The organism is Pedobacter sp. ASV1-7 (assembly GCF_040203335.1).
In the GTDB taxonomy this organism is placed as follows: domain Bacteria; phylum Bacteroidota; class Bacteroidia; order Sphingobacteriales; family Sphingobacteriaceae; genus Pedobacter.
On the sequence record NZ_JBEHBV010000012.1, the window covers coordinates 57,672 to 115,342 of the forward strand.

A 57,671-nucleotide genomic window follows, 5' to 3' on the forward strand; every position below is an offset into this window, starting at 1 on the left:
GATGTTGCAGCAATAACGCAGACTAATACCATTACAGCAGCAACAAGAGCATTTGATATAGCATTATAAGATCATGAAAAAAAATAAACTCATATATATATTGATTGGCCTTGTTTTTCTAGGCTGTTCAAAGGACGATATTTCCACTATAGGACAGCAGGGAGCATATGTGGCTAACTTTGATTTTCCTTTAGGAGAATTGTCAGCTCCTGCAAAGGTTGTTTTAACCAATCGTTCAAAAAATGCAGATAAATTCCATTGGGAGTTTGTTGGCGGGAAAACGCTGACAAAGGCAGGAATTTCCGATTTGACTGAATCAGAGAAAATGACTCCTGATACCATTTTATATCAGCTTCCAGGTGATTATACAGTAAAGCTTACTACCTGGCAGGGAGATAAAAAAGAGGAGATAAGTAAAACAATCTCGTTGAAAAAGATGCAACCAAGAATTGTTGTCCCTCAAAATATTGCTGTTTTTCAAGATGCGGTATTTGACGCTGTGGCATTTAATTATCCTGGAAAGGAGGTTACTTATTCATGGGATTTTGGAGCAGGAGGAACTTCTGTTATAAAGCGTCCAACAGTGAAATTTGAAACTGAAGGGTTGCATACCGTTAAACTTACAGTGAATGACGGAGTAGAATCATTAAGTGTTGAGGTTGTGGTTGAGGTAAAAGGTGAATTGGCTAAAACAATTTTCTTTACTGATGTGATTACAAAGAAAATCTATAAGTATAAACTGACAACATTAAGCCCGGCTCAGGTCGTTGATATGGGTATTACAACAGGTGTAAGTCCTTTAGGTTTATCAGTAGCAGGAACAAAATTATATTATTCTGAGGCAGGAAATGGCTTGAGATTTACTGCTACTACCGGACATTATCAAGGTGACGGTTATTTGAAATCTTTCAATTTTGATGGTTCAGGTGAAAAACTCATTACGAAAAATCCAGATCAGTCAACTGTTGGATATAATGCAGATCCATGGATGAATATGGTTGATAAAGATGGTAATATCTGGTGGACTACCAGAACTAATGGTATTTTTGTTATCAATTCATCCGTAAGTGAAGCTGTCTATCCTGCATTTAAAATAAGGGGAGGATATACCGGTTATGCTACAACGAGTCATTTTTATAGTGGTATTAAGGAGGTAAATGATGAAGTATGGGCTTCACTTACTGGTACGGCAGGCTTGGGTATAGCACGTTATACTAAAGCTGGAGTGTTTATAGAACTCCTGCCGGGAGCCATTAAAGATCATGGTATACGTCAGTTTGTTGTGGATAAAGTAAATAATCACATTTATTTTGCAATCAATAAATCTGCAACCCTGGAGCCTGGTATTTATCGTTCTGATATGACTGGAAATGGTATCGTGCCAATCTACAATGATCCGGCAGCGATGGGGTTCTCTACAGGTACTCCAGTCAGAGGTTTTAGTGATCAAGGGTTTACGAGTAACCTGACTAATGAGACGATCTATGTAACGGGTATGGACATTGATGTAGATGAAGCAGGAAAAGGATATCTATATTTCGGATATAGAAACCGAGCGGATGCTACTGGCACTAATGCCCCTCAAACCGTAGGTTCGGGTTCGCAATCCGGTATTATGCGTTACAAGTTAGATGGAAGTGCCCCTGCGAGCTTCCTGTTTAAGGGCTATGCTCCATACGGTTTGGCAATTGATCAGGTAAAACGATAGTATTTATTAAAACACTTCTCCGGCTAAGCCCGGGGAAGTTAACCATATCAGATATGAAAAGATTTTTAATTTTAAGCCTGGCTGCCATCTCAGTTTTGGTCTCCTGTAAAAAGGAAATTGCACAAGTTCCTGAAGGGTATGGTGCAAAAGAATTTGTAAAACCGACTACGCCTTTTGAGCCGGACAAGTCTTTTAAAAAGGTAGCTTATTTTCCTGCTTATCGCTCTATAAAGGATATTGATACAACTTCCCTTGATGGTTTAACTCACGTAATTTTCTCATTCTTAAAACCTAAGATTGATGGGACATTAGTGCTTGATGCATCTAAAGAGAATGTAAAGAATGTTGTGAGCCTGGTAAAAAGGCATGGTTGTAAAATTGTTATCGCATTAAATGGGGATAATAAGATTTATACTACGTTGATTTCGAATGTTCAAACCAGAAAGCTGTTAATCGATAATATCGTATCATACGCCTTAGAGAATCAATTCGATGGGGTGGATATGGATTGGGAGTATCCAAATGCAAGTAAAGGGAACGATGTAACATTTGGAATTTTTATGAAGGAATTATCAGTAGAACTACATAGCTGGCACAGGACTTTAAGTATGGCTGTGACTGCAGGGGTATATGCCGGGGCCATAAGAGATGGAATTAACCAGGAAGCTATTGATGCCTGCGATTTTGTTAATCTTATGGCTTATGATGGGGCTGGGTATAAATCTAATCCAGACCATTCACCGTATTCGCTTGCTGAAGAGGTTCTGGATGTTTGGCTTACTCAAAAAAATCTGCCAAAGGAAAAAGCAGTATTAGGATTGCCTACCTATGGTAAGGGTAAAGAAACACCTACAAGTGCAGAAAAATCTATGCCTTTTAAAGACTTGCTTAATGGTGGTGCAGATATGGACGGATCTTCATTTGCTATGGGGGGAACTACTTATTATTACAATGGTAAAACTCTAATAGAAAATAAGACTATATTGGCTAAGACCAGAGCAAATGGAATTATGTTTTGGGAATTAGGACAGGATGGTCATGGAGATAAATCATTAATTAAAGTTGCGTTAGCTAAGTTTAAAACTTTGTAGGTGGAACTATAGGGATGAAGCGAATATTAATAAAGAGATATAAAATAATGAAATATGCTATAAAGCAACTTTTGCTAATTATATTATGTAGTACTGCTGCCCTTAATTTAAGGGCGCAGTCTACTTTTAGAATATTCGATAAGCCGATTGTTTTTGATGAAGAGCGGAAACAACTTTCTTTAGAATATTTGGAAAAGCGTCATGGATTAAAACAAACCGAACCGACAATTAAACCGATTATGGTGGTTTTACATTGGACAGTTATTCCTTCAATCGAACAAACATTTAATGCATTTAATAAATCAAAATTGCCTGGTGCGCGTAAAGAAATCGCAACTGCAAGTGCATTAAACGTTTCTTCGCAGTTTCTTATAGACAGGGATGGGACAATTTTTAGGTTATTGCCTGATACTGTTTTTGCCAGGCATGTAATAGGGTTAAATTACTGTGCAATTGGGGTTGAGAATATTGGAAGTGACAAGAATCCTTTAACACCAGCACAGCTTGCTGCTAACGAGCAACTCATCAGGTATCTTAAAAGTAAATACCCTATTGAGTATGTGATTGGTCATTACGAATATACTTTATTTAAGAATACGTCTTTGTGGAAAGAGGCGGATCCCGCTTACAGCACACATAAAACAGACCCAGGGGTTGATTTTATGAAGAAACTTAGGGAGCAAATAAAGGATTTAAATATAAAAGGTGCGCCGGCTTACAATTAAGCGGTGCAGTATTATAATTATTTCTATTTTTGCAGCATGGCAAACTTTACATTAACTCCTGAAACCTGGAAAAAGGTTAAAATTAAATTTCTGAGAAAATATCGTGATCTGGCACAGGTTGATCTTACTTTTGTTCCCGGTCAGGAAGACCAGTTGGTTAAACAATTAATGGACTTGGTAAAAAGAGATCGTAGCTATGTGGAATTTACTATTCAAAAGGCTTTAGCCGATCCTGACGGCAACAGACTTTAATTACATTTGTTGCGCGCTTTTTTGTAAATTTACCATCAACAGATTGATGACAACATCCTCTTTATGATGAAAACATATAAAATTGCCGCAGCCGCCCTCCTCATTTCTTTTGCCGGATTAACCTGGTCTTTTAAAGAAGATCTGTTCCAGGTATCTAAAAATCTTGATATTTTTGCCTCCCTTTACAAAGAAATAAATATCAACTATGTAGAGGAAACCAATCCCTCAAATTTGATGCGTACCAGTATTGATGCAATGCTGGATAATCTTGATCCTTACACAGAATACGTTCCTGAGTCGGAAGTTGAAGACTACAAATTAAAATATGTAAGTACACAATACGGAGGAATTGGTGCAAGTACTATTTTTATTGAGGGTAAGCTATTTGTAAATGAAGTTAACGAGGGATATCCGGCAGATAAACAAGGGGTGAAACCAGGGGATCAATTAGTTAAAATTAATGGTAATGAGGTTAAGGGGAAAGAGAGAAGTCAGGTTAGTCAACTTTTACGTGGCCCAAAGGGAACCCCTGTTGAATTATTAATAATCAGAGATGGTGCATTGCTGACTAAGACGCTGGTGAGGGATGCTATAAAACAACCCAATGTTTCTTATTCAGGCATGACTGATGATAATATCGCTTATATCCGCTTAGATAAATTTCTTGAAAGTGCAGCTCAGGAAGTTAAGGATGCTGCGGTAACACTTAACAAACTTCATCCAAAAGGAATGATTCTTGATTTAAGGTATAATGGTGGAGGTATATTACAAGAAGCTGTAAAAATTGTAAATCTTTTTGTTGAAAAGGATGTTCTGATTGTTACTCAAAAGGGCAGAAATCCCCAAAAGACCATTTCTTATAGAACGCTTAACTCACCATTATTCCAGGATATTCCGTTGGTGGTTTTGATTAGTGGTTCATCAGCTTCTGCATCTGAAATTGTTGCCGGCGCTTTACAAGATCTGGATCGAGCAGTGGTGGTGGGACAGCGGAGTTATGGAAAAGGCCTGGTACAACAAACGTTTAATCTACCTTATAATAGCTTGGTAAAGGTTACTGTAGCTAAGTACTTCACGCCATCAGGAAGATGTATTCAGGCTCTGGATTATGCACATAAAGATGCAAATGGTAAAACGCCAAAGTTTGCAGATTCTTTAATGAATAAGTTCAATACCAAGATTGGCCGGAATGTATATGATGGAAATGGGATTTATCCAGACATCATAGTTAAGAGTGCTAAGCTAAGCCCGATTACAATTTCATTAGCCAATAAGTACTTATTTTTCGATTATGCTAACAATTATAAAAAGAGCAACAAGACGATTGCACCTGCTGCAGCTTTTCAGCTTACGGATAATGAGTATGCCCAGTTTGTAAGTTCTTTGGCTGGAAAGGATTATTCTTATTTATCACGTACCGAACGATTGTTGTCTGACTTGCGGACAGAGGCCGAAAAAGAGAATAAACTAGCCCTTGTAAAGGCTGATTTGGATGACTTGAAGAGTAAGATGATTGGGGCAAAGAAAAGTGAACTTAACGTATATAAAGCTGAAATTAAGAGAGTATTAGAAACGCAAATTGTTAGTCGTTACTATTATGAGAAGGGAAAAGTAACCCAGGCGTTTCAGTACGATGCGGAATTAAATGCTGCAAAGGCCCTGCTCAATGATAATCATAAAATGCTGGCGATATTAAAGGGAGATGGCGAATATAAAACAATCGGCAGCCCTGTAAAAACAATGGCTGCCGCTGTTGAAAATGATTAGAAAAATATTATTCTGCGTGATGTAGTTTAACTACAAGTCCGTCCATTGCAGGATTTAATTGTAGCTGACATGCCAGTCTGGAGTTTGGAAGTACGTCAGGAAGTGTATCGAGCATTGCATACTCATCATCACTCATCTCGTTTAATTTGTCTTCGCCTTCCAGTACATCTACACAGCAGGTGGCACATAAAGCCATGCCTCCGCAAGTTGCAAGAATATCGTATTCACAAGCTTTTAAGTATTCCATCAAGCTTAAGCCCATATCTACAGGTGCCTCAAGAGTTGTTCTACTTCCGTCTGAGTTTTCTACGTGTAGGGTAATGTTATTGTCTTCCATGTTTAAAATTCTGATACGCCGTTGACTGTGGTGTATTTCATGGTGTATTTAACACCTGGATTCATGTATTGGTATGCACTATGGCTCATTAAAGCAGCTTCGTGGAATCCGCAAAGAATAAGTTTAAGCTTATTGGTGTAAGTATTAATGTCACCAATTGCATATATACCCGGTATATTTGTTGAATAATCGTCTGTATTTACTTCTATTGCACTTTTGCTAATGTTTAGGTTCCATTGTTCGATAGGGCCTAATTTAGGACTTAAACCAAACAAAGGAATGAGATGATCAGCAGCAACAGTATTTGTTTCAAGTGTTTTATTATGAATAAGCTCTACACTCTCCAATTTTCCGTTACCATTAACAGCATTCAGATTACTGTTCAACACCAAGTTAATTTTACCACTTTCAGCAAGTTCCATAACCTTGTTTACAGAGTCCGGTGCCCCACGGAAGCTTTCGCTACGGTGAACAAGTGTTAGTTCATCAACAACATCCGCTAAAAAGATGGTCCAGTCCAAAGCAGAGTCACCACCACCAGCGATTACCATTTTTTGACCACGGTATTTTTCAGGGTCCAGGATCATATAATTTACACCTCGTCCATTCTCAAATTGCTCTAGTCCAGCTACAGCTGGTTTACGAGGCTCGAAACAACCTAATCCACCGGCAATAACTACTACTTTAGATTCTATGATGGTTCCCATATTAGTAGTTAAAACAAAGTCGCCTTCGCCTCTTTTTTCTAACCCTTCAATACGTTCACCTAGGGTAAATCCCGGATGAAAAGGTTTGGCCTGTTCCATCAGGTTGTCGATCAGCTCCTGAGCCAATACAGTAGGATAGCCAGGGATGTCGTATATCGGTTTTTTAGGATATATCTCAGAAAGTTGCCCGCCAACTTGAGGAAGGTAATCTATTAAATGACAACGCATTTTTAATAAACCTGCTTCAAAAATCGCGAATAAACCTACAGGTCCGGCGCCAATGATGGCTATATCAGTAGAAATCATAGTTTAAAATTTGTGCGAATTTACGAACTTTTGTAATTAATAACGATTCTATTTTATTAATATTCTATATAATCTGTAGAACTTCTGAAATTAAGGTAGTCAATATTTTCTATATCTTTGTTTACATCAATGAAAAAGAACATATATTTTGCGTCTGATTTCCATTTGGGCTCTCCTAATCATGTTGAGAGTCGTTTACGAGAAGATCGCGTTGTAAGATGGTTAAACTCCATAGAATCAGATTGTAGTGAATTGTTCTTGATGGGGGATATTTTCGATTTTTGGTTTGAATATCATACAGTTATCCCTAAAGGGTTCATCAGACTTCAAGGTAAACTTGCTACTATGACTGATGCCGGAATACGGATTTATTTTTTTAAAGGCAATCATGATATGTGGGTGAAAAACTATTTCAGTGATGAGATGGGAATAGAGATAGTGAATGATGAAAAGGTAATTGAGCGGTCAGGTAAGCGTTTCTTTTTACATCATGGTGACGGTTTGGGGCCTGGTGATAGAAAGTATAAAATGTTGAGGAAAATATTTAGAAATCCCGTTTGTCAGTGGCTGTTCTCAATTATTCCTCCAAGAATTGGTTTGGGGATTGCAAATTGGTGGTCAGGAAGCAGCAGAGCTGCAAATCATAAAGATGAAGTTTTTGAAGGGGTGGAAAATGAGTGGCTTGCTGTTTATGCTAATCAAATTTTGTTAAAAGAACATTATGATTATTTTGTTTTTGGACATAGGCATCTTCCTTTAGATCTTATATTGAATGAAAAAAGTAGATATGTAAATCTTGGGGAATGGATGAATTATAATTCATACGCTGTATTTGACGGCAATGATTTAAACCTAAAGTACTTTGAAAAAGGATAAAGGGTTAAATGATAACAGACTGACTTATATAATTTTTTCCTGCTGTTAAGAAAAAAAAGCTGTATTTTTGCTCCCCGAATAAAAAATCGTGTAGGCGATACATTATAAGTTTCGAGAAAAGATATGTTAGATAAATTAGAAGCAATTAAACTGCGTTGGGAAGATGTTGAGGAGCAGTTAAGTAATCCTGACACTGTTCAGGATATGAAGCGTTTTGCGGCTTTAAATAAAGAATATAAAGACTTAGGCAAGATTGTAGATACCTATAAAATCTACAAAAATGTGATGAGTAATATTGAGGCAAATAAAGAGATGTTAAGTACGGAAAAGGATGCTGAAATGCGTGAGATGGCTAAGGAAGAACTCGACATTTTATTGAAGGAACAAGAAGAGCTTGAAGAAAAAGTGCGTCTAATGCTGATTCCTGTTGACCCTGAAGATGCTAAAAATGCTGTTTTTGAGATCAGAGGAGGTACTGGTGGTGATGAAGCCGCTTTATTTGCCGGTGATTTATATAGAATGTATAGTCGTTTCTTTGAACAGAAAGGTTGGAAAGTTGAAACCGTTGATGTTACAGAGGGGACTGCAGGTGGTTATAAAGAGGTTATCTTAAAAGTTAGTGGTGAAGATGTTTACGGACAGTTGAAATATGAATCAGGTGTTCATCGTGTACAAAGGGTTCCAGATACTGAAACTCAAGGGCGTGTACATACTTCAGCTGCATCAGTGGCAGTTTTACCTGAAGCAGAAGAAATTGATCTTTATATAAATCCAGCTGATATTGATTTGCAGACTTCCCGTTCAGGAGGTGCCGGTGGTCAGAACGTGAATAAAGTTGAGACTAAAGTTCAGTTGACACACAGACCTTCCGGCATTGTTGTGGTTTGTCAGCAGGAACGCTCACAATTAGGAAACAGGATCATTGCAATGGAAATGTTGCGTAGTAAATTGTACGATATAGAGTTGCAAAAGAAAAATGGTGATATTGCAGCAAAGCGTAAAACTATGGTTTCGACTGGAGATCGTTCTGCGAAGATTCGTACATATAATTATCCGCAAGGAAGGGTTACAGACCATCGTATTGGATTGACACTTTATAACCTAAATAATATTATGGACGGAGGTGTTCAGGAGCTAATTGATGCGTTGCAGTTTGCTGAGAATGCAGAAAAACTAAAAGAAGGTTCTGGCATATAGGCAGTTAAATACATTTTTAAAAATAGTTTGTAAATACAAATAAAGACTCTATATTTGCAATCCCGAAACGGACGTAAATGAATGTTAAAGGAAAACGGACCGGTAGTTCAGCTGGTTAGAATGCCGCCCTGTCACGGCGGAGGTCGCGGGTTCGAGTCCCGTCCGGTCCGCAAAAAGCCACTCACACAAGTGGCTTTTTAATTTAAAAAGTAGAGGCCCTACTATAAAAGGCTATCCGAAAGGAAAACGGACCGGTAGTTCAGCTGGTTAGAATGCCGCCCTGTCACGGCGGAGGTCGCGGGTTCGAGTCCCGTCCGGTCCGCAAAAAAGCCACTTAATCAAGTGGCTTTTTTTATTTCTTAGATTTTAATGTCGCCATTTGCTCACTCGTTCAGTTTTGTTTTCTAATTGTGAGGCAAATGATCTGATTCTAGATTTTAATAAAAGCTTTCTTCCTGCTATGTTTCTGGCGAAGATCAGGTCGCAAGGCCCAACAAGTCTTAACCATTCATTCTTAAAGTATTCAGCTGAAGCTTTATTTCTGCTTAATATTTCGGGTACCGCATGATAATCTTTTTGTTTGAAGAAACGCATTAATATCCCTTTTCTGATAATAAAGTACCGTGGGTTATCAATCGGTGCGAGGATTTCTTGTAAACCATTGATAAATGCACTGCGTTCGAAAGAGGTACCACCATCAAGATGACAAAGTACAGCTCCATCATTATCTATAGATGAGACAACTAAAAGACTTGTGCTTTCCGTTTTAATAACTCCGATTCTTATCAGACTATTCAATAATACTTCCCCAATTTTTTGTATATCTTTTGAAAGATCCCTGTATTTAACATATAGGAGAAGTGTTTTCAGTGTTAATCTACCAAATAGTAGAAAGCCAATTATTCCTGTAACTTTAAGAAAGCCGAGTATGTCACCCATTGATCTCAACTGTCTGACGGTACTTATTATCATTTCAAAAAAAATAGATAGACCAAAGGATAGACTTGCAGTGAAATTGGCAATTGTTTTATTGAGGTAAGACTTTTTTAAAGTTTTATAAGGTTGATTTTTTAAAAATGGAATCTTAATCTCTTCTACAAGAGAAATCCCTTTTTTTAGTCCCTCATCCCATTGGTATTTTAATAATTTACGATCTGCAGCACAGCGCATCGTATCCATATTTTTTTTATTAATGTCTTCACTAAGTTGAAAGTGACTGGGGATATTTAGTCGGCCAGCTCCATTTTCTATACCTCCATCTTTTCTAAATGAAACGCCTACAAAGCTTTTAAATCTTCTTTTTAAAAGGTGGATATCTTCCCCACCCATTGCTGAAGTGGGGTCTACACAGGCCAGGTGCCAAATATTTCCTGTTTTATCCATAGTGCCCCGATGTGTTCTGATAGCTCTGCCGCGCATCTGGTTAGAAGAAACAAAGGACCCCACAAAACTTGCCAGAATCAAGGTATTAATAGCTGGAGCATCCCAACCTTCTCCTAGTAGTGATTTTGTGCCTATTAAGACCTCTATCTCTCCTTGTTGGAAAATATGTGTTATTACATGAACGATATCATGTTTTAACTGTTCAGATGGCTCAATTAATATGTAATTTTCATCGAAAGGAACTGGATTACAGATGATATTTTTGATGTTGATTTTTTTGACTTGCAGTTCAAAAGCAGAATAAGCTGCCTTAGGGATGATGACAATGGAGCCTGTAAGTATTCCAATCTTAATATTCGAACTGTTTTGGCGCCTAAGCTTTTCAAAGATTGTCATCACTCCAATCTTAGTAAGCTCCAGATTGTTTTCTGTAGTATTTACATAAAATTCTTTTCTGATAAAGTCAGATAGAATTACCAATCTAAGTGTAGAACCTAATTGATTATACTCAAAATTAACAATCTCTTGTATGCCAGTTAATTTGCTGACGCTGGATGTTAATATGCTAGTGAGTCGTTTGTTTCTAAATAGATTTACTTTTTTGTTCTCTATAGCTCCTTTTCTGCTAAGTTTATGTTCCAGTGTTTTTTGGTGTTCTTCAGAGGCTTTAAAATTTAAGTCATCCCCGAATAGGTAGAATTCTAAAAATGTTTGCGCCCAATGATAATTGAACTCTGGAATTTTTAAGCCCTTTTCACCTATAATTTCAATATGACTTTCAGGAATTTCCTGTCCATTAGCATTTAGGAAGACAAGCGAAGAAGAATAAAAGGCGAGATTGGTATATATCCATTCAAGGTGGTCAGTCGGTTTAATCCAAACAGGGTGATTAGTTATAGCAGAAATGATTATTTCGTCATTTTTTATTTCTTCAAAAATCGCTTTTATACCAGTTCTAAAGTTAATAATATGTTGATTTTCAGATGTGGAAGGCTGTGCGTAATAAATATAATCCTGATGTGGACAGAGGTCTTCTTCTATAATTAATTCAGGGACTGAAATCTCTATATCAACTGGCCCATTTAATTCAGTATATCTATGCCATTCCAAAGGTGTTACATCATAAGGGGGAGTAGCAGTAAGACCTACAATGGTAGGGTCAAGGCTTTCTTTTACTTTGGTTAATGTTTGCCACCATTCGTTTTTAAGATGATGGGCTTCATCTACTATTATTAATCCAATTTCCTGCTTTTTCAAGCTATTAACGATATTAATTAAATTCCTATTGGATGATTTACCTTGATTATTTTCAATAACATCCTCTTCGGATTCAAAATCCTCATCCACATCCTTGATGTTATTGCAGGCAGCGTGTAGTCCTTGATAAGTAACTACTGTCATAAATTTCGGATTATAAATATCCTGAGAAATCCAATCCGGAGTAATATCTGTTTGAAGAAATAATTCGCAGAATCTATGGATCCACTGATTGCGGATTGCCGTAGTTGGAGCTAGAATTAAAGTCGGCTTATTAATTCTTAACGCAACCTCTAAACCTAATATGGTTTTCCCTGAACCTGGCGGAGCGATGATGTGTAAATGCCTGTCATTTAAATATTCATTCAGACTGTTAAGTACGCGCTGTTGATATTTTCTCCAGGTATATTTGAACTTTATTGGATATGGAAATTTTGTCAAGTCGAAAGCTTAAAATTTAAAGCAACAAGTTAATAATTTCAATCATATCAGAATATTTGTTTGACGATAAATCTGGATTCTTATGAATCTAAAATAATACACATAAATATTATCCCAGAATAAGTATATCTTCAAACTTTGGTGTCATTATCAATAACACCTCAATACTTGGTTCATAAAAGCTAAAGTTAATGCCGGAAGAGAAAAGTAAGATTGTGCTATTGTTTAAGGAAATCCAGTACGGGAATAAGGCTGCATTTGATGAGCTTTTTGTCCTATATTACAATAAGGTACTGGCTTTCGCAAGACAATATATCAAACAGCGTGAAAGCGCGGAGGAGGTGACCTCTGAACTTTTTGTGAGAATATGGCTTAAGCGAGAAGGCTTATCAAAAGTACTCAATCCAGAGGTTTATTTATATATATCAGTTAAGAATGCTTGTCTTAATCTGAATAGGTCTGATAGAAAACGGTACCTATTATTTACAGAACAGCCTGCTGAACAATCATTAGAGCAGATATCAGATAAGTTCAATTTTGTAGCAGAGGATAAGGAACTCATGAAGTTACTTGATCTGGCGGTTGAGGCACTTCCAAAACAACGTAAGTTAATATTTATCCTCATTAAAGAGCATGGGTTAAAGAGCAGTGCTGTTGCTAAGATTTTAGGGATTTCAATAAGAACAGTTGAAAATCAACTTTATAAAGCAGTAAAGACATTAGCTGACTCTATTAGTGGTTATTTAGGGTACCATCCGCAGGTGAAAATATCCAGAAAGCAGCCACTTTCAGATCTTTCATTATTTTTTTTGTAATGAAGTAAGTAATCTGCAGCTTATACGTGTCTTTAAGTTATAAGCTTCTAAATGATGAAAAGAGAAAAGTTTTTAGAAATGTTATCCAGAAAACTATCTGGAGAAATCTCTGCTGAAGACAGAAGGGTGTTTGATAGGGTAATCGAGAATAATGAAGAATATAAATCTCTATCCATAAAATTTTACCGATACTTCAGCCACAAAGAAAGCCCTCAGACAAATACAGATCAACTTGGTCATATATGGAAAATGATTAAAGCGGCTGATAATGAAAGTATAGGGGAGAGGTTTGATTATTCGACACCAAAAAACAATCCGTTTTTTAATACGTCCTTTATGAAAATTGCTTCGATGCTGATTCTTTTTATTAGTGTTGGTCTGTTGGTGAATCATCTGATAAATAAAGATCATGGTCTAAGCCTCAATAAGGTAGTAGCAAATGATGAGAAAATTTTTAAAATGCTTGATGATGGAACTGGGATATGGCTAAACAAAAAATCTACAATAAGCTATAACAAAGCCTTTGGCAAGAACAAACGTGAAATCACCTTAGATGGGGAAGCATATTTTGATGTAGCTAAAAATAGCCAAGTCCCATTATTTATACATGTTGGGAATATTGAAATAGAAGTTAAAGGGACAGCTTTTAATGTGAATGCATACAAAAGTATCCCTGAGGTACAGATTGCATTGATCAGAGGTTCAATTCAGGTAACAGATAGGCTGAACAATAATAACAAGGTGCAACTTAGGCCTAATGAAAAACTTATCTATTCTAAGCCGCAAAGCGGTATTCGAAATGACTTCCGGGTACTTTCAATGAACTCAAATTTATTGTCAATGGATACGAAGTGGGTAGCTGATACATTAGTCTTCCATAAAGAAAAGCTTAAGGATCTTGTGGTAAAAATGGAGAGGAAATATGATCTTAAGATAGAAATACGAGGTAAGCAATTAAAGGAAAAGCGATTTAGTGGAACATTTACCAATGAAACCATTCAGCAGGCGCTAGAAGCACTCAAACTTTCCTACCCATTAACTTATACGATCAATAATAGATTGGTAGTAATAAATGACTAGGGATGAGTAGATACATCATACTTCTGTTAGTGATATTTGCCCATGCTAAACTTTATGGACAAGATCGAAAATTGACATTAAACCTAAAGGATCAGCCTATTTCTTCCTTATTTAAACAAATTGAAGATCAATGTAGGTACAACTTCGTTTATAGTGATGAAGTGGTTTCAGATACAATGAAGATATCCATAAATGTAGTAAATGGGACTGTTAGACAGGTATTGGCAAAAGTTCTGTTAGAAAATGGGTTTACCTATCAAATGGTATCAGATAAACTGATTGCAATCGGACGCAAGAAACAAATATCAATAGAAGATGATCAGACTTTAAAAGTGACTCTTAAAGGAACGATAGTTGATCAAAAGGGAAAGGGAATCCCATTCGCATCCATCGGTTTTTTTGAAGCTGATGTACTGTTGGGAGGTATTGTAAGTGGAGAAACCGGCAAGTATCAGTTCTCCCATAAATTTATTCCAAAGAATCGTTACGTTTTAAAAATCTCGTCAATTGGCTATCAGCCATTGAAACTAGAATTTGTATATCCTGACACCGTAATGGTTCGACGCATTGTAATTAATGAAGATCAGCAGACACTAAAAACTGTAAATATTACCAGTGCAAGACCATTGATAGAAAGAAAAACTGATCGCTATATTGTTAATGTAGATGGAAGTGCTTTAGGGACAGGTAATAATGGGCTCGAAGTGCTCCAGAAATCTCCAGGAATCTGGGTTGGAAGTGATGGTTCAATCAAGATCAGAGGAAATCAGTCAGTAATGGTAATGATAAATGATGTCGTTCAAAGGATGTCAGAGAATGATCTTGCTGAATATTTGCGCACATTGAGATCGGAAGATATCAGTAAAATTGAAATTATCTCTAGTCCCCCATCAGAATTTGAAGCTGCAGGTTCTGGCGGTATTATTCATATCGTACTAAAAAAAACTCGTAAAGATGGGTTGATCGGATCATTATATAGTCAGTATCGGCAACAGGAAAAAAGACCTGCCTATGGGGCTGGAGTTTCATTAAATTATAAACTTAAAAGCCTTTATCTTTCAGGAAGTGTATCTGCCGGAAAAGATGAAAGCGACTATGTTGCTAGTACTAAAATCAGTTATCCAAACCAGGACTTTTATTCGAGTAATACAAATAGGTACAACAACAATGGGAGATTAATGTACAGGATTGGAGCAGCTTATGATATTAATAAAAACCAGTCAATTGGGGTTCAATCAGTAGGCACTGAAAACAAAATGAATCAGTATTTTGATACTAATATTTCTTTTATTGGTGTCCAATCCTTAACAGGAATTGCAAAATCTGAATGGTTCAGAAGGCCCTCGTTTAATGGAACAACATTTAATTACTCATTAAAAATGGATAGTTTAGGCTCGGGTTTAAAGGTTATTGCCGATTATCTCAATAGTACCAGGACTGAGTTGAATAATTTTATTTCTGTATATACTTTAACCCAGAAAAATTCGCATTATCGTAATAATACACCGAATAAGACTAATCTTTATAGTTTGCAGACCGATTATACCAAGGTTTTTAAAAATACATTTTCTTTTAAAGCAGGCCTTAAGTTTGCAAGCACTAAAAGGGATAATGAAGTCTTGAATGAGAATTTTATCAATGGAAACTGGGAATTGAACTCTAATTTGAGTAACCGTTTTATTTATAAGGAAAATCTTTCGATGGCTTATGTGTCTTTAGAAAAAGCCTGGGGTAAATTAAGTGCCAAGTTTGGTTTAAGAGCTGAACATACAGGTATGGATGGAAATTCAATAACTGGAAATGAAAAATTTAAAAGGGATTATTTAGGTTTTTTTCCTTCAGTTTTTATTTCCCAAAAATTGAATGAGCAAAAGGGGAGTGCGGTTTACCTAAATTATTCCAGAAGACTACAGCGACCATCTTTTTCGGATCTTAATCCATATAGGCTACAGTTTGATGATTACCTTACGCAACTTGGAAATCCAAACCTTACACCTGAATATACTCACAAGCTTGAAATTGGAACGGTCTTTTGGAAAGGCTTCTCAGCTGACATCTATTTTGCGTTAACAAATGATAAAATTGGCCAATTGGCTAATCCGGTTGAAGGGAATGTTATCGAATATCAGAGAAGAAACTTTGATAGTAGTAATGAATATGGCTTTTCTTTTAATGCCCCAATTAAAATCATGAAGGGCTGGACGACAAACAATTCAGTAGCAGGTTATAACCTTAGTTACAATCTTGATGGCTACCGGATTAGACAGTCGACATTCTATGCCAGATCCCAACATCAGGTTGAGTTGAAAGGATTGTTCGATTTGGAGGCATCGGTTGATTACCGCTCTCCATATGTTAGTGCAAATTCAAAAATAGCCTATCAACTCTATACTGACCTGGGTATGTCCAAAAGGTTCCTTGACAAAAGTTTAATGTTGCATTTTTCTATATCAGATCCATTTAACACTTCAAGAGAAATGGATTTAACAGAGTTTTCCGGAACTAGAATAGATTTCTACCAGAAAAGACCTACACGCACTTTTAGCTTATCGGTAAATTATAATTTTAGTTCAGGTAAAAAATTCAGTAATAAAAAGATTGAGCAAAGTAATGACGAAGAAAAGCGAAGAATTGGAAACTAATCTTTGTTCTAGATGCTGTGTTTAACTTAATAGTTCTTGCATGTCTCTGTCTGCTGTAGGGATTTTCTTTAAGAAATCATCAAATCCCGTATTTTCTTGAGAACTGTACATACCATAAGCATCAAGGATGTAGCCAATTTGTTTATCCTTATCTTCTAATATATAAAGTACAGCATTGTCTCCAGGGTCAGAATCCCCCTCAAAACGATATGTTTTTATTATTGATAAATCTTCAGGGCTATATATTTTTTGGCCGACACCTTGCATCTTACCGTGGTCAGTCATTTTTATCTCATTGTCTATTCCTTTAAGTCTCAGTTTCTCTAAAATCTGGCTTAAGGTGTTCATTTCTGCTGGATGTTCCATAATAGTAGGTTATGGTTATAAAACATCTGGATTATAAAATAGTTTGATCTGATTGAAAAAACCAACTGTTTCATCTCGTATAGTTATATGAAAATAGGACAATGATTACAGGATAATTACAGGATGATCACTATCTGACGACTTGGTTGCGCTACCCTTGAGCTACCCTTGCGATAGGGTTGAGATACCTTAGGGGTAGCTTAACGGTAGCGTAACGGTAGCTCAAGGGTAGCGCAACCCTGTAATCATCCAGTAATTATCTGGTAGTTATATTGTAATTATCTCAAAGCTTTCAGGATGTACAAAGGCTGCGCCCTATAGGTATAAAACAAGAAAAGGGTTACATCAAATTGATATAACCCCTTTCCGTATAATAATATTCAAGTGTTTTTTACAAGGCAAAAGCTACTTTTACTTTATCTACAAAATCAAGTTTTTCCCAGGTAAACAAATCAACCGTAACCACCTTCTCTTCACCATTTGGAGTTTTGAAAGTTTTGGTAACTGTTTCTGGTTTACGTCCCATGTGTCCATAAGCAGCAGTTTCACTATAAATAGGATTTCTTAGCTTTAAACGTTGTTCAATAAAATAAGGGCGCATGTCAAAAATGCCTTCTACTATTCTAGCAATTTCACCATCCGTTTTATTCACTTTGCTTGTTCCGTAAGTATTGATGTAAATACCCATTGGTTTAGCCACACCAATTGCATAACTCACCTGTACAAGGATCTCGTCAGCAATACCAGCAGCAACCAGGTTTTTAGCAATATGACGCGTCGCATAAGCAGCACTTCTATCTACTTTACTTGGATCTTTTCCAGAGAAAGCACCACCACCATGTGCACCTTTACCGCCATAAGTATCAACGATGATCTTACGACCCGTTAAACCAGTATCACCATGTGGACCACCGATTACAAACTTACCGGTTGGGTTGATGTGATATTCAATCTTATCGTTAAATAAATGTGCGTATTGTGGGTATTTCGTTATGATACGAGGAATTAGAATATCAACAAGATCTTTTTTGATCTTAGCCAGCATTACTGCTTCTTCATCAAAATCATCATGTTGAGTAGAAATTACAATCGCATCAATACGAACAGGCTTATTGTCGTCGGAATATTCTAAAGTTACCTGAGATTTAGCATCTGGACGTAAATAAGTGATTTCTTTACTTTCTCGTCTGATGATAGCTAGTTCCTGCAATAAAGTATGCGAAAGGTCTAAAGCCAATGGCATATAGTTTTCAGTCTCATTGGTGGCATAGCCAAACATCATTCCCTGATCACCTGCACCTTGTTCTTCTTTACTCGAACGATCAACCCCCTGATTAATGTCCTGCGATTGCTCGTGGATAGCCGAAAGGATACCACAAGAATTTGCTTCAAACATATATTCACTTTTTGTATAGCCGATCTTTTTGATTACATCACGTGCGATTTGCTGTACATCAAGGTAAGTTTTAGACTTTACCTCTCCTGCAAGAATCACCTGTCCGGTTGTAACCAGTGTTTCACAGGCTACTTTTGAGTCTGCATCAAAAGCCAGGAAATTATCAATAAGTGCATCTGAAATTTGATCCGCAATTTTATCTGGATGACCTTCAGAAACAGACTCTGATGTAAATAAGTAAGACATTGTAAATAATTAATTTAATGAGTAAACAATTATATAAAATGGAGGGTGACCCTGTGAAACAGGTAGTAAATCGAAGTGTATAATAGGTTAGCACTTTTTTTTACGTGGTTGCAATCCCGCTATTCTTAACATAGCATCGCAAATCAGTCCACTTTAATAGTGCAAAATTACACTATATATTTAAATAGTCAAAAAATATCGATTATTTTGTAGCCTATTAATTTGGAAGATCTTGTCGAAGCAAAATATACTATTCATAATAAATCCGATATCAGGGGGAAAAGATAAACTAAAGATCCCTTCTTTGATTGATGCAAACCTGGACCGTTCAAAGTTTAATGCAAATTTTGCTTTCACTGAGTATGTTGGTCATGCTTCAGAAATTGCAGAAGAGGCTGCGGGTAAAAACTTTGATATTATTGTTGCTGTTGGTGGAGATGGGACAATTAATGAGGTGGCCGGAAAAGTAATGGAGCAAAACAAAATTCTAGGTGTCCTGCCTTTTGGATCTGGAAATGGTTTAGCAAGATTCCTTAAAATCCCAATGAATACCGTAAAAGCCATAAAGGTAATTAATAATTGCAACGTAGCTGTGATTGATTCGGCGACCTTTAATGATAGATATTTTTTTAATATGGCGGGTATGGGGTTTGATGCACATATCAGCTCGGTATTTGCAGGCAATAAAGGGCGGGGATTAAGGGGCTATGTGAAACTTGGACTTAAAGAAGTGTTAAATTATAAACCTCAAACCTACCGAATTGTTATTGATGGGATGGAGTATATAAGAACAGCATTTGTAATCAGCGTAGCAAATTCATCACAGTACGGAAACAATGCACATATCGCACCTGCGGCATCAGTTACCGATGGGTGGCTTGATGTATGTATTGTGAAGGAATTTCCTATGTATAAATTGCCTGTGCTAGCATATGAAATGCTAAGTGCAAAAACTGATAACTCTAAATTGGTAGAAATTATCAAAGGAAAAAACATACACATAACTAGGATACAGGAAGATGCGATACATATAGATGGAGAGCCTTTTTTTATGGGTAAGGAAATCGATGTATCTGTGAAGCCTTTATCTTTAAACATTATTATACCTGATTATGAAGCCTAGAAAGAAATCATTAAGCGACCTTGGTGGAATTATGTTTTCAACGGATCCTGATTTTGTATTTGAAGAGGAAAGTAATCAGCCTGCAGAAGCATTACCAAATAATCAACAAGATTTAAGAGTAACACTTGATAAGAAGAATAGGGGAGGGAAGGCAGTTACACTTGTAACAGGCTTTATTGGTACGGAAGATGAACTTCAGAAATTAGGTAAGATGCTGAAAACCAAATGTGGAGTAGGCGGATCCGCTAAAGATGGGGAGATGATTGTTCAAGGAGATTTTAGAGATAAAGTGATGCAATTATTGCAAAAAGAAGGTTACAAAGTGAAAAAATCTGGCGGATAAAATCGCCTCGTAAAATAGGTGTAATCTTCTGTAAGTCAGCAGATTGCCTGTTAGTGTATCGACAACAATAAGTAAATTTTTTCAAGAAAAACCATGCGTTTTCCCTTTTAATCTGTATAACTTTGTCGGACTAACTTATTATTTATGAGCAAAGCGTTTATGCTTAAGCCTGATTTGAGCTATCTGAATTTGGATTCGGATAAGGCTCTATTTCAGCTTAATGTAGCACAATTGGTTGAAGAGGCCTTGAAAAATGGAGAGGGTACACTTGCCGATAGCGGGGCATTGGCAATTGACACTGGAAAATTTACCGGGCGTTCTCCAAAAGACAGATTTATTGTTTGTGATGATATTACGCAGGACACCGTTTGGTGGGGTGATATTAACATTAAATTTGATCCGGAAAATTTTGATTCAATTCTGAAGAAGATCACAACGCATCTGAATCAGAATGATTTTTATGTGAGGGACGCGTATGCTTGTGCGGATCCTAAATATAAAACTACCATCAGAGTTATTACGGAAACGGCTTATCAGAATCTTTTTGCCAACAACTTATTTTTAAGATTAGGAGATGAAGAAATTATTTCTAAGCCAGAATGGACTATTATCGCCGCACCAAAGTTTCTTGCTGATCCGGCGGTTGATGGTACCAGGCAGCCCAATTTTTCTATTCTAAACTTTACTAAAAAGATGATTTTGATTGGTGGATCAGGATACACAGGTGAAATCAAGAAGGGTATCTTTTCGGTGCTAAATTTTATTTTGCCTGAACAAAGACAAACATTATCAATGCACTGTTCTGCAAATATTGGTAAGGATGGTGATACTGCGATCTTTTTTGGACTTTCAGGTACTGGAAAGACAACATTGTCTGCAGATCCTGAAAGATGCTTGATTGGTGATGATGAGCATGGTTGGAGTGAAGATAGCGTATTTAATTTTGAAGGAGGGTGTTATGCAAAATGTGTAGATCTGACCGTCGAAAAAGAACCGCAAATCTTTAATGCTATAAAATTCGGGTCATTGCTTGAGAACACGAATTACTTTCCGCAAACGCGTACTGTAGATTTTTCTAATATAGATAAGACTGAGAATACAAGAGTCGCTTACCCAATTGAATACATTGATAATGCAGTAATACCATCTATTGGTGGAATGCCTAAAAATATTTTCTTTTTAACAGCAGATGCTTTTGGTGTATTGCCTCCAATCTCTAAATTAACACCCGGTCAGGCTATGTTTCATTTTATATCGGGTTATACAGCTAAAGTGGCAGGAACAGAAGCAGGAGTTACAGAGCCTCAGCTTACCTTCTCCGCTTGCTTTGGTAAAGCTTTTTTACCGTTGCATCCTACACGTTATGCAAGTCTGTTGGGTGAAAAGATGCATGAGCATAAGGTGAATGTATGGCTAATTAACACAGGATGGAGTGGAGGTGCTTATGGTGTAGGGAAACGGATGAAACTGGCCTATACTAGGGCCATGATATCGGCAGCACTGAGAGGTGATTTTGATAACATCGATTTTGAAGCGGATCCAGTATTTGGCTTATGTATTCCGGTTGGTTGTCCCAATGTTCCTGCGGAAATTCTGAACCCTAGAAATACTTGGGCAAATGCGAAAGAATATGACCAAAAAGCAAACGAACTGGCTTTGGCCTTTGTGAACAATTTTAAGCAGTTTGAGGCAAGTGCTACAGAAGAAATGCTAGCATCGGCCCCTAAAGTTGTTGAAAACGCACATTAAACGCATTTTTTTTCCGAAAAATTTGCATATCAATTTTTTTTTAGTTTTAATTGCGAAAGATTGTCTCTCCACCGGGACAATCTTTTTTAATTATACTAACTACGTGAAGGGAAATACTCGGGGTAATACACTAACAATTATTTAATTTGGTATTAAAATCAAAGTTATAAATTTGTTGTAACAACAATTGTTTATAATGGTCGTTGTGTGTATTACAGATTATTTATCTAATTTTAAAAAACAAAGTACTAAAAACTAAAAAACTAAAAAAAAATGGCAAACGCACCAAAACCGACAACAGTAAAAAAAGAAAGCTCTACAGCTTCGAATTTATTCGCTACGTTAACTATTCCAATTTGTATCATCATTGGGATATGTATTTTTAAGTTTATCCTTGGAGATCCAAAAAACTTTATTGATGATAACATTGAAAATTTACCAAAAGTTGGAAACTATGCAGGTATGGCATATAAAGGTGGTCCGATTGTAGCAATTTTGATCGGATTGTTGCTAATGGTTATTGTGTTTTCAGTGGAGAGAATGATTGTCATTGGTAAAGCTACTGGTAAAGGAAGCTTAGATGCATTCATCAAAAAAATTCAAGCTTTGTTAAACGCAAACAACATTGAGTCTGCAATGGCTGAGTGTGATAAACAACAAGGTTCTGTTGCTAACGTTATTAAATCGGGTTTGAAAAAATACCGTGAAATGGAAGTTGAACCAAACATGGATACAGATCAGAAATGTTTAGGTATTCAAAAAGATATTGAAGAAGCAACAACTTTAGAAATGCCAATGTTAGAGCAAAACTTAACTGTAATTGCTACTTTGGTTTCTATCGGTACATTAACAGGTCTATTAGGTACAGTAACAGGTATGATCAAGGCCTTCGCTGGTTTGGCTAACTCTGGTGCTCCGGATCAAGCTGCACTTGCTGTAGGTATTTCTGAAGCCCTAATGTGTACAGCTACAGGTATCGGTACTTCAACTCTTGCAATTATTATGTACAACATCCTTACTTCTAAAATTGATAAGTTGACTTATGCAATTGATGAAGCAGGTTTCAGCATCATCCAGACTTACGCTAGTACGCATAAATAAAAAATAATGAATTTTTTTTACCGGCTTTATGGAAAACCGGGGGAATAAACATCATTAGTTTAAAACATTAGTAATTTTAAAAAATTATGCCAAGAGCAAAGGTCCAAAGAAAGAGTACTGCGATAGATATGACCGCGATGTGCGACGTATCTTTCTTATTGCTGACTTTCTTTATATTAACAGCAACTGCACGTCAGCCTGACCCTTTGGAAGTAACCATTCCTTCATCAACCTATAAACTTAAGGTTCCTGATTTGGATATGGGGATATTGTCAATAGGTAAAGGACAAGTGTACTATGAAATCATAGGGAAAGACATTAAAATGGCTACGCTGGACAAGATGGGCGAGAAATACAACATCAAGTTCAGTCCTGAAGAAAGAGAACGTTTTGGTGTAATCGGAGCGTTCGGTGTTCCAATCCAGAATTTACAACAGTTCATTCAACTGGATGGAGATAAAAGAGCAGCTTTCCAAAAGTCATTACAAGGTATTCCTACAGATTCAACCAACAATCAGTTGGCTGAATGGATTCTGCAATCGCGCCACTCTGTTGCGGAACTTCATTCTACACAAATGCGTGTAAGTATTAAAGGAGATGGGGCTGAAGAATATCCATCGATTAAAAAGGTTGTAGATATCCTTCAGAAACAGAAAATTAACAAATTCAGTTTAATCACATCTGCCGAAGGCGGTGCGGAATAATAATTATATATTATGGCAGAATTAGATACCTCCGGTGGGGGGAAAAAAGGTAAAAAAGTAAGAACCAAGAAACAAAGTACCAAAGTAGATTTAACTGCGATGGTGGATTTGGCTTTCTTGTTGATCACTTTCTTTATGCTTACTACTTCCCTATCGAAACCAATTGCAATGGACATTGCAAAGCCTGATAAAGAAGACAATTCAGTAGAAAGAAATGAATTGCGTGCTTCAGAAACCATGACCATCTTATTGGGTAAAAACAATAAAGTGGCCTGGTATATGGGAGAAGCAAAAAATGCTCAACCTACTATTGAAAACTTTTCTGATATCAGAAAATCAATATTAGATAATAAAAAGAAAGTAGCAGATGCTACTGGTGGAAGGCAGATCATTATGGTGATTAAACCAACTTCAGGAGCTACTTATAAGAATTTTGTTGATATTATGGATGAGCTGGCGATTACTAAAATCAAAACAGCACCAGCAATTGATGATGAAAACATCACTGATGGTGAAAAGGATTTCATGAAACAGGGCGGAATTTTATAATAAAAACAAATTAACGATATTAAAAATTTAAGCTATGTTTGGTTCTAAAATAGACTTACTAAAGACAGAGTGGCTTGATGTTGTATTTGCAAATAAGAATAAGAAATACGGAGCTTATGAGCTACGTAGAGAAAATGGCGCAAATACCACCAAGGCTCTAGTCCTCGCATCATCAGTATTTATACTGTTGTTTGTGGCGCCTAAGCTCGTAGGCTTGATCAAAGGCAAGTTGCCCGAAGACGAGATAGTAAAACAGGTAGAGGTTACGGTTGCACCACCTCCACCTGTAAACCCGGAGACACCTCCGCCACCACCGGTTGAGCCACCGCCGCCGAAACAAGATCAGGTGAAATTCCCTCCTCCGATTGTAAAACCGGATAATGAGGTAGTAGATAAAGAACCTGTTCAAATTGAGGATTTGAAAAAAGCTGACCCTGGTCAGAAAACCATTGAAGGTGATCCAACAGCTGATATAGTTATCGCTGGTCCGGTTGGAGATGGTCCGAAACAGGCAGCGGTAGTGGAAGATACTAAAGTTTATGACTTCGTAAGTATCGAAACTCAGCCAGGCTTCCCAGGTGGTATGGAGAAATTCTATGCTTATCTGAAGAAAGCGGTAAGATATCCTGCAATGGCACAAGAGAATAACATTCAAGGTAAAGTTTTCTTATCTTTCGTAGTAGAGAAAAACGGATCTTTGACAGATATTAAAGTGGAAAGAAAACTTGGTGGTGGTACCGATGAGGAAGCCATCAGAGTACTTAAAGCTAGTCCACGTTGGACTCCGGGTATCCAAAATGGTAAACCGGTACGTGTGAAATATAATATTCCAATTAGCTTTACCTTATCAAATTAGAATGTTTAATTTTAAAACATTTATGCAGAAATCGCCTCAACAGCGATTTCTGTTCATTTTAGGCCTGGTCATGTTTTTCTTTTACATCGTACTAGGAGGGATGTTGATCTTTGGAAATCAAGTACTCAACCAGATAGAGACGAAATATCGAATTATGTTAGGCTGCCTGTTGATTGTCTATGCATTGATTCGTTTCGTGCGCTTAATAAATCAGAAACCTGAAGAGGATTAGCAATTAATGCTTAACAAATGAAGAATCTTAGTTTTGTACTCTTACTAGCTGTTTTTGTTGCTTGTAAACAGAAACCAAAACCTGCAAATGAAGTGCAGGAAACACGTACTTCAGGTACGATTAGTGTGTTGGTCGATGAATCTTTTTCGGAAGTATTGGCCGACCAGATTGAAGTATTTAAAACAGATTATCCGGATACAAAATTCACGCTTGTTGAAGGGAATGAACAAAAAATAATACCCACTTTCTTAAATGATAGCATCCGCGTGATTGTCATGTCAAGGATGCTTACTGACGCTGAAGATAAGGTATACCGGAATCGAAGTATTGTTCCAAAAACATCCAGATTTGCAATAGATGGAATTGCATTAATTACGAATAAAGAGAACCTGGATAGCAATATTACTGTAAATGAAGTCGTTAATATACTAAAGGGGACTTCTACAAATGGTAAACAGTTGGTGTTTGACAATGCCTACTCCAGTACATTGCGTTATTTTAAAGACCTGGCAGGTATTAAGGCCTTGCCGGCAAAAGGCATTTATACTTTAAACACCAACAATGATGTGATTAAATATATCGCAGAGAATAAGGGATTTATTGGTGTTTTAGGGGTGAACTGGCTTATTGATAATAAGAAAGAAATGGCCGGTGATTTGGATAAAGTAAAAATGATGGGAGTGAAAAATCTCAAAGGTAAAAAAGGTGATGATCAGTTCTATAAACCTGTTCAGGCGAATTTAATTAGTGGAATTTATCCTTTTTTAAGGAACATATATATTATCAATGCAGAGGGCAGAGATGGATTGGGAGCTGGGTTCGCGACCTGGTTGGTAAGTCCGAGGGGACAACTGATTGTACTCAAATCCGGATTGGGGCCACATAAAATGGCTTCTCGTGATTTTAATTTTAAGAATACAAACTAAATTTTATATTTGAACTTTGAAGCCCCACGTGGATGGACTTCTTGATAACTAAAAAACAATATACGAACCATGAAAATGACAAAGAAAGCGATAACCTTAAGTTTAGGTTTAGTAGTGATGGGTTCTGCCTCTTTTGCTCAGAGCTTAAGTGACGCAAAGAAGGCAATAGATGCCGAGCAGTATCAGAAAGCCGCTTCAATGCTTAAAACACTTGTAAATTCACAAGCTAGCAAAGGAGAGAATTATTATAATTTGGGTGAGGTTTATTTGCGTATGGAGTATGTGGATTCAGCTCGTGCTGTATTTACAAAAGGTGTAACTGCAGATCCAAAAAATTCATTAAACTATATCGGTTTAGGTGAAGCAGATTTAATTGATAACAATGCTGCTTCTGCAAAAACTAATTTTGCAAAAGCTGTTGATGTGTCATCAAAGAAAGACTGGGTTCCTCAGCTATATATCGGAAAAGCATATATCTCAACTGATAAACCAGATTTTGAAGCAGCCTTACCTTATTTACAGAAGGCAGAAGAATTGGATGACAAAGATAAAGATGCGGAAACTTTCTTGGCACTAGGCGATTATTATGCTTTACAAAAGAAAAATTCCGAGGCTTTACAAAACTATATGCGTGCATTAAATATCAACGAATCGTTGGTTAGAGCTACTGTTCAAATTGGCCGTATGTACAAAGAGTCAAGAGCTTTTACAGAGTCAGAAGAGCAATTAAAAGAAGCAATTTCAAAAGATCCTAATTATGGACCTGCTTACCGTGAAATTGCTGAACTTTATATGCAATGGGCACTTCAAATGGCGAATGAGTTTGAGGCCAGATCAGCTCAGGCTACTGAGAATTACAAAAAATATATCGACTTAACTGATAATTCATTTGAATCGAAATTACGTTATGCTCAGTTCTTGTTTTATGCAAAAGATTATAAAACATTACAAGAAGTAACTTCTAGTCTTGCTGCAAGTAACCCTAACGATCCAAAAGCTTTGGTAGTTTCCAGATTACGCGGCTACTCTGCATTTGAGAATAAAAACTATCCTCAAGCTTTAGAATATATGAACGATTTCTTTGCGAAAGCAAAAGATGCTTCCCGTATAATCGCTTCAGATTATTTATACCTTGGAAGGGCACAAAAAGAAAATAAGCAAGATGATTTAGCAATGGCTAGCTTGATTAAAGCTGTTGAATTGGACTCTGCTTATGCTGAACAATTAGCTGAGGTTGCAAAAGCATTTTATGATGCAAAAAACTATCCTAAAGCAATTGAAACTTATGATGTTGTGAATAAGTACAATCCTAATGGAAAAGGTTCATTATATAATTACTTCTATCGCGGACTTGCTGGCTATTTCCTTTATGGACAAGGTTATAGTGCAAAAACCAATCCATCGAAAGATATTTTAGCTAAAGCTGATGTTGCTTTTGCAGCAGTCCTAAAAGAAGCGCCAACTACTATTGATGTATTCCTTTGGAGAGCAAGAGTAAATAACTTAATGGATAGCGATACTGAACCTACAGGATTGAAATTGCCATTCTATCAGCAATACCTGGATTCAGCGGAAGTTCGTTTGAAAAATAATGTTCAACCAGCTCCACCAGTTAAAAGTATGGTAGAAGCTTATAACCAGATAGCAGGCTTTGCTTTGTACAAAAACGATAAAGAAAAAGCTAAATTGTACTGGGATAAAGCGTTGGCATTAGAACCTCAAAATGCTACTGCATCTGAAGGATTAAAGCAATTAGCGGCACCTGCTCCTAAAGCTCCTGTTAAGAGAAAATAATTAAAATATATAATAATTGAGAAGGCAGGGTTGATATCCTGCCTTTTTGTTTTACTTTTGTCCTAAAATATTTTTTAAATGGAAACGCAAAGTGTACCTGTAGATTTTCTACCTATCATTTTTCAAGTTATTGTTGCATTAGGTTTTGTTGTTGTGACTTTAATTGCGACTCACTTTTTAGGCCCAAAAAGGAAGACCAAAGATAAACTGGAAACTTTTGAAGCAGGTATTAAAACAATTGGAAATGCGCGTCAGCCTTTCTCTATCAAATACTTTTTGGTTGCAATATTGTTTGTACTGTTTGATATTGAGGTTATTTTCATGTATCCATGGGCCGTTAACTTCCGGGAATTGGGTATGACGGGTATGATTGAGATGTTTGTATTTATGGGAACCTTATTATTGGGTTTTATATACGTTTTGAAAAAGAAAGCCCTGGATTGGAATTAATCTATTTAGATCGATTCTAAATGCATATGACGTAGGCCTTTTGCTTCAAAAAATTGTAAATTTGTGGTTCATTCTTTAAAGGAATGAGCCTTTTTCGTTTTGTATCATGAGTGACATCAATATAGTAGAAGCGCCGCCAGGCATTGAAGGATCTGGCTTTTTTGCCACCTCTTTAGATAAAGTTATTGGTTTGGCTCGTTCCCATTCATTATGGCCTCTTCCTTTTGCGACTTCTTGTTGCGGTATTGAGTTTATGGCCACTATGGGTTCTCATTATGATTTCGGCCGTTTTGGGTCGGAACGTTTAAGTTTTTCTCCGCGACAGGCCGATTTGTTAATGGTGATGGGTACCATTGCTAAGAAAATGAGTCCAGTTTTGAAGCAGGTTTATTTGCAGATGGCTGAGCCTCGTTGGGTGATGGCTGTTGGCGCATGTGCGTCTAGTGGCGGAATATTTGATACGTATTCAGTTTTGCAGGGTATTGATGAGATTATTCCTGTTGATGTGTATGTTCCTGGTTGTCCACCAAGACCTGAAGCTATTTTAGATGGTTTTGGTAAAATTCAGGAATTAGTAAAGAATGAATCTTCGAGAAGAAGAAATTCGGATCAATATAAGGAAATGTTGGCTTCTTACGGAATTTTATAATGGCAGAGGTGATGAATCAAGATTTGATAACATTACTAAGCGAAAAGTTTGGTGATAAAATCATAGGTGTAAATGAGCCTTATGGCTTGCTTACTTTTGAAACAACTAAAGATGTAATTGTTGAAGTGCTGAGATTTTTGAAAGAAAGCGAAGTTGCAAACTTTAATTTTCTTACAGATATTACAGCAGTACATTATCCTGAAAAGAAACATGGAATTGCAGTGGTTTATCACTTGCATAGTATGGTGAAAAAGATCAGAGTAAGGGTTAAAGTGTATATCGATTCGCAAAATCCAACTATCCCTACAGCAACCACACTATGGAATGCTGCAAATTGGATGGAGCGTGAAACATATGATTTCTTCGGTGTGAAGTTTGAAGGACACCCTGATTTAAGAAGGATTTTGAATATGGATGATCTTGGTGTTTTTCCTATGTTGAAACAATATCCCCTGGAAGATCCAAATAGAGTAGATAAAAAAGACGAATACTTTGGTAGATAAGTTTATGAATCACAATCAACCAGTATATACAGATAATGATCCGCAGGAAGAATTGGTAACCCTTAACCTGGGGCCAACACACCCGGCAACGCATGGCGTGTTCCAGAATGTTTTACAGATGGATGGAGAGCGTATTGTGAGTGGTGTATCTACCATTGGGTATATTCACCGTGCATTTGAGAAAATTGCTGAACATAGGCCATTTTATCAGATTACACCTTTGACAGACCGTTTGAACTATTGTTCTTCACCTATTAATAATATGGGTTGGCATATGACGGTAGAGAAACTATTGAACATACAAACGCCAAAACGTGTTGATTACCTAAGGGTGATTATTATGGAGCTGTCACGGATAGCTGATCATATCATTTGCAATACGATCATCGGACAAGATACAGGAGCTACAACTACATTTTTGTACCTTTTTCAGTTCAGGGAGCATATTTACGAGATTTACGAAGAAATTTGTGGCGCACGTTTAACAACGAATGTTGGTCGTATCGGTGGTTTTGAAAGGGATTTTAATGATATCGCTTTTGCAAAGATCAATAAGTTCCTGAAAGATTTTCCTCCTGCTTTAAAAGAATTTGAAGCTTTACTAAATAGAAATAGAATCTTTATTGATCGTACTGCTGGTGTGGCAAGTGTTACCCCAGAGAAAGCATTGGATTATGGTTGGACAGGTCCTTTGTTGCGTGCAACTGGAGTTGATTATGATGTGCGTGTAAGCGAACCATATTCTTCATATCAAGATTTTGAATTTGAAATTCCAGTAGGTACAAATGGAGATATTTATGATCGCTACTTAGTGCGTAATGAGGAAATGTGGCAAAGCTTACGTCTGATAGAGCAGGCAATGGAGAAATTAAAACATGAACCTGCTGGTATTTTCCATGCTGATGTTCCTGAATTTTATCTACCTGCTAAAGAGGAAGTATACAACAATATGGAAGCATTGATTTATCACTTTAAAATTGTGATGGGAGAGATTGATGCCCCTAAAGCTGAAGTTTATCATGCTGTAGAGGGTGGTAACGGTGAGCTTGGTTTTTACCTGATTAATGATGGCGGAAGGACTCCTTACCGTCTGCATTTTAGAAGGCCTAGTTTTATAAATTATCAAATGTTTGCGCCCATGAGTGTAGGTATGTTATTGTCAGATGCCATTATCAACATGAGTAGCATGAATATTATTGCAGGAGAATTAGATGCTTAAAGTAGAAGAACAACAACCTGTAGAGTTTTCATCGGCTTTAATTGAAAAGTTTGATGAGATCGTAAAAAGATATCCGGAAGGTAAACAGAAGTCAGCTTTATTACCTATTCTGCATTTAGTGCAGGCTGAGTATGGCTGGGTTAGTGTCCCTGCCATGGATAAAGTTGCTGCTTATTTAGACATTCAGGATATTGAAGTTTATGAAGTAGCATCATTTTACACCATGTATTTCTTAAAGCCACAAGGTAAATATGTGCTGGAAGTATGTAGAACAGGACCTTGCTGTCTTGTTGGCGCGGAGAAAATTATGAACCATATTGAAAGTAAGCTAGGTGTGAAAGAAAATGAAGTAACAGCAGATGGTTTATTCAGCTGGAGAGGTGTCGAATGTATGGCGGCCTGTGGTTACGGTCCGGTTTTACAGATTGGCCCTGAATATACATTTTACGAAAACCTGAACGAGCAAAAGGTGGACAAATTGATTGAGGATTTACGCAAGAAATAATGGCCCGTCAACTATTATTAGAACATATAAACGTACCTGGCATCAATACACTTGATGTTTATCGCCAAAAGGGCGGGTATCGTTCCGTTGAGAAAGCTTTAAAGACCCTTACACCTGAAGAGGTAGTCGAAGAGGTGAAAAAGTCTGGATTGCGCGGTCGCGGTGGTGCAGGATTCCCTACGGGAATGAAATGGAGCTTTTTAGCTAAACCAGAGGGGGTTGCCCGTTATCTGGTTTGTAATGCGGATGAATCGGAACCGGGAACTTTTAAAGACCGTTACCTGATGACGTATATTCCACATGCACTGATTGAAGGTATGATTGTTTCGAGTTTTGCGCTTGGTGCAAATGTATCATACATCTATGTACGTGGAGAAATGATGCCGCAGATTCGTATTCTGGAAAAGGCAATTGCGGAAGCAAAAAATGCAGGATTTTTGGGTAAAAATATTTTAGGCTCAGGTTATGACCTGGAACTATATGTTCAGCCTGGTGGTGGAGCCTATATCTGTGGTGAGGAAACAGCATTGTTGGAATCACTTGAGGGTAAAAGAGGAAACCCAAGAATTAAACCTCCTTTTCCAGCTATTGCCGGATTATACGGTTGTCCGACTGTGGTAAACAATGTTGAATCTATTGCAGCTGTTGTTCCAATTATCAATGATGGGGGAGATGAGTATGCAAAGATTGGTATTGGCCGGAGTACGGGAACAAAATTGATCTCTGCTTCAGGTAACTTAGTTAGACCAGGTGTTTATGAGATCGAGTTAGGATTGCCTGTTGAAGAATTTATCTATTCTGATGAGTGGTGTGGCGGTATTGCTAATGGCAAACGCTTGAAAGCTACTGTAGCAGGAGGATCATCCGTGCCTGTATTACCAGCTAATTTAAGTTTGAAACTAGCCAATGGTGAGCCAAGGTTGATGAGTTATGAATCTCTATCTGAAGGTGGTTTCGCTACGGGTACAATGATGGGGTCAGGTGGTTTTATTGCTTTCGACGAAGATCAATGTATAGTTAGAAATACCTGGAATTTCTCACGTTTCTATCATCACGAGAGTTGCGGACAATGTTCGCCATGTAGAGAAGGTACTGGATGGATGGAAAAGGTATTGCACAGACTGGAATATGGGCATGGTAAGATGAGTGATATTGATTTGCTTGTTGACGTGTCTAAAAAGATAGAAGGAAATACCATTTGTCCGCTTGGTGACGCAGCAGCCTGGCCGGTTGCAAGTGCGATCAGACATTTCAGGGATGAATTTGAATGGCATGTGAATGAGCCGGTAAAGAGCTTAAGTACGAATTATGGTCTGGCAAATTATGCTGAGCCAATTGCCAAAGCCGTTACGACAGATAATTAACATCAGACAAAAGAATATCTTTAACAATGAGTGATAAAGTTAAGGTAACCATAGACGGAATAACAGTGGAAGTAGCTCCGGGTACCTCTATCCTGAATGCTGCGAGGCAGATAGGTGGAGATATTGTGCCACCAGCTATGTGCTATTATTCAAAATTAGAAGGAAGCGGTGGGAAATGCCGTACTTGTATTGTTAAGGTAAGCAAAGGTTCTGAAAAGGATCCGCGCCCAATGCCTAAACTGGTTGCATCTTGCCGTACTGCTGTAATGGACGGTATGGAAGTAATGAACATTACTTCTCCGGAAGTATTAGAAGCGCGTAGTGGTGTGGTAGAAATGTTATTGATCAATCATCCACTTGATTGCCCGGTTTGTGATCAGGCAGGAGAATGCGATCTTCAGAACCTGGGATATGAACATGGTTTGCAGAAAACAAGGTATGAGTTTGAGCGCAGGACTTTTGAGCGGATTGATATTGGCGATAAGATCCAGTTACATATGAACAGATGCATTTTATGCTATCGTTGTGTGTTTACAGCTGATCAGATTACAAATAAAAGGGTACATGGTATTCTGAACAGGGGTGATCATTCTGAAATCTCCACCTATATTCAAACGGCAGTTGATAATGATTTCTCAGGAAATGTGATCGACGTTTGTCCGGTTGGCGCTTTGACAGATAAAACGTTCCGCTTTAAGAACCGTGTTTGGTTTACAAAGCCTATTGATGCACATAGAGATTGCCCTACTTGTAGTGGTAAAGTGACTTTATGGTACAAAGGAGAAGATGTTTTAAGGGTAACAGCTCGTAAGGATGTGTATGGTGAAGTAGAAGAGTTTATTTGCAATACCTGCAGATTTGATAAGAAAAAGACTGCGGACTGGGTAATTGAACATCCTACTCCTGTTAGTGATACTTCAGTAATTTCTTCTAATCACTACGAAACTTTAAAACCATTGCCAGTAATTCAGGATAACCCTAAGTTGAAGCAAGCAAATCAGGTTGAACTAGATAAAACCACTAAATTCTAATGGATATAGCTTTTGTAATAGAAAAATTTGTACTTGTAGCTATCATTTTTGGGATAAGCCTTGTGATTGCGATGTATTCTACTTATGCAGAGCGGAAGGTGGCTGCTTTTTTACAAGATAGATTAGGCCCGGATAGAGCTGGCCCTTTCGGTATTTTACAGCCTTTGGCTGATGGTGTAAAGATGTTCATGAAGGAGGAAATCATTCCTTCGAATGCAAGTAAATGGCTGTTTATGGTAGGCCCTGGCCTGGCCATGTTAACTGCTTGTATTGGTACTGCTGTTATTCCATGGGGTAGCCCAATGCAGATTGGCGATAGATTGGTTCCTTTACAGGTAACTGATATCAACGTTGGTTTGTTATATATTTTTGGTGTGGTTTCACTAGGTGTGTATGGCGTGATGATCGGTGGATGGGCATCAAACAATAAATACTCTTTATTAAGTGCCATCAGAGCTGCATCACAAAATATCAGCTACGAAATTGCAATGGGCTTGTCTATTATAGCTTTATTGCTTGTAACAGGTTCTATGAGTTTGAAAGAAATTGTAGATGGTCAGCATGGCTGGCGTTGGAATGTACTTTATCAGCCACTAGGATTTATTTTATTTATGGTATGTTCTTTTGCGGAAACCAATAGGGCACCTTTCGATTTACCTGAGTGTGAGACGGAGCTGATCGGTGGATACCATACAGAGTATTCATCTATGAAACTGGGTTTCTACCTGTTTGCTGAATATATCAACATGTTTGTGTCGGCAGCAGTAATGGCTACATTGTATTTTGGTGGTTACAATTATCCTGGGATGGATTATATGGCCGGTTTATTAGGCCCAACCTGGGCACCGCTTTTTGGAGTAGCTGTATTCTTTGTTAAAATATTTGCATTCATATTTTTCTTTATGTGGGTACGTTGGACTATTCCTCGTTTCCGCTATGATCAACTGATGCATTTAGGCTGGAAGGTATTAATTCCTTTGGCTATAGCGAATGTGGTAATTACCGGTGTGGTGATTGCAATAATTGAAGGATTTTAACATCCACGTTTGTGGAATAATAATAAGGAGGTTTAATGGAACCATTAACCAGTAAGAAGAAAGTATTAGAACAAAAGCCCTTGACATTGGCAGAGCGCATGTATTTGCCTGCTATTGCTAAAGGAATGGCTATTACGATTGGTCACTTTTTTAAGAAAGAAGCGACGATCAGGTATCCTGAAGTAGAGCGTGAATTCTCGACTAACTTCAGAGGTATGCACTCTTTGAAAAGAGATGAAGAAGGTAGAGAGCGTTGTACAGCTTGTGGCTTATGTGCTTTATCATGCCCGGCAGAAGCAATCACGATGATTGCTGCTGAGCGTAAACCAGAAGAGAAAGATCTTTACCGCGAAGAAAAATATGCTTCGGTATATGAGATCAACATGTTACGTTGCATTTTCTGTGGCTTATGCGAAGAGGCTTGCCCGAAAGAGGCCATTTACCTGGATGGACCAATAGTTCCTTCAGATTATTTGCGTAAGGATTTCATTTACGGAAAAGATAAGCTGGTTGAACAACCATTAAATAAAAAATAAATGAGTACATCAATATTCTATTTTGTTGCCACATTAAGTATCTTCTTTTCACTGATGGTTATTTTTGCTAAAAACCCGGTGCATAGCGTGCTTTACCTGATTGTTACATTCTTTACGTTTACGGTGCATTACATTCTGCTGAATGCACAGTTTCTGGCGATAGTGAACTTTATTGTGTACATGGGGGCGATTATGGTGTTGTTCCTTTTCGTACTGATGTTCCTGAACCTGAATAAAGACAATGAACAGCTCAAGTCTACTTTGATAAAGGTTGTAGGTGTAATTGCGGGCTGCTGCCTGCTGGTAACTTTAGCAGGGGCTTTAAAGGCAACAGCAATTTCTGATCCGCTGGTATTGAAAAATCCAAATCTTGGTCTGGTAAAAAATCTTGGCAAGGAGTTATTTGGCCCATTTATGCTGCCGTTTGAACTGTGCTCTATTTTATTGCTTTCGGCAATGGTAGGGTCGATATTATTAACTAAAAAAGAGAAAGTATAATGGGCGACATTACTCATCATTTACAAGGGGTACCGCTAAACCATTACATTTGGTTAAGTGCAATCATTTTCACTATTGGTGTTATTGGTGTTTTAACACGTAGAAATGCAATTGTTATTTTCATGTCTATAGAGCTGATGCTGAATGCAGTGAATTTATTGTTAACTGCTTTTTCGGTACATAATAATGATCCATCGGGTCAGGTATTCGTGTTCTTTATTATGGCCTTGGCAGCAGCTGAAGTGGCCATAGGCTTGAGTATTATTGTAATGGTTTACAGAAATACCCAATCTACAGATATTAATGTGTTGAATCGCCTTAAGTGGTAATTATTAAGAAGAATATAAGATGATAAATTTAGTTTGGCTGGTTCCGTTGATTCCTCTTTTGGGCTTTGTTATTAATGGCCTTGGGAGAAATTCATTATCCAAAAACCTGATTGGTTTTATAGGAAGCAGTGTCATATTCATTTCGTTTGCGATAAGCCTTGGGATATTTTTTGAACTAGGTGCGGATGCAAATAAATCGCACGAAATATTTCTTTTTGATTGGATTAGTGCAGGAAACTTACACATTCCCTTGTCTTTTTTAGTTGATCCATTAAGCTCATTAATGCTCCTGATCATTACAGGAATTGGCTTTTTGATCCATATTTACTCTATCGGCTACATGCATAGTGATGAAGGCTTCGGTAAGTTTTTTGCCTACCTGAACCTGTTTATCTTCTTTATGTTATTGCTTGTTTTAGGGTCAAATTATATTGTAATGTTTATTGGTTGGGAAGGAGTAGGTCTTTGTTCTTACTTACTGATCGGGTTCTGGTATACCAATAGCAGTTATGCTTCAGCAGCTAAAAAAGCATTTGTAATGAACCGTATTGGTGATTTAGGCTTTCTACTAGGTGTATTTTTGATCTTCACTACTTTTGGAAGTGTTGAGTTTGGTAAAATATTCCCGCAGGCAGCTAATATGTTACCTGGTAATGGAACTATTGCTTTAATTGCTTTGTTCTTATTTATTGGTGCATGTGGTAAATCGGCACAGTTGCCATTGTTTACCTGGTTACCTGATGCGATGGCGGGTCCGACTCCGGTTTCTGCCTTGATTCACGCTGCTACCATGGTTACAGCGGGTATCTATATGATTGCAAGATCTAACCTGATTTTTGATCTTGCCCCATTCATTCAGCACATCATTGCCATTGTTGGTTTGGCTACAGCGGTATTTGCAGCTATTATTGCATTAACGCAAAATGATATTAAAAAGGTACTGGCCTATTCGACAGTATCCCAGTTAGGGTATATGTTCCTTGGCTTAGGTGTGGGTGCTTACGATGGCGCTTTTTTCCACGTAATTACGCATGCCTTCTTTAAAGCATTATTATTCTTATGTGCAGGATCTGTAATTCACGCATTACACCATGAACAAGATATGCGTCATATGGGTGGTTTGCGTAAAAAATTACCAGTTACATTTATCACGATGTTCATTGGTACTATAGCAATTGCAGGGATATTTCCATTATCAGGTTTCTTCTCTAAAGACGAGATTCTAGCTCATGTTTATATGCACGATAAAGTGATGTGGGGAGTTGCTGTATTTACTGCATTCTTGACTGCTTTTTATATGTTCAGAATGCTGTTCCTTACTTTTTATGGAAAGTATCGTGGTACTCATCATGCTGAAGAGAAAATTCATGAGTCTCCAAAGTCTATGACTATACCATTAATCGTTTTGGCTGTTTTATCTACCTTTGGAGGTTTGATTGGTATTCCGGAAGCATTAGGTGGTAGTCATTGGTTATCGCAATGGTTATCTCCAGTTATTAAACATGTGGGTGAGGCTCCGGATCATGCAACAGAATACATGTTAATGGCAGTTTCGTTAGTTGGAGTTTTGATTTCGATTGGTGTTGCTTACGACAAGTATGTTAAGCAAAACCATATTCCTATTCCAGACGAAGGCAAGCGTTCTGTATTGGCTAATCTTTCTTACAACAAGTTTTATGTTGATGAAATTTATGATGCCATCATTAGAAAGCCTTTAGATGCAATATCTGTTTTCTTTTATAAAATTGTTGACAATAAAATTGTGGATGGTATTGTAAACGGTTTAGGCTGGTCTACAAATGAGGCGAGCAAAGGGTTACGTTTACTGCAAACAGGAAATGTTGGCGCTTATATTTTTATGATGGTGATAGGAATCATCTCATTGTTATTGTATACTTATTTATCTCTATAAAAGATCGTTCAAGAAAAAATAATGGAACAAGTCTTATTACTTCTTATATTCTTACCATTGGTTGGCGCCTTGGTTACAGCATTTTCCGGAAATGCAGCAAAACATGTCGCATTGGTATCGGCAATTGTTTCCTTAGGCCTTGCTCTTGTTATGGTATGTAATTTTATACCGGATGCAAGCACGCAATTTGTTGTGAACTTTCCCTGGATAAAAGACCTTGGGATTAGCTTTCATGCAGGTGTAGATGGGATTAGCCTGATTACCATATTATTGACCAATGTGCTTATTCCATTGATTATCCTTACGGCCTATCAGCATCAGTATAGTAAACCAAATGCCTTTTTCGCATTAATATTGTTTATGCAAAGCGGTTTATTAGTGGTATTTACTGCTATGGATGCGTTTTTATTCTACATTGGATGGGAAGCCGCATTAATTCCTATTTATTTTATCTGCGCTGTTTGGGGAGGTAAAGACAGGATTAAAGTAAACATGAAATTTTTTGTTTACACTATCGCTGGATCTCTATTTATGCTTCTTGGCATTATTTATCTTTATTTGCAGAATCCTTCAAATAACTTTGATATCCAGGCATTTTATAATTTAAGCTTAGATTCAACACAACAGACTTGGATATTCTGGGCTTTCTTTGTGGCTTTTGCCATTAAAATGCCGGTATTCCCTTTCCATACATGGCAACCGGACACCTATACTGAAGCTCCTGCTGCAGGAACAATGTTACTTTCGGGTATTATGCTTAAGATGGGTATTTATGGTGTGATCAGATGGTTATTGCCTATTGTACCTGGTGGTGTTCAAGATTGGGGACAATTGGCTATTATTTTATCAATTATAGGTATTGTTTATGCTTCGATTATTGCATTTACACAAAAGGATGCGAAACGATTAATCGCCTATTCTTCTATTGGTCACGTTGGCTTGATATCAGCTGGTGTATTTGTGTTAAACGTACAAGGTATGCAAGGAGCAATGATACAAATGTTGGGACATGGTATAAACGTTATCGGTTTATTCTTTGTAATTGACATTATTGCGAATCGTACCCAGACTCGAAAAATAGCTGAGTTAGGTGGAATTGCAAAACAGGCTCCTAAACTTGCCATTGTATTTTTAATTATCATTTTGGGTGCAGTAGGTTTGCCTGGAATGAATGGTTTTATTGGTGAGTTCCTATTATTACTTGGAGTGTATCAGTATAGTTTATGGGCTGCAGTATTCGCTGGATTAACCATCATTTTAAGTGCAGTTTATTTGCTCAGGATGTATCAGAATGTGATGTTGGGCAAGACGAATGACCTTACCATTAAATTTACAGACATCAAGGGATCGGAGCAGGTTGTATTGTACATCATCTGTGCATTGGTCATTGTATTGGGTGTTTATCCTAAGCCGATTTTACACTTATCAGAAGCATCAGTACAACATTTAATAGAACAAGTAACACAAAAATTAACATCGGTAAACTAAGGAAATGAATATCATTATAACAATAACTGTTACTGCTTTGGTAGTGCTTTATGCAGGTTTGTTTAAGGCTAAAAAAGCGTTATTACCTCTTACCCTGGTTGGTTTGCTTACTTCACTGGCATTTGTTGTTACAGCCTGGAATACGGATCAAGTTTATTACGGAATGATGCAAATGGACAACTTTGCATTAGCTTTTACAGGCCTGACGGTTTTAGGGACACTATTTATATTTTTACTTACACAGAATTATTTTGCTGCTAACAGTGAAAATATTGCTGAATACTTTACATTGATACTTTTTGCACTGGCTGGAATTGTGATTATGGTTTCTTATAAAAACATGTCGATGTTGTTTATAGGGCTGGAAATCATGTCTGTTAGTTTATATATTCTTGCAGGGATCAGAAAAACTAATTTTGCTTCGAATGAAGCTTCCTTAAAGTATTTTCTGATGGGAGCCTTTTCTACAGGTTTCTTATTATTTGGAATTGCCTTAATTTACGGCGCAACAGGATCTTTCGATCTTGATGTGATCAACCAATATCTGGTAGGTAACTATAAGGCTGTTTCGCCGTTGTTTTACCCTGGATTAGTTTTACTTTTAATAGGAATGTGCTTTAAAATTGGAGCTGCTCCATTCCACTTCTGGGTTCCGGATGTATATGAAGGATCACCTACATTGATCATGGCATTTATGTCGACTGTAGTGAAAGTTGCGGGATTTGCTGCATTCCTTCGTTTGTTTGCAGGTACATTTGCACCTTTACATGATTTCTGGCTTCCTCCATTAATGGGTATTGTATGTTTAACCTTATTTATTGGTAATGTTACAGCTTTATTTCAGAAGAGCTTTAAAAGGATGCTGGCCTATTCAAGTGTGTCACACGCTGGTTATCTTTTATTCTCTCTGGTTACTTTAACAGCAAGCTCATCAAATAATGTATTGGTCTATGTTGCCGCTTATACTTTTGCTAGTATTATTGCTTTTGCAGTATTGATTTTGGTAAAACAAAAAACCGGAGATGATCATTTCAATAGTTTTAATGGCTTAGCTAAACGTAATCCATTAACGGCATTGGTGCTCGCTGTAGCTATGCTATCCTTAGCGGGAATACCTTTAACTGCTGGATTTATTGGGAAATACCTGATGTTTGTAAATGTAATGACCAATTACCATGTATACCTGGTGGCCTTTGCAATTTTAAATGCATTGGTTGGTTTCTATTACTATTTCAGGGTTATTGTGGCTATGTATTTCAAAGAGGGTAATGATACTGACTTACAGACTCCTGTGCAATATCAATTTGTATTAATAGTTTCAGTTTTGATTACTGTTTTTTTAGGGGTATATCCTTCAGTAATTTTAAATCTGATATAGGCACTTCTATAGATTATTATTTGTAGTTTTACGAATAATTGAAATATGCACGATTTCTGGAACTCATTACAGCATTTCATTGATCCCGAAAAATTACTTAAAGAAGGTGGTTTTTACGTTGTAATGTTCGTCATATTTGCCGAGACAGGTTTGTTTTTTGGCTTTTTTCTTCCAGGAGATTATCTATTGTTTCTTGCCGGAATGTTTGTGGCCACGGGAAAACTGGATGTAAATATCTGGGTGTTGATCCTTGGTCTGATGGTTTCCGCTGTTTCTGGTAATTTTGTGGGCTATTGGTTTGGTCGAAAGACAGGACCGATGTTGTATCATCGGAAGGAGTCTTTTTTCTTTAAACGCCGTTATTTAAAAGCCGCAGAGGAATATTACAATAAACAGGGGGCTTTTGCCCTGATCATGGGAAGATTTGTTCCGATTGTGAGAACTTTTGCACCAATCTTTGCAGGTGTGGTAAAATTAGACTTTAAAAGATTTGCTTTATATAACTTTGCAGGTGCAATTATTTGGATAGCATCCTTAACTTTGTTGGGATATTTCCTTGGTAAGAGATTTGAAAAAGAGATTAACGATTATTTATTATATATAATTATAGGCTTCGTTGTCATCACTACTATTCCGTTAATCTTTGCTTTTGTGAAAAAGAAAGTAGTTAAGGATGACAATGATAAATTATCAAATACTGAACAATAAAAATGAGTAAAGACGACCATCACCCATGGCACAGTGTATCTCCGGGTAACAATTTACCAGAGACAGTTAATGCGATTATAGAGATTCCGAAAGGGTCAAAAGCAAAATATGAAATAGATAAGGAATCAAACCTGATTAAATTAGACCGCGTACTATTTTCATCAGTAATGTATCCTGCAAATTATGGTTTTATTCCACAAACATATTGTGATGATAATGACCCACTTGATATTTTAGTGTTATGTTCTGTGGATGTTTATCCAATGACGATCATTGAAGCTAAAGTTATTGGTGTAATGCATATGGTTGATAATGGCGAGCAAGACGATAAAATTATTGCTGTTGCTAAAAATGATATGTCTGTAAATTATATTAACGATCTTGCTGAATTACCTCCACATACGATGAAGGAAATTGTGAAGTTCTTTCAGGATTACAAGGCGTTAGAAGAAAAACAGGTTACGATTGAACATCTACTTGGTGTACGTTATGCGCACAAAGTAATTCAGGAAAGCATAGAGCTCTACGACAAGACGTTTAGAAATAAGTCCTAAATGGAAGCATTTAAAATATTTTTTACCTTTTTCCTGGTAGCCCTTAATGGCTTTTTTGTTGCAGCAGAGTTTGCAATAGTAAAAGTTAGGGCTTCACAGATTGAGATAAAAGCTAAATCCGGCAGCCGTGTTGCAAATATAGCAAAGCATATTACGCAACACTTGGACGGATATCTTGCCGCTACACAGCTAGGTATTACCCTGGCTTCTCTTGGTCTGGGTTGGGTTGGTGAATCTGTTATGCATAGTATTGTGCATGATTTGTTAATTAACTTTAACCTTTCTGAGGTATATATCACGTCAATATCTACTGGTATTGCTTTCTTGTTCATTACGGTTATGCACATCGTATTTGGAGAGCTGGCACCTAAGTCTGTCGCCATTCAAAGACCTGTCGCAACTACTTTATTTATCGCTTTACCTTTACAGGCATTTTATTGGTTGTTCAGACCATTTATTTGGGTTTTGAATGGCTTTGCAAATGTAATTCTTAAACTTTTTGGGATCTCTAATGTAGGTGGTCATGATTCCGTACATAGTACTGAAGAATTGTATTACTTACTTGATCAAGGAAAGGAAAGTGGAGCATTAGATACAAATGAGCATGAGCTGATTAAAAACGTTTTTGATTTTAATGAGCGTGTGGTAAGAAATATTATGGTTCCGAGGACTAAAATTTCTGGTGTTGAATTGAATACACCAAAAATGGATGTCGTAGAAAAAATTATAACGGAAGGGTATTCCCGTTTGCCTGTGTATGATGATATCATTGATAAAATCATAGGAATTGTGCATGCTAAGGATCTCCTTCCTTTATTGGCGGATAATAAGGACTGGGTATTGAGAGATATCATTAGAAAGCCTTATTTCGTCCCAGAAACTAAAAAAATTAATGACTTGCTTAGTGAGCTTCAACAAAAACGCATTCAGATTGCTATTGTAATTGATGAGTTTGGGGGAACGGCAGGAATGGTTACACTGGAAGATATTGTTGAAGAGATTGTTGGTGAGATTCAGGATGAGTATGATGAAGAAAAACCGATTGTAGAAAGGATCTCCGATTCAGAATTTATCATAAATGCTTATGCAACGGTTTATGATGTGAATGAACATTTACCTCATGACCTTCCGGAAGATGAAGATTTTGATACAGTAGGTGGATTGGTTTCTCATGCTTTTGGAAAGATTCCGGAGGTTGGAGATAGTGAAGAATGCTACGGGTACTTGTTTACTATTCTGAAGAAAACTGAACAGAATATTGAAACGATAAAGATGGAGCTGGTCATTAATAAAAGTGATGCGATAGACTTACATTAAACTAAAATCATGCACGTTTTTTATACCCCCGATATCAACGGTAATTCGTATGTCTTAAATGAGGAAGAAAGCAAGCATTGTATTAAAGTTTTACGTTTAAATATTGGAACCATTGTTTATCTGATTGATGGTGTTGGAGGTCTTTATAAAGCTGAAATTACTGGTGAACATAAAAGGCATGTTACATTAAAGGTAATTGAAGCCACTCATGAGTATCAGAAATGTAATCATCATCTTCATATTGCAATTGCTCCTACAAAAAATATAGACAGACTAGAGTGGTTTCTGGAAAAGGCTACAGAAATGGGCATTCAAGAAATCACTCCTGTTATTTGCGACAGATCAGAAAGGAAAGTCGTTAAGGAGGATAGGTTGTATAAAGTGGTCACCTCTGCAGTAAAGCAATCACTACAGGCTTATCATCCAATAGTTAATCCGCAGATATCTTTGTCTGCTTTCTTAAAACAGAATAATGAGAGCGTAAAAATGATTGCGCATTGCCTGGATAATGAACCGAGACAGTTTATTTCTGATCTTGCTAAACCAGGAGAACATTATACCATTTTAATTGGACCTGAGGGTGACTTCACAACCAACGAGATTGAAATGGCTTTGACAATTGGCTATAAACCTTTAACTTTAGGTAATACACGATTAAGAACGGAAACAGCTGGACTGGCTGCTTGTTTTGAAGTGAATTATTTAAACAGATGAAGATAAGAGCTTTACTTTTTTTATGGGTGCTGCTGAGCAGTTTTGGAATGCCGACCTATAAAATGGCTAAGCTTAAATATAATGGAGGGGGCGATTGGTATGCTAACCGTACTGCCTTACCTAATCTAATAGATTTCTGTAATAAAAATCTTAAAACTAATTTTGCCCCTCAGGAAGATATTGTAGAAGTGGGAAGTAAAGATGTCTTCAATTATCCTTTTGTTTATCTTACCGGACATGGAAATGTTGTTTTTAGTAACGCTGAAGCCAATAACTTACGCAAGTATTTAACAGGTGGTGGTTTTTTGCATATTGACGATAATTATGGCCTGGATAAATTTATCCGGACTGAAATGAAAAAGGTTTTTCCTGAATTGTCTTTTACAGAATTGCCAGCTAATCATAGTATCTACAATCAAAAGTTTAAGTTCCCTAACGGGCTTCCTAAAATACATGAACATGATGGAAAACCTGCTAAGGGGTATGCTCTGATCTGGGAAGGACGTGTCGTTTGTTATTACACGTTTGAATGCGATTTGGGAAATGGTTGGGAAGATTTTGGTACTTATCCTGATGACACACAAGAAAAACGCACCACTGCGCTTAAAATGGGGGCTAATTTAATTCAATACGCATTAACACAATAACAATGAATGTAAAAGTAAACGACAGGTATGGCTTTGAGATTGAGGTAGAACAGCAAATGTTGAGCGTAGATGGGGCTGAACTACAGATCGACATAACAGATCTTTCTGGTGGACATGCCCATATTATCCATGAGAATAGGTCCTATAAAGTAGAGCTTGTTTCTGAAGATAAAGCAGAAAAAACTAGTGTGATTAAAGTGAATGGAAACCTCTATAAGATTGCCATTGAAGATCAATATGATATTTTATTAAAGCAACTGGGCTTTGACATAGCTAAGGGTAATAAAATGCTTGAAATTAAAGCGCCAATGCCTGGTTTGGTATTAAATGTTATTGTAGAAGCTGGACAAGAGGTTAATAAAGGAGATAATTTATTGGTCTTGGAAGCGATGAAAATGGAGAATATTATTAAATCACCAAGTAGCGGGATTGTTAAAAAAATTTTAGTCAGTAAAGGTGATAAGGTCGAAAAGAATGAAATATTAATTCAGTTTTAATGATCAACTTAATTTAAGAATATTCAGTATGAAGCATAAAAAAAGTCTCCAACTTTAAGCTGGAGACTTTTTTATATAACATCCTATGCTATCTGCCTTTGAATGGTTTTGAAGGCTTAGCTTTAAACTGAGGCTTTCCGTATGATCTGATTTCAGGAGATCCCTGCATGTCCATTGCGCAACGGAATCCTATATCAGCTGATGATTCATCCTGTTGTAAGAAGCGTCTACTAGCAGGATTAAGCCATAGGGCCTGATCATTCCAAGATCCACCTTTGTATACTCTTGACTTGTCATTTACAAGTGTAATCTCACCATATAGCTCACTTTGCGGATCTCTGAAACCTCTCTGATCTGCATAGCTGTTCTTTGCAGAGTCAGCAGGTTTTGAAGCAGCAGCCTGTTTTTCTGCCCAAGTTTGTTTCTTAGCATAAAGAGCCTCGGTCATCACTGGCCTGTTATATTTATCTACAGCAATTTTTCCGGTAACAGGATCTGTAATCTTTTTATCCAGATATAAGTTACCTCTAAATGGATTGAAGGCATCAGCTGCTTCAAATGTATTAGGACGAAAAACGTCACGAACCCATTCGTTTACATTTCCTGCCATATTGTAAAGGCCGAAATCATTAGGTGTATAAGACCTTACAGAAACTGTGATTGCCCCTTTATCATTCAAAGAACCTCCAACACCCATATAATCTCCCTTAGTTCTCTTAAAGTTGGCCAAAATTAAACCTCTTGTGCTTTTTTTCGCAGAGCTTAACCCTAAACCACTCCATGGGTAAATTTTATTGTCGTTGATGTTTTCGTATTGTGTACTCCCAATAAGTCCCAATGCTGCATACTCCCATTCGGCTTCACTTGGTAATCTGTATGAAGACTTTAGAATACCGTCTTCAAGTCTAACATTTCTTGTAGCCACACCATTTCCAGTTCCTGTTCCAGCATTTGAGGGATTTAGATCTTTCATTGCCCTTTTTCCTTTGTCATCAATCTGGTTGTTTTGATAAACTGGAGTGTTAAAAGGCGCATTCGAAGTTCCTGATGCATTTGCAGTGCCATTATTTAGATCTTTAAAGCTGGTCATGTAACCACGCTCACGAAGAATGAATTCGTTTACCCTGTCAGTTCTCCATTCGCAATAACGCTCTGCTTGTTCCCAGGTAACACCTACCACAGGATAATCCTGATATGCCGGGTGTCTTAAATAGTTATCTACGTAAGGTTCATTGTAAGATAATGGTCTACGCCAAACCAATGTGTCGGGCAACTCATTATAGTAATATTCATAATCTTTTGGGAAATTTGTCCTGATCCAGTTAAGGTATTCAAGCCAGTTAGTATTTGAAACTTCGGTTTCATCCATATAAAAGGAGTTCACCGTGATTTCTCTTTTGTGATTAAAATTGCCTAACTCTTGCCCGGGGACACTAATTGCACTGCCACCTACGACAAATGCTCCACCTTCAATCTCAACTAATCCTGGTCCAGGGCCTCTTTTGTAGCGATTATTAACTGCAAAGCCGCCATATTCCTTTTTGTTATAGGCCATTCCTGTTTTATCTGATGTCCCTGATTTAGACTTACAGGAGACGAAAGAGGCAGCTGCCATGATAGAAATGATTGAATATAAGGATGTTCTTTTCATTTATTGTTGTATAAATCGATCTTTTGGTTTTATCAAGTAGGGCAAATATGCGTTAACAATGATAAGAGATAAAATTACATAAAAAAAGGATTATGCTGCAAGAAGATAATTAATAAAGTTAAAATAGGCTATCAGATTAAAACCATGGGTTAACCGAGTAATACTTTGAAATTAATAAACACTATGTTAACTTGCGTTCAATAATTGTTAAATTACCTACAGGGATGAATTTAGGGTGTTTTGTAAAAACTTCTTTAAGCATATTTTTTCTGGTTACAGTTTCTAAAGGATTGTATGGCCAGGTTGTGGAATCAGGTACCCTGACAAATGGTAGTGAGCGTAATAATATAATTATTGCGGTTCCATTTTTACTTATCTCACCTGACGCCAGAATGGGAGGGATGGGAGAGGTTGGTGTAGCTGTGCAGCCAGATGGGAATGCAATGGGTATTAACCCATCAAAGCTTGCTTTTTTGGATAGTAAATATGGTTTTTCAGTTTCATATAGCCCATGGTTAAAGAATCTGGTACCCGATGTGAGTCTGAGCTATTTGAGTGGATTCTATAAACTAGATGAGAAAACCGCTCTTGGGGCTTCGTTACGATACTTTAATCTAGGAGAGATTCAGCTTACAGACGTTAATCAACAAGATTTGGGTGTTTATAGTCCTAATGAATTGGCCTTTGATGTTACTTATGCACGACAAATGAGTGAGTCTTTTTCTTTAGGGACGTCATTAAGGTATATCTATTCAAATCTTACTTCCGGACAGTTTTCTTCTGGACAACAAACTAAAGCTGGAACGGCTGTAGCAGTAGATGTATCAGCCTATTTTAAAAAGCCTACTATTTTTTTAGGTAGTGACGCTATTCTTTCTGCTGGACTTAATATGTCAAATATTGGTACAAAAATAAGCTATTCTGAGCGTGGCAATGCTTCTTTCCTGCCCACAAATCTGAAAATCGGGGGAGCATCTACATTCTTTATAGATGATGTTAGTCAATTCACTTTTGCGCTTGATTTTAATAAATTAATGGTTCCTACTCAGCCGATCTATGATATCGATGGAAAAATAATTGCAGGAAAGGATCCAGACAGGTCAGTTCCTGCTGGTATATTTGGTTCATTTAGCGATGCACCAGGAGGGTTTAAAGAGGAGATGAAAGAAATAAGTATTGCCGCTGGGATGGAATATTGGTATGATCAGCAGTTTGCATTTAGAGCAGGTTATTTTTATGAAAGTCCCCAAAAGGGAAATAGACGTTATTTTACCCTAGGGGCTGGGTTGAAGTATAATATTTTTAATATTGATATTGCCTATTTACTTGCGAATGCACAAGATAGTCCCTTAGCTAATACACTTAGGTTTTCGCTACTTTTTAATTTTGGAAAGACACAGCTATAGTTGAGTTCTACAAGATTTAGGAAGAGAAATTCCGATTGATGTGTTATTTTGAGTTAAAACAAATAAGATAAAATGAAAATTAAAGTAGGATTTGGGTTTGATGTTCATCAATTAAAAGACAATCATCCATTTATTATTGGAGGAGTTAATCTGGGACATCATAGAGGGGCTTTTGGACATTCCGATGCTGATGTGCTTTTACATGCAATATGTGATGCATTACTGGGGGCTGCCAACTTAAGAGATATTGGTTATCATTTTCAAAATACAGACGATCGTTGGAAAGGGATCAGTAGTCTGATTCTGTTACAGGAAAGTGTTAAATTGCTAAAGGAAAAAGGATATGAAATAGGAAATATTGATGCCGCTCTTTGTCTGGAAGCACCTAAAATTAACCCACATATTCCAGCAATGCAGAAAAACATTGCTGAGGCTGCAGGTATTTCTATCGATGATATTTCTATTAAAGCGACTACAAATGAACAAATGGGGTTCATTGGCAGAGAAGAAGGGGTAGTAGCATATGCTGTTTGCTTAATTCAGAAAACCTAAATTAATAGAGAAAAATAACCGTTCTCTTTATTGCGGGAATCTTTTTCTTAAGGGAAAAAGTTCCAATGCTCTTCAGAGAAGGTGATTTTTCTGTCAAGCGTTGAGCTTAGAAAGTAGGGTGCATAGTTTTTGCACTTGCTTAATTTGTTTATTATCTATTTGATATCCTTAGTTTTACTAATGTGGTTTGAATATGCTGGTGCTCAATCTGTATTGAAAGCTTATAGAGGTCACCACTATACTTATAACCTTTGCAAGGAATTGAGCGGTACTACACATTGTTTCTGCACTTAGCTTGCTTGAAAAGGAAAATTACCTTCTCAGAGAAGGCCTAGGCACTTTTTCCCTTCAGAAAAAGATGCCAGACTTAGAAGAGAATGGTTGTTTTCCTCTCCTCTTTTACTCTAAATATCCGAACTTGCCTTCATTATAATCAGTAAGTGCTTGTTTGATTTCCTCTGGTTTATTCATTAGGAAAGGACCATATTGCGCAATAGGCTCATTAATAGGTTCACCACTAAGTACAAGTACTATACAGTTTTCGAGGGCTTCAATTTCAATGTCAGTTCCCTCATTTTTGAAATAAACAAACTTATCAGTATTAGCAACTTCATTGCCATTAATTTTAATACTTCCTTCGATAATTACAAAGCCAGTATTATAGTTTTCCGGGAAGCTAAATTTTGCTTTGCCGTCAATGTTTAGCCTGGCATTATACACGCTAAGAGGGGTGAAGGTGCTTGCCGAACCCTTGGTGCCCTCATATGTCCCAGCTATCACCTCAATAGTGCCCGCATTATCAGCTAAATCATGTTTAGCAATATCATCATATCTGATGCCCTGATATTTTGGGCGACCCATTTTATCTTTTGCAGGTAAATTGACCCATAGTTGTACCATTTGAAAATCACCACCCTTTTTACTGAATTCAGCTTCGTGATACTCCTTATGTAATATTCCACTGGCGGCTGTCATCCATTGTACATCGCCGGGATAAATTACACCACTGTTTCCTGCACTATCATGATGCGCTACTGCTCCATGATAAGCAATGGTTACTGTTTCAAACCCCCTGTGTGGATGTACGTCGACACCACGAGGTTCATTCCGGGCAGAGAATACAATTTTAGAATTGTAATCAAGCATAAAAAAAGGGCTCATCTTAATTTTATATCCTTTTGGGAAGAAATTATGAACCCTAAATCCATCCCCAACCATATGAGGTGCCGGCGCGCTTAATACGGCCGATACCTGTTTAATTTTCGCTTCCAATTTGTCTCCTTTCTTGTTTTATGACCTGGATGCTTGTTGTCTTTAAATTAAGCTTGTTTTACAAATTGTAATTCACCTAAAATCTTAACTTCTTCACTTACCATTACACCACCAGTTTCTAAAGCTGCATTCCAAGTTAAACCGAAGTCAGTTCTATTGATTTTTCCGCTAATTGTAAAACCAGCTTTAGTATTTCCCCATGGATCTGTAGCGATACCACCAAATTCTACTGCTAATTTTACAGGTTTTGTTACACCTTTAATGGTTAAATCTCCTTTTAAGGTATAATCACTACCGTCTTTAGTTAAAGATGTAGACTCAAAAGAAACCTTAGGGAATTCATCAGCATTAAAGAAATCGCCACTTTTCAAGTGATTGTCACGGTCATTATTTCCTGTATCTATAGATGCCGTATCTGCTTCAAATTTTACATGTGCATTTTCAAAATCATCCGACTCGGAAGTTAATGACGCTGTTAAAACATTCAAACTACCAGTTACAGTGGTAATCATCAGGTGTTTTACTTTAAATTGAAGTTCGCTGTGTGTAGGATCTAATGCCCAGTTCGTAGTTGCCATAGTTTTATGTTTTATTTTATTTAGTTAATAATTAATAACACAAAGTTAGGAGCTTATGTTTAGCCAGGCATTGATGTATGATAAGAAAAAGTTAAGATCTGAAGTGTTTGTGAGCCAGATCTTTGCGTACTCGACTTAAAGATTCAGGAGTAATGCCCAAATAAGAGGCAATCATCCATTGGGGCACTCTTAAAGTTAGATTTGGATAAAGTTTTATGAAATTCAGATAGCGCTCTTCTGCAGTTGCACTTAATAACATGTTAATGCGTTTTTGCATAAACCGGATAGAATTATTAAGAATTGTATGATTTAAATCGTGCATACAAGGGACAACTTTGGCAGATTCATTAATATAATCTTTTGGAATTACTATGGCTTCCGTATGCTCAATTGCGTCGATAAAGAATTCTGAAGCCTCATTGAAAAGCATGCCATTACGATCAGATAACCACCATTGCTCTGGGGCAAACTGTATAATGTGCGTTTTCCCTTTGCTATCAATAGAATAACTGCGTAATAGGCCATCTACTACAAAATATCCATGTGCTGAAACTTCTCCTTTCATCAGGATGATTTCATTCTTTTCAAAGCGCTTCACTTTTAACTTATCGGAAATGAGGTTAAACTGTTCGTCTGTAATGGCAACCTTGTCTTGTAAGTAGGCTTTGAATTGTTCCAGCATATGGTTATAGATAAAATCTATTTTTTATCAGGTTTGATATTCGAAAAGTCCACTCCACATTTACCACAGCCTGAGGCACAGCTTCCACTTTTAGGAAAGGTAGAGCGATATATGATACGGCCAACATAAAATATGGCAGCAACAAATAACAAGATCACTAATATGCTTTGAATGTCCATAATACAAAAATAATAAGCCCTTGGTCAATTGGGGTCTGTTGAATGTCAATTTAGCTTTCCATTAGCCCAACTGTACCTCCAACCCAATCAAAATCCTGGTTGTATCTAACTCCAATCATCTTTCCTCTACTTAATCGCGCAAGATTTATACAAAGTGTTGGTTCAGCATTGTCTGGCCATAGATACATTAGGCGGATTTCTACTTTTACTCCTCCATCAGGTGCTTGTACCACAGGTTCGTAATTTACCTTTTTTTGTAATATCCAATTCTCAGGGTCATTAATAAGTTGTATATCCTCTTTATTTACATCTATAATTACGCCCATGCCAGCAAATGAAAATAATGGTTTTAATACGTAATTTTCCAAATCAGTTGGGATTTCGCTTAAATTATTGAGAAAGTGTGTTTCTGGGACAAAATTGCTTTTCAGGAATGGCATGGTGTATTTGCTTATTCTATAAAACCAATTGGGGTGTGTAACCCACTCTATGTTTAGAACTTCCCTTGGGTCGAAACTATTATTAAAGATATCTGTCTGATCAGCAATTTCATCAAAAATAAGCCGATTGTAAATGCGTTTTAATTGTATTTTGTTGTCACCCTCCAGGTAAAATAGATTTTTGCCTTCTTTAATAATGTCTGTTAGACTTAATATTTTAATCCCTAAAAATTGATGGGTTATTAAGAAGTCAATCGCGGTTTTCTGATTTAAAGCATCAGTGTCCATTAATGCAACCTCGTATGGCTGGTGGTTTCCAAGGATAACTCGCTTAAGCAAGGCAATGTAGCTCTCTTCATTTAATCCTTCAAAATATGGAGTTAAAGTGCTTGGGAGTTCATAGCTATCTTTATAGTTTTTTGATAAATGTGGCTGAAATCCATATAGAGATGGAAAGCCCTGCATCTCTATTAATTTTGGTATTACTTTTCCTTGATCATCTTTGCAAATTCCGAAGTCAAAAGTGAGAAAGTGGGGATGGTCATTTTCATTTGGGACATTCCATTGTTTGGGAATGGATTTGTTTGTAAGTGTTTTAAAATCAGGCTGTTTAATGATTTCTATTATTTCCTGTCCAGCAGCAATTAACTGTTCTTTAAGCTCTTTTGGAATAAAAACAGGTGTTTCAGCTACTCTAAATGGAATTTTAGTTAATCCCCTTTCAATAGCAAATAAAAACTTTATGTATTTCTCTTCTGAAAAATAGCTGTTAAAGATATTCCTGTAACGATCAATCATATGATGCTTCTTGTAAGGTGTTTATCGCCTCGTTTAAAAAGTTAGGTAATACGATCTGTTGTGTTAATGCAATTCTGTTAGGATTATCAAGGCTATTTAACATATCATGATATTTTTCTTCACCATGACTTTCAATAATAGCTCTCTTTTTGTCTTCCTGTAAAAGGTATGACTTCATGCCTATAGGATCTGCTTCAGGGTGAAACTGGGTGCCTACAATTTCTTTTGTAAAGCGGACAGACATTACGCAACGTTCCAGGTTTACATGTGGCCTATCTTTCTCGAGGGCTAAAACTTTAGCGCTTTTATTGGAAAAGGGTTGGTCATCAGGATTTGTTACTTGCCAATCGCGACTGTCTACAGTGTAAAATGGATTGTTCAATCCATTAAATATGGTGTCATTTTCCCCCTCTTCAGTCAAAAAGATAGGGAATATGCCGAAGGCAGTTGAACGTCTTTTTACGACCTGGCCAATACCGAACTTTCTACAGGCCATTTGAAATGAATGACAGATTAAGAAAGCATGCTTTTTCTTGTGCTCATTCTTAAGATTAAAGGATTCAATGAGGTCAAGCAGGTTAAAGAAATCATTTTCCCATTTGAGCCCCTTTCCTTCGTAAGGACTGCCAGGGCCGCCACTTGATATATATATGTCGTATTCTAAGCCTGGTATTTCTCCTTTTTGTCTTAAATCAAATATGTTAATGGATAACGTAATTTCGTAGCTCTTCTGATAGCGTAACAAGACTTCCTGTATTCCGCGCATCCCCTGGTTTGTAGCGCCATTGTTCATATCAATAATGGCAACCTTTATCTTTCTTCTATCAGTCATGTTAGCTATTTAGCCCCAATTAGTGTTTGTGTTGTAATGTAGTCAACAACGGATTCAAAGTTACCAAATTGTTCGTAAACAGCCAATTGTCTGTCTGCTCCAGTGCCGTGTTCCAATATTTTTAATACATAATTGATCTCATTTCTGCAGCCTAATTCATCAACAACATCATCTACAAAGTCAAGAAGCTCTAATACCAAGTTGCGACAGTTAACCTCCATTTCCTTGCCAAAATCGATTAGGCTCCCGTCTATGCCATAGCGTGCTGCTCTCCATTTGTTTTCGTTGATCAGAGCTCTTGAATAGCTAATGAAGTTTAGGTTTTGTAGACGTAGTTTATACAGTTTAGCGCATAATGCTTGAAACAAAGCCGTGAATGCCATGGTTTCGTCGATCAGCATAGGGCAGTCGCAGATCCTGAATTCTATGGTTTCAAAAAAGGGATGTACCCTTATGTCCCACCATATTTTTTTAGCATTGTCGATACAGTTGGTTTTAATCAATAGCTTTACATAGTTGTCATAGTCCTCAATGCTGTTAAAAATATCTGGAATTCCTGTACGAGGGAATTTGTCGAATATTTTTGTTCTGAATGATTTATATCCTGTATTTCTACTTTCCCAGAAAGGGGAGTTGGTTGAAAGTGCAAATACATGAGGTAAGAAATATCTAACTTGATTGGCAATGTGAATCGCAAGTTCTCTCGACTGGAAGCCAACGTGTACATGCAATCCAAAAATCAGGTTTGAGCGAGCTGCCTCTTGCAGCTCATTCACAATTTCGTTGTAACGAGGGTGTTCAGTAATAAGTTGCTTTTCCCAATGAGAAAAGGGGTGAGTGCCTGCGGCTCCGATACGTAAACCTTGTGCTCCGGCCAACTGCGAAACGGTGTATCTGAGTTGAGAGATTTCTTCACGTGCCTGCTCTGTATTTCTGCAGATGCCAGTCCCGACTTCCACGACAGCCTGATGCATTTCGGCTTTTACCTGGTCTTTATGGATTTTTTGAGCAGCCTCAACTATTTTTTGATCATGAGATGTTAGTTCCCTTGTTACAGGGTCTATAATCATATATTCTTCCTCTATGCCGAGTGTAAATTCGTTCATCATGTTTTTCCCTCTGATTGATTAGCGTTATTTTTTGTTGTTTAAATAGTTCTGGCGTTTAGTTCTTAGCGATACTTTTTTCAATCAGAGGTAAGCCTGCTGCTGAAGTTTTGATATACTCGCCCCAGGTCAGGTTGTCCAGGCCTTCATTATGTGCTTTTGCCCTTTCAATTGCATACTTTGCACTGTTCTCTACTACCCAGTCAAAATTCTCTTTTCCTACGCTTGCTATATCAGCATCTGGAGCCGGATTGCAGAAATCAATAGCATATGGAATCCCATCACGTACTGCAAACTCAACTGTGTTGAAATCGTAACCTAGATATTGATTTAGCTTTATAACATAATCGTGGATAGTTTGTAGTAGTTTTTGACTGGATGGTGGTGTATCTACAACATATCTTAAGTGAAAAGGATTACGTGGTTCATATTGCATAATATGAACATGTTTGCCGCCAATGCAATAGCATCTGAAATACTCATCAAAAATGATTTCCTCTTGTAGCATCATCACTGTTTGTTTGGTTTGACTGTGCTTGTCGAAAAAGTCTTCTTTGTCATTGAGCTTATATACATCTTTCCAGCCACCGCCATCAAAAGGTTTCATATATGCAGGGAAACCGATGTAATTAAATATACCCTCCCAATCTAGTGGAAATGCAAGGTTACTAAAAGACTCATCAGAGGTGTCTTCAGGTTGCTCGTAAGAAGGAAGTAGAGCTGTTTTCGGTACAGGTATTCCTAATTTTTCAGCCAGGGCATTGTTAAAGAATTTTTCGTCAGCACTCCACCAAAATGGATTGTTGATTACCGCTGTCCCGCTAATTGCAGCATTTTTCATAGCTGCCCGATAAAATGGAACTCCCTGTGAGATGCGATCAATAATCACCGCATAATCTAGAGGTTCCGCCTGAAATATCTTGTCAATGCTAACGGCTTCAGCTTTAAAATCATTACCATCAATTTCATTTACACGTTTCACAAAAGCTTCAGGAAAAGATCTTTCCTTGCCAAATAAGATTCCAATTTTCTTCATAGATATATAATAGATGTATAATATTCTTTAGTGGATTAGTTTTGATTCTTTATGGTAATTGAGCAAGGTAATCAGGCAACATTTGTCGCCATATTGGCCAATCGTGATCAGCATTTTGTCTTACATCAAGCCAATGATTAATTCCTTTCTCATTTAAAGTTTGTGACAGACGCTCGTTATCTGTTCTGCAGATATCTCTGTCCGAGGTTCCCAGTACAATTTTCATCTGCCATAAATCTGGATTGTTGTCGTTTGGAATAAAATCAACAGGGTTGTTAAAATAAACATCTTCATTGTAAAAACCTTCAAGCTGTCCTCTTATGTCGAAGGCACCACTCATACTAAACATATGACTTACAAGCCAAGGGTGGCGAAATGCAAAGTTTGCAGCATGATAGCCTCCAAAACTGGAGCCTGCAGTAATGATTTTAGTATAACCTGTCTCTTGTCGTGCAAGAGTTGAGACTTCTTCAAGAATCAATTTATCATAGTAAATATGATTCTTTACTCTTTCCGCGGGATGAACGTTCATGTTATACCAGCTTATCTTATCGATACTGTCTACGCAATAGACCTTGACTTTACCCTCCTTAATGAACCAACTTATAGAGTCGATCATTTTAAAATCTTTGTTTTCATAGTACCGACCCATGCTGGTAGGGAACAACAGAATCGGATAACCACTATGTCCAAAAGTGAGGAGCTCAAAATCAGCATTCAGGTTGTGACTATACCATTTTTTATATGCTTCCTCCATAACTTAATAGTTAGATGCTTTAAGTTAGAAAAACAATTTGTTAAACAGCAAGTATTCAATGCTTTTATTCTAAGATTTTGGATGAAATGTAAAAATAAAGCTATGGCTAACTATTGTCATGCTGAGAATCTTACCTTTGTTCGATTATTTTTTGAGAAAGGGGATTTGTTGGATTATGTATAGTGGCGCCATGTTACTTCCAGAAGTTGTAAAAACTGAGTGTATTTTTAAATCTGTTCATCTGAAAAGGGATGTTGAATTAGAATTTTTTATTCCAGAAGGGTTGATGGGGAATGAAACCTTAAACCTATTGTTGCTTAACGACGGACAGGATACTGATGGGCTGTGTTTGCAAGAGACATTGAATAATCTTTATCAGACCTATAAAATAGAGCCACTTGTTGTTGTGGCAATTAAGGCTTCTGTAGATCGTTTACAGGAGTATGGTGTAGCCGGGAATCCAGACTATTTAGGACGTGGGACTAAGGCTTCAGTTTATACAGATTTTATTATTAAGGAGTTATTGCCTTTTATACAAGGAGAGGTTGATTTTCCTATTAATGGTAAAAGGGTTTTTGCGGGTTTTTCTTTAGGCGGACTAACTGCTTTTGATATTGCCTGGAATAATGATAATTATTTTGATGCTGTTGGTGTGTTTTCCGGGGCTTTCTGGTGGCGCAAAAAAGATTTAAAAGATGGTTATACTGATGAAGATCGAATATTGCATCAGTGCATAAGGAATACAGCAGCTAAACCTGACCTAAAGTTCTGGCTAATGACAGGTACCGAAGATGAGAAGGCAGATCGTAATAAGAACTTTATTATAGATTCTATTGATGATTCTATTGATGTGATAAAGGAATTACTTATAAAGGGCTACAAACGTCCTGAAGACATTGCTTATTACGAAATGGTCGGCGGTAAACATGATATTCAGACTTGGGGAAAAGCGATGTTCCCATTTCTAATTTGGGCGTTTGGACGGAAGCCTCAGGTATAAATCTATCTTTTTTTTGTAAGTTTTTTCTGCATCGGTCATAGCTAATTGCTTGATATGTCGATCATAAACTGTATCTT

General features: G+C 37.2%; 59 protein-coding genes and 2 tRNA genes (1 of these 61 only partly in view). 46 read left to right on the forward strand and 15 right to left on the reverse strand.

The genetic code is table 11. The annotated features are described in order from the left end of the window. The 6 genes from ABDJ41_RS21855 to ABDJ41_RS21880 all read left to right on the forward strand — a co-directional run. Nucleotides 1-69: the 3' portion of a hypothetical protein gene (locus ABDJ41_RS21855; protein ID WP_349788277.1), read on the forward strand. 705 nt of this gene lie to the left of the window's left edge; 69 of the gene's 774 nt are visible here — the last part of the coding sequence; its start codon lies beyond the left edge, outside the window; its stop codon occupies nt 67-69. Between the two features lie 4 nt (nt 70-73). Then, nucleotides 74-1,708 carry a PKD domain-containing protein gene (locus ABDJ41_RS21860; RefSeq protein ID WP_349788278.1) on the forward strand — a complete coding sequence of 545 codons (1,635 nt, stop codon included), beginning with the start codon at nt 74-76 and terminating at the stop codon, nt 1,706-1,708. A 53-nt stretch (nt 1,709-1,761) separates the two neighbouring features. Further along, on the forward strand, nt 1,762-2,799 hold the full coding sequence (locus tag ABDJ41_RS21865; protein WP_349788279.1) for a glycosyl hydrolase family 18 protein: 1,038 nt from the start codon (nt 1,762-1,764) through the stop codon (nt 2,797-2,799). A 47-nt stretch (nt 2,800-2,846) separates the two neighbouring features. Further along, a complete protein-coding gene (locus tag ABDJ41_RS21870) occupies nt 2,847-3,524 on the forward strand; it encodes an N-acetylmuramoyl-L-alanine amidase (protein ID WP_349788280.1) in 678 nt (225 codons plus the stop codon). Nucleotides 3,525-3,560: 36 nt separating this feature from the next. Continuing rightward, nucleotides 3,561-3,776: a hypothetical protein gene (locus ABDJ41_RS21875; RefSeq protein ID WP_349788281.1), complete on the forward strand. Its 216-nt coding sequence runs from the start codon at nt 3,561-3,563 to the stop codon at nt 3,774-3,776. A gap of 63 nt (nt 3,777-3,839) precedes the next feature. Further along, nucleotides 3,840-5,543, forward strand: coding sequence for a S41 family peptidase (locus tag ABDJ41_RS21880; protein WP_349788282.1), 1,704 nt, complete (start codon nt 3,840-3,842; stop codon nt 5,541-5,543). A 7-nt stretch (nt 5,544-5,550) separates the two neighbouring features. Here ABDJ41_RS21880 and ABDJ41_RS21885 read toward each other — a convergent pair whose 3' ends face one another. Next, the gene (locus ABDJ41_RS21885; RefSeq protein ID WP_349788283.1) at nt 5,551-5,880 is read right to left on the reverse strand and encodes a 2Fe-2S iron-sulfur cluster-binding protein; all 330 of its coding nucleotides are present in this window, start codon (nt 5,878-5,880) and stop codon (nt 5,551-5,553) included. Nucleotides 5,881-5,882: 2 nt separating this feature from the next. Then, complete coding sequence (locus ABDJ41_RS21890) at nt 5,883-6,893, reverse strand: NAD(P)/FAD-dependent oxidoreductase (protein WP_349788284.1); 1,011 nt, start codon at nt 6,891-6,893, stop codon at nt 5,883-5,885. Nucleotides 6,894-7,022: 129 nt separating this feature from the next. On the opposite strand from ABDJ41_RS21890, the gene ABDJ41_RS21895 reads away from it, so the two are divergent. The 4 genes from ABDJ41_RS21895 (at nt 7,023) to ABDJ41_RS21910 (ending at nt 9,288) form a co-directional block, all read left to right on the forward strand. Next, entirely contained in the window at nt 7,023-7,769 is a 747-nt protein-coding gene (locus tag ABDJ41_RS21895) for a UDP-2,3-diacylglucosamine diphosphatase (RefSeq protein ID WP_349788285.1), read from the forward strand. Between the two features lie 123 nt (nt 7,770-7,892). Continuing rightward, nucleotides 7,893-8,966, forward strand: coding sequence for a peptide chain release factor 1 (gene prfA, locus ABDJ41_RS21900; RefSeq protein WP_349788286.1), 1,074 nt, complete (start codon nt 7,893-7,895; stop codon nt 8,964-8,966). A gap of 96 nt (nt 8,967-9,062) precedes the next feature. Then, nucleotides 9,063-9,136 (forward strand) — tRNA-Asp (locus tag ABDJ41_RS21905). A gap of 78 nt (nt 9,137-9,214) precedes the next feature. Continuing rightward, nucleotides 9,215-9,288, forward strand: a tRNA-Asp gene (locus tag ABDJ41_RS21910). 44 nt (nt 9,289-9,332) lie between these two features. Here ABDJ41_RS21910 and ABDJ41_RS21915 read toward each other — a convergent pair. Further along, nucleotides 9,333-12,047, reverse strand: a complete 2,715-nt coding sequence (locus ABDJ41_RS21915; protein WP_349788287.1) for a DEAD/DEAH box helicase family protein — start codon at nt 12,045-12,047, stop codon at nt 9,333-9,335. A gap of 191 nt (nt 12,048-12,238) precedes the next feature. On the opposite strand from ABDJ41_RS21915, the gene ABDJ41_RS21920 reads away from it, so the two are divergent. Genes ABDJ41_RS21920 through ABDJ41_RS21930 form a run of 3 tightly spaced genes read left to right on the forward strand, consistent with a single transcriptional unit; the run spans nt 12,239 to nt 16,584 of the window. Next, on the forward strand, nt 12,239-12,862 hold the full coding sequence (locus tag ABDJ41_RS21920; protein WP_349788288.1) for an RNA polymerase sigma-70 factor: 624 nt from the start codon (nt 12,239-12,241) through the stop codon (nt 12,860-12,862). Nucleotides 12,863-12,913: 51 nt separating this feature from the next. Then, nucleotides 12,914-13,942, forward strand: a complete 1,029-nt coding sequence (locus ABDJ41_RS21925; RefSeq protein ID WP_349788289.1) for a FecR family protein — start codon at nt 12,914-12,916, stop codon at nt 13,940-13,942. A 2-nt stretch (nt 13,943-13,944) separates the two neighbouring features. After that, entirely contained in the window at nt 13,945-16,584 is a 2,640-nt protein-coding gene (locus ABDJ41_RS21930; RefSeq protein WP_349788290.1) for an outer membrane beta-barrel protein, read from the forward strand. 21 nt (nt 16,585-16,605) lie between these two features. On the opposite strand, the gene ABDJ41_RS21935 is transcribed toward ABDJ41_RS21930, so the two are convergent. Both ABDJ41_RS21935 and metK read right to left on the reverse strand, forming a co-directional pair. Further along, the gene (locus tag ABDJ41_RS21935) at nt 16,606-16,950 is read right to left on the reverse strand and encodes a hypothetical protein (RefSeq protein ID WP_349788291.1); all 345 of its coding nucleotides are present in this window, start codon (nt 16,948-16,950) and stop codon (nt 16,606-16,608) included. Between the two features lie 391 nt (nt 16,951-17,341). Continuing rightward, a complete protein-coding gene (gene metK, locus ABDJ41_RS21940) occupies nt 17,342-18,592 on the reverse strand; it encodes a methionine adenosyltransferase (protein ID WP_349788292.1) in 1,251 nt (416 codons plus the stop codon). A 232-nt stretch (nt 18,593-18,824) separates the two neighbouring features. Between metK and ABDJ41_RS21945 the strand changes: the two genes are divergently transcribed. From ABDJ41_RS21945 to ABDJ41_RS22090, 30 genes are all read left to right on the forward strand, one after another. Then, on the forward strand, nt 18,825-19,715 hold the full coding sequence (locus ABDJ41_RS21945; RefSeq protein WP_349788293.1) for a diacylglycerol/lipid kinase family protein: 891 nt from the start codon (nt 18,825-18,827) through the stop codon (nt 19,713-19,715). Next, a complete protein-coding gene (locus ABDJ41_RS21950; RefSeq protein ID WP_349788294.1) occupies nt 19,705-20,058 on the forward strand; it encodes a translation initiation factor in 354 nt (117 codons plus the stop codon). Before ABDJ41_RS21945 ends, ABDJ41_RS21950 begins: the two co-directional genes overlap by 11 nt. A gap of 144 nt (nt 20,059-20,202) precedes the next feature. Next, nucleotides 20,203-21,807, forward strand: coding sequence for a phosphoenolpyruvate carboxykinase (ATP) (gene pckA, locus ABDJ41_RS21955; protein WP_349788295.1), 1,605 nt, complete (start codon nt 20,203-20,205; stop codon nt 21,805-21,807). Nucleotides 21,808-22,080: 273 nt separating this feature from the next. Continuing rightward, entirely contained in the window at nt 22,081-22,908 is an 828-nt protein-coding gene (locus ABDJ41_RS21960) for a MotA/TolQ/ExbB proton channel family protein (RefSeq protein ID WP_349788296.1), read from the forward strand. 86 nt (nt 22,909-22,994) lie between these two features. Then, the gene (locus ABDJ41_RS21965; protein ID WP_349788297.1) at nt 22,995-23,612 is read left to right on the forward strand and encodes an ExbD/TolR family protein; all 618 of its coding nucleotides are present in this window, start codon (nt 22,995-22,997) and stop codon (nt 23,610-23,612) included. Nucleotides 23,613-23,624: 12 nt separating this feature from the next. Further along, nucleotides 23,625-24,161 (forward strand): ExbD/TolR family protein, encoded by a 537-nt coding sequence (locus ABDJ41_RS21970; RefSeq protein WP_349788298.1) that lies wholly within the window; start codon nt 23,625-23,627, stop codon nt 24,159-24,161. A 34-nt stretch (nt 24,162-24,195) separates the two neighbouring features. Next, nucleotides 24,196-25,017: an energy transducer TonB gene (locus ABDJ41_RS21975; protein WP_349788299.1), complete on the forward strand. Its 822-nt coding sequence runs from the start codon at nt 24,196-24,198 to the stop codon at nt 25,015-25,017. A 22-nt stretch (nt 25,018-25,039) separates the two neighbouring features. Beyond that, the gene (locus ABDJ41_RS21980; RefSeq protein WP_349788300.1) at nt 25,040-25,249 is read left to right on the forward strand and encodes a hypothetical protein; all 210 of its coding nucleotides are present in this window, start codon (nt 25,040-25,042) and stop codon (nt 25,247-25,249) included. A gap of 17 nt (nt 25,250-25,266) precedes the next feature. After that, nucleotides 25,267-26,175, forward strand: a complete 909-nt coding sequence (locus ABDJ41_RS21985; RefSeq protein ID WP_349788301.1) for a substrate-binding domain-containing protein — start codon at nt 25,267-25,269, stop codon at nt 26,173-26,175. Nucleotides 26,176-26,244: 69 nt separating this feature from the next. Beyond that, a complete protein-coding gene (locus ABDJ41_RS21990) occupies nt 26,245-27,969 on the forward strand; it encodes a tetratricopeptide repeat protein (RefSeq protein WP_349788302.1) in 1,725 nt (574 codons plus the stop codon). A 78-nt stretch (nt 27,970-28,047) separates the two neighbouring features. Next, nucleotides 28,048-28,419, forward strand: a complete 372-nt coding sequence (locus ABDJ41_RS21995; protein WP_349788303.1) for an NADH-quinone oxidoreductase subunit A — start codon at nt 28,048-28,050, stop codon at nt 28,417-28,419. Nucleotides 28,420-28,525: 106 nt separating this feature from the next. Then, nucleotides 28,526-29,068 carry an NADH-quinone oxidoreductase subunit B gene (locus tag ABDJ41_RS22000; protein ID WP_349788304.1) on the forward strand — a complete coding sequence of 181 codons (543 nt, stop codon included), beginning with the start codon at nt 28,526-28,528 and terminating at the stop codon, nt 29,066-29,068. After that, complete coding sequence (locus tag ABDJ41_RS22005; protein ID WP_349788305.1) at nt 29,068-29,571, forward strand: NADH-quinone oxidoreductase subunit C; 504 nt, start codon at nt 29,068-29,070, stop codon at nt 29,569-29,571. The genes ABDJ41_RS22000 and ABDJ41_RS22005 overlap by 1 nt, the downstream gene beginning before the upstream one ends. A 4-nt stretch (nt 29,572-29,575) precedes the next feature. Next, nucleotides 29,576-30,790, forward strand: a complete 1,215-nt coding sequence (locus ABDJ41_RS22010; protein WP_349788306.1) for an NADH-quinone oxidoreductase subunit D — start codon at nt 29,576-29,578, stop codon at nt 30,788-30,790. After that, nucleotides 30,783-31,295: an NADH-quinone oxidoreductase subunit NuoE family protein gene (locus ABDJ41_RS22015; protein WP_349788307.1), complete on the forward strand. Its 513-nt coding sequence runs from the start codon at nt 30,783-30,785 to the stop codon at nt 31,293-31,295. The genes ABDJ41_RS22010 and ABDJ41_RS22015 overlap by 8 nt, the downstream gene beginning before the upstream one ends. Continuing rightward, on the forward strand, nt 31,295-32,659 hold the full coding sequence (gene nuoF, locus ABDJ41_RS22020; protein ID WP_349788308.1) for an NADH-quinone oxidoreductase subunit NuoF: 1,365 nt from the start codon (nt 31,295-31,297) through the stop codon (nt 32,657-32,659). The genes ABDJ41_RS22015 and nuoF overlap by 1 nt, the downstream gene beginning before the upstream one ends. A gap of 26 nt (nt 32,660-32,685) precedes the next feature. Then, complete coding sequence (locus tag ABDJ41_RS22025; RefSeq protein ID WP_349788309.1) at nt 32,686-33,690, forward strand: NADH-quinone oxidoreductase subunit G; 1,005 nt, start codon at nt 32,686-32,688, stop codon at nt 33,688-33,690. Beyond that, a complete protein-coding gene (nuoH, locus tag ABDJ41_RS22030) occupies nt 33,690-34,727 on the forward strand; it encodes an NADH-quinone oxidoreductase subunit NuoH (RefSeq protein WP_349788310.1) in 1,038 nt (345 codons plus the stop codon). Before ABDJ41_RS22025 ends, nuoH begins: the two co-directional genes overlap by 1 nt. A gap of 35 nt (nt 34,728-34,762) precedes the next feature. Further along, the gene (locus ABDJ41_RS22035; protein WP_349788311.1) at nt 34,763-35,263 is read left to right on the forward strand and encodes a NuoI/complex I 23 kDa subunit family protein; all 501 of its coding nucleotides are present in this window, start codon (nt 34,763-34,765) and stop codon (nt 35,261-35,263) included. After that, the gene (locus tag ABDJ41_RS22040) at nt 35,264-35,761 is read left to right on the forward strand and encodes an NADH-quinone oxidoreductase subunit J family protein (protein ID WP_349788312.1); all 498 of its coding nucleotides are present in this window, start codon (nt 35,264-35,266) and stop codon (nt 35,759-35,761) included. Next, nucleotides 35,761-36,090, forward strand: coding sequence for an NADH-quinone oxidoreductase subunit NuoK (nuoK, locus tag ABDJ41_RS22045; protein WP_349788313.1), 330 nt, complete (start codon nt 35,761-35,763; stop codon nt 36,088-36,090). The genes ABDJ41_RS22040 and nuoK overlap by 1 nt, the downstream gene beginning before the upstream one ends. A 19-nt stretch (nt 36,091-36,109) precedes the next feature. Beyond that, entirely contained in the window at nt 36,110-38,002 is a 1,893-nt protein-coding gene (gene nuoL, locus ABDJ41_RS22050; protein WP_349788314.1) for an NADH-quinone oxidoreductase subunit L, read from the forward strand. A gap of 21 nt (nt 38,003-38,023) precedes the next feature. Further along, nucleotides 38,024-39,490 (forward strand): complex I subunit 4 family protein, encoded by a 1,467-nt coding sequence (locus tag ABDJ41_RS22055; RefSeq protein ID WP_349788315.1) that lies wholly within the window; start codon nt 38,024-38,026, stop codon nt 39,488-39,490. 4 nt (nt 39,491-39,494) lie between these two features. Next, nucleotides 39,495-40,868: an NADH-quinone oxidoreductase subunit N gene (locus tag ABDJ41_RS22060; RefSeq protein ID WP_349788316.1), complete on the forward strand. Its 1,374-nt coding sequence runs from the start codon at nt 39,495-39,497 to the stop codon at nt 40,866-40,868. A gap of 45 nt (nt 40,869-40,913) precedes the next feature. Beyond that, the gene (locus ABDJ41_RS22065; RefSeq protein ID WP_349788317.1) at nt 40,914-41,576 is read left to right on the forward strand and encodes a DedA family protein; all 663 of its coding nucleotides are present in this window, start codon (nt 40,914-40,916) and stop codon (nt 41,574-41,576) included. Between the two features lie 2 nt (nt 41,577-41,578). Beyond that, complete coding sequence (locus tag ABDJ41_RS22070; RefSeq protein WP_349788318.1) at nt 41,579-42,130, forward strand: inorganic diphosphatase; 552 nt, start codon at nt 41,579-41,581, stop codon at nt 42,128-42,130. Further along, on the forward strand, nt 42,131-43,447 hold the full coding sequence (locus ABDJ41_RS22075; protein ID WP_349788319.1) for a hemolysin family protein: 1,317 nt from the start codon (nt 42,131-42,133) through the stop codon (nt 43,445-43,447). Between the two features lie 9 nt (nt 43,448-43,456). Next, nucleotides 43,457-44,161: a 16S rRNA (uracil(1498)-N(3))-methyltransferase gene (locus tag ABDJ41_RS22080; protein ID WP_349788320.1), complete on the forward strand. Its 705-nt coding sequence runs from the start codon at nt 43,457-43,459 to the stop codon at nt 44,159-44,161. Next, a complete protein-coding gene (locus tag ABDJ41_RS22085; protein ID WP_349788321.1) occupies nt 44,158-44,808 on the forward strand; it encodes a DUF4159 domain-containing protein in 651 nt (216 codons plus the stop codon). The genes ABDJ41_RS22080 and ABDJ41_RS22085 overlap by 4 nt, the downstream gene beginning before the upstream one ends. A gap of 2 nt (nt 44,809-44,810) precedes the next feature. Beyond that, nucleotides 44,811-45,305, forward strand: a complete 495-nt coding sequence (locus ABDJ41_RS22090) for an acyl-CoA carboxylase biotin carboxyl carrier protein subunit (protein ID WP_349788322.1) — start codon at nt 44,811-44,813, stop codon at nt 45,303-45,305. 88 nt (nt 45,306-45,393) lie between these two features. On the opposite strand, the gene ABDJ41_RS22095 is transcribed toward ABDJ41_RS22090, so the two are convergent. Further along, nucleotides 45,394-46,956 (reverse strand): SUMF1/EgtB/PvdO family nonheme iron enzyme, encoded by a 1,563-nt coding sequence (locus ABDJ41_RS22095; RefSeq protein WP_349788323.1) that lies wholly within the window; start codon nt 46,954-46,956, stop codon nt 45,394-45,396. Between the two features lie 224 nt (nt 46,957-47,180). Here ABDJ41_RS22095 and porV point away from each other — a divergent pair, with 224 nt between their 5' ends. Then, a complete protein-coding gene (gene porV, locus ABDJ41_RS22100) occupies nt 47,181-48,362 on the forward strand; it encodes a type IX secretion system outer membrane channel protein PorV (RefSeq protein WP_349788324.1) in 1,182 nt (393 codons plus the stop codon). A 72-nt stretch (nt 48,363-48,434) separates the two neighbouring features. Continuing rightward, nucleotides 48,435-48,914 carry a 2-C-methyl-D-erythritol 2,4-cyclodiphosphate synthase gene (ispF, locus tag ABDJ41_RS22105; protein WP_349788325.1) on the forward strand — a complete coding sequence of 160 codons (480 nt, stop codon included), beginning with the start codon at nt 48,435-48,437 and terminating at the stop codon, nt 48,912-48,914. Between the two features lie 399 nt (nt 48,915-49,313). Here ispF and ABDJ41_RS22110 read toward each other — a convergent pair whose 3' ends face one another. The 9 genes from ABDJ41_RS22110 to ABDJ41_RS22150 form a co-directional block, all read right to left on the reverse strand. Beyond that, entirely contained in the window at nt 49,314-50,186 is an 873-nt protein-coding gene (locus ABDJ41_RS22110) for a pirin family protein (protein ID WP_349788326.1), read from the reverse strand. 47 nt (nt 50,187-50,233) lie between these two features. Beyond that, the gene (locus ABDJ41_RS22115) at nt 50,234-50,764 is read right to left on the reverse strand and encodes a YceI family protein (RefSeq protein ID WP_349788327.1); all 531 of its coding nucleotides are present in this window, start codon (nt 50,762-50,764) and stop codon (nt 50,234-50,236) included. A 91-nt stretch (nt 50,765-50,855) separates the two neighbouring features. Beyond that, complete coding sequence (locus tag ABDJ41_RS22120) at nt 50,856-51,446, reverse strand: Crp/Fnr family transcriptional regulator (RefSeq protein WP_349788328.1); 591 nt, start codon at nt 51,444-51,446, stop codon at nt 50,856-50,858. A 17-nt stretch (nt 51,447-51,463) separates the two neighbouring features. Continuing rightward, the gene (locus ABDJ41_RS22125) at nt 51,464-51,625 is read right to left on the reverse strand and encodes a FeoB-associated Cys-rich membrane protein (protein ID WP_349788329.1); all 162 of its coding nucleotides are present in this window, start codon (nt 51,623-51,625) and stop codon (nt 51,464-51,466) included. Nucleotides 51,626-51,675: 50 nt separating this feature from the next. Beyond that, nucleotides 51,676-52,863, reverse strand: a complete 1,188-nt coding sequence (locus ABDJ41_RS22130; protein ID WP_349788330.1) for a hypothetical protein — start codon at nt 52,861-52,863, stop codon at nt 51,676-51,678. Next, on the reverse strand, nt 52,856-53,695 hold the full coding sequence (locus tag ABDJ41_RS22135; protein ID WP_349788331.1) for a type 1 glutamine amidotransferase: 840 nt from the start codon (nt 53,693-53,695) through the stop codon (nt 52,856-52,858). The genes ABDJ41_RS22130 and ABDJ41_RS22135 overlap by 8 nt, the downstream gene beginning before the upstream one ends. Nucleotides 53,696-53,700: 5 nt before the next feature. Then, on the reverse strand, nt 53,701-54,804 hold the full coding sequence (locus tag ABDJ41_RS22140; RefSeq protein WP_349788332.1) for a carboxylate-amine ligase: 1,104 nt from the start codon (nt 54,802-54,804) through the stop codon (nt 53,701-53,703). Between the two features lie 55 nt (nt 54,805-54,859). After that, nucleotides 54,860-55,837 carry an ATP-grasp domain-containing protein gene (locus ABDJ41_RS22145; protein ID WP_349788333.1) on the reverse strand — a complete coding sequence of 326 codons (978 nt, stop codon included), beginning with the start codon at nt 55,835-55,837 and terminating at the stop codon, nt 54,860-54,862. Between the two features lie 49 nt (nt 55,838-55,886). Further along, nucleotides 55,887-56,594 (reverse strand): esterase family protein, encoded by a 708-nt coding sequence (locus ABDJ41_RS22150; protein WP_349788334.1) that lies wholly within the window; start codon nt 56,592-56,594, stop codon nt 55,887-55,889. A 118-nt stretch (nt 56,595-56,712) separates the two neighbouring features. Between ABDJ41_RS22150 and ABDJ41_RS22155 the strand changes: the two genes are divergently transcribed. After that, a complete protein-coding gene (locus ABDJ41_RS22155; protein WP_349788335.1) occupies nt 56,713-57,594 on the forward strand; it encodes an alpha/beta hydrolase in 882 nt (293 codons plus the stop codon). Nucleotides 57,595-57,671 lie beyond the last annotated feature (77 nt).

Bases quoted from the DNA above. Each gene is read 5' to 3' on its own strand.
- ABDJ41_RS22080 (WP_349788320.1), top strand. From the start codon at position 43,457: ATGCACGTTTTTTATACCCCCGATATCAACGGTAATTCGTATGTCTTA.
- ABDJ41_RS22140 (WP_349788332.1), bottom strand. From the start codon at position 54,804: ATGATGAACGAATTTACACTCGGCATAGAGGAAGAATATATGATTATA.
- ABDJ41_RS21885 (WP_349788283.1), bottom strand. From the start codon at position 5,880: ATGGAAGACAATAACATTACCCTACACGTAGAAAACTCAGACGGAAGT.
- ABDJ41_RS22010 (WP_349788306.1), top strand. From the start codon at position 29,576: ATGAATCACAATCAACCAGTATATACAGATAATGATCCGCAGGAAGAA.
- ABDJ41_RS21965 (WP_349788297.1), top strand. From the start codon at position 22,995: ATGCCAAGAGCAAAGGTCCAAAGAAAGAGTACTGCGATAGATATGACC.
- ABDJ41_RS21950 (WP_349788294.1), top strand. From the start codon at position 19,705: ATGAAGCCTAGAAAGAAATCATTAAGCGACCTTGGTGGAATTATGTTT.
- ABDJ41_RS22130 (WP_349788330.1), bottom strand. From the start codon at position 52,863: ATGATTGATCGTTACAGGAATATCTTTAACAGCTATTTTTCAGAAGAG.
- ABDJ41_RS22075 (WP_349788319.1), top strand. From the start codon at position 42,131: ATGGAAGCATTTAAAATATTTTTTACCTTTTTCCTGGTAGCCCTTAAT.
- ABDJ41_RS22065 (WP_349788317.1), top strand. From the start codon at position 40,914: ATGCACGATTTCTGGAACTCATTACAGCATTTCATTGATCCCGAAAAA.
- ispF (WP_349788325.1), top strand. From the start codon at position 48,435: ATGAAAATTAAAGTAGGATTTGGGTTTGATGTTCATCAATTAAAAGAC.
- ABDJ41_RS21980 (WP_349788300.1), top strand. From the start codon at position 25,040: ATGCAGAAATCGCCTCAACAGCGATTTCTGTTCATTTTAGGCCTGGTC.
- metK (WP_349788292.1), bottom strand. From the start codon at position 18,592: ATGTCTTACTTATTTACATCAGAGTCTGTTTCTGAAGGTCATCCAGAT.
- ABDJ41_RS22150 (WP_349788334.1), bottom strand. From the start codon at position 56,594: ATGGAGGAAGCATATAAAAAATGGTATAGTCACAACCTGAATGCTGAT.
- ABDJ41_RS21970 (WP_349788298.1), top strand. From the start codon at position 23,625: ATGGCAGAATTAGATACCTCCGGTGGGGGGAAAAAAGGTAAAAAAGTA.
- prfA (WP_349788286.1), top strand. From the start codon at position 7,893: ATGTTAGATAAATTAGAAGCAATTAAACTGCGTTGGGAAGATGTTGAG.
- nuoK (WP_349788313.1), top strand. From the start codon at position 35,761: ATGGGCGACATTACTCATCATTTACAAGGGGTACCGCTAAACCATTAC.
- ABDJ41_RS22135 (WP_349788331.1), bottom strand. From the start codon at position 53,695: ATGACTGATAGAAGAAAGATAAAGGTTGCCATTATTGATATGAACAAT.
- ABDJ41_RS21920 (WP_349788288.1), top strand. From the start codon at position 12,239: ATGCCGGAAGAGAAAAGTAAGATTGTGCTATTGTTTAAGGAAATCCAG.
- pckA (WP_349788295.1), top strand. From the start codon at position 20,203: ATGAGCAAAGCGTTTATGCTTAAGCCTGATTTGAGCTATCTGAATTTG.
- ABDJ41_RS22125 (WP_349788329.1), bottom strand. From the start codon at position 51,625: ATGGACATTCAAAGCATATTAGTGATCTTGTTATTTGTTGCTGCCATA.
- ABDJ41_RS21875 (WP_349788281.1), top strand. From the start codon at position 3,561: ATGGCAAACTTTACATTAACTCCTGAAACCTGGAAAAAGGTTAAAATT.
- ABDJ41_RS21930 (WP_349788290.1), top strand. From the start codon at position 13,945: ATGAGTAGATACATCATACTTCTGTTAGTGATATTTGCCCATGCTAAA.
- ABDJ41_RS22120 (WP_349788328.1), bottom strand. From the start codon at position 51,446: ATGCTGGAACAATTCAAAGCCTACTTACAAGACAAGGTTGCCATTACA.
- nuoH (WP_349788310.1), top strand. From the start codon at position 33,690: ATGGATATAGCTTTTGTAATAGAAAAATTTGTACTTGTAGCTATCATT.
- ABDJ41_RS21995 (WP_349788303.1), top strand. From the start codon at position 28,048: ATGGAAACGCAAAGTGTACCTGTAGATTTTCTACCTATCATTTTTCAA.
- ABDJ41_RS22095 (WP_349788323.1), bottom strand. From the start codon at position 46,956: ATGAAAAGAACATCCTTATATTCAATCATTTCTATCATGGCAGCTGCC.
- ABDJ41_RS21880 (WP_349788282.1), top strand. From the start codon at position 3,840: ATGATGAAAACATATAAAATTGCCGCAGCCGCCCTCCTCATTTCTTTT.
- ABDJ41_RS21890 (WP_349788284.1), bottom strand. From the start codon at position 6,893: ATGATTTCTACTGATATAGCCATCATTGGCGCCGGACCTGTAGGTTTA.
- ABDJ41_RS21925 (WP_349788289.1), top strand. From the start codon at position 12,914: ATGATGAAAAGAGAAAAGTTTTTAGAAATGTTATCCAGAAAACTATCT.
- ABDJ41_RS22155 (WP_349788335.1), top strand. From the start codon at position 56,713: ATGCTGAGAATCTTACCTTTGTTCGATTATTTTTTGAGAAAGGGGATT.
- ABDJ41_RS22035 (WP_349788311.1), top strand. From the start codon at position 34,763: ATGGAACCATTAACCAGTAAGAAGAAAGTATTAGAACAAAAGCCCTTG.
- ABDJ41_RS22090 (WP_349788322.1), top strand. From the start codon at position 44,811: ATGAATGTAAAAGTAAACGACAGGTATGGCTTTGAGATTGAGGTAGAA.
- ABDJ41_RS21860 (WP_349788278.1), top strand. From the start codon at position 74: ATGAAAAAAAATAAACTCATATATATATTGATTGGCCTTGTTTTTCTA.
- ABDJ41_RS21990 (WP_349788302.1), top strand. From the start codon at position 26,245: ATGAAAATGACAAAGAAAGCGATAACCTTAAGTTTAGGTTTAGTAGTG.
- ABDJ41_RS22005 (WP_349788305.1), top strand. From the start codon at position 29,068: ATGGCAGAGGTGATGAATCAAGATTTGATAACATTACTAAGCGAAAAG.
- ABDJ41_RS21870 (WP_349788280.1), top strand. From the start codon at position 2,847: ATGAAATATGCTATAAAGCAACTTTTGCTAATTATATTATGTAGTACT.
- ABDJ41_RS22055 (WP_349788315.1), top strand. From the start codon at position 38,024: ATGGAACAAGTCTTATTACTTCTTATATTCTTACCATTGGTTGGCGCC.
- ABDJ41_RS22085 (WP_349788321.1), top strand. From the start codon at position 44,158: ATGAAGATAAGAGCTTTACTTTTTTTATGGGTGCTGCTGAGCAGTTTT.
- ABDJ41_RS22000 (WP_349788304.1), top strand. From the start codon at position 28,526: ATGAGTGACATCAATATAGTAGAAGCGCCGCCAGGCATTGAAGGATCT.
- ABDJ41_RS21960 (WP_349788296.1), top strand. From the start codon at position 22,081: ATGGCAAACGCACCAAAACCGACAACAGTAAAAAAAGAAAGCTCTACA.
- ABDJ41_RS21865 (WP_349788279.1), top strand. From the start codon at position 1,762: ATGAAAAGATTTTTAATTTTAAGCCTGGCTGCCATCTCAGTTTTGGTC.
- ABDJ41_RS22060 (WP_349788316.1), top strand. From the start codon at position 39,495: ATGAATATCATTATAACAATAACTGTTACTGCTTTGGTAGTGCTTTAT.
- nuoL (WP_349788314.1), top strand. From the start codon at position 36,110: ATGATAAATTTAGTTTGGCTGGTTCCGTTGATTCCTCTTTTGGGCTTT.
- ABDJ41_RS22025 (WP_349788309.1), top strand. From the start codon at position 32,686: ATGAGTGATAAAGTTAAGGTAACCATAGACGGAATAACAGTGGAAGTA.
- ABDJ41_RS22040 (WP_349788312.1), top strand. From the start codon at position 35,264: ATGAGTACATCAATATTCTATTTTGTTGCCACATTAAGTATCTTCTTT.
- porV (WP_349788324.1), top strand. From the start codon at position 47,181: ATGAATTTAGGGTGTTTTGTAAAAACTTCTTTAAGCATATTTTTTCTG.
- ABDJ41_RS22145 (WP_349788333.1), bottom strand. From the start codon at position 55,837: ATGAAGAAAATTGGAATCTTATTTGGCAAGGAAAGATCTTTTCCTGAA.
- ABDJ41_RS21975 (WP_349788299.1), top strand. From the start codon at position 24,196: ATGTTTGGTTCTAAAATAGACTTACTAAAGACAGAGTGGCTTGATGTT.
- ABDJ41_RS21935 (WP_349788291.1), bottom strand. From the start codon at position 16,950: ATGGAACATCCAGCAGAAATGAACACCTTAAGCCAGATTTTAGAGAAA.
- ABDJ41_RS21895 (WP_349788285.1), top strand. From the start codon at position 7,023: ATGAAAAAGAACATATATTTTGCGTCTGATTTCCATTTGGGCTCTCCT.
- ABDJ41_RS22070 (WP_349788318.1), top strand. From the start codon at position 41,579: ATGAGTAAAGACGACCATCACCCATGGCACAGTGTATCTCCGGGTAAC.
- ABDJ41_RS21985 (WP_349788301.1), top strand. From the start codon at position 25,267: ATGAAGAATCTTAGTTTTGTACTCTTACTAGCTGTTTTTGTTGCTTGT.
- ABDJ41_RS22115 (WP_349788327.1), bottom strand. From the start codon at position 50,764: ATGGCAACTACGAACTGGGCATTAGATCCTACACACAGCGAACTTCAA.
- nuoF (WP_349788308.1), top strand. From the start codon at position 31,295: ATGGCCCGTCAACTATTATTAGAACATATAAACGTACCTGGCATCAAT.
- ABDJ41_RS22015 (WP_349788307.1), top strand. From the start codon at position 30,783: ATGCTTAAAGTAGAAGAACAACAACCTGTAGAGTTTTCATCGGCTTTA.